Here is a 57,671-nt window from a genome sequence, read left to right as displayed (position 1 = left end):
AAAGTTTTCAAGCTAGTGTCGAACGATCAGATGCCTGTGCAGTACCTGCTGCGGCAGTAGTAATGGAACATGTTGTTGCTTTTGAACTAGCTAGGGCACTTCTTGAGCAATTTCCACATGATCGCTTTTCCGTACTAAAAGAAACTATTAATCAATACCGGGAAGATATAAGGAGTTTCTAAATGAACACTATTCATATTAAATCCGCTATTCAATCCTATGATATTGTAATCGGCAACAAGATACGTCATCTGGTTGGAAAGTATCTACCGAGAAGTTATTCTGCTATTCTTATTATTTCTGATTCAAATGTAGCTAATCTGTACATGGAGGACATTGCTCATGCCTTTACTGACCAGGAAGTCTATATTGAAGTTATTAGTCCAGGGGAACAGGCAAAGAACATCAACACGTATTATTATCTTCAAACAAAGGCTATTGAATATCAACTTGATAGAAAATCACTTATCATTGCTTTAGGTGGAGGAGTAGTTGGTGACTTGTCCGGTTTTGTTGCAGCTACTTTTATGCGAGGTATCGATTATGTTCAAATTCCGACTACAATACTGGCACATGATAGCAGTGTTGGTGGTAAGGTAGCAATTAATCATGAAAATGGAAAGAATCTAATTGGAAGTTTCTATCCTCCCGTATTAGTGTTCTATGACACAGATATGCTTAAAACTCTTCCTCAAAGAGAAGTACGCTCTGGATATGCAGAACTTATAAAAGAAGCAATGCTTGCTGATTTAGATTTACTAAATAGATTATTGAACGTTTCCTTACCTGCGGTTAATATGGAAGAAACAACGTATTTACTTGAAAAAGGGATGCGGATCAAAGCAGATATTGTCGAACTTGATGAGAAAGAATCTGGTACACGAATGTATTTAAATTTAGGACATACATTGGGGCATGCATTGGAAACCAAATTAGGTTATGGGGTCATCACGCATGGAGAAGCGGTTGCAATTGGGTTATTGTTTGCGGTTTATGTCAGCAATAATGAACTTAAAGCGGAAATCCCAATACATAAGTTGAAAACATGGCTTAATCAAAACCAATATCCATTAGATATACCCTCTGAAATAATCGATGATTTAGTGAACATTATGAAGCGAGATAAAAAGACGATCCATAAACAAGTTCAAATGATTTTACTTCAAGGTATATCAGAACCAGTAGTTCATATGATTGACGACTTAAAGTTAAGGAAGTATCTGACTGCCTTTGTAATGGAGGAAATGAAGGGAGGGATATAGATGCCTGTTTTACCAAACCAAGATTCTATACGCATATATGGTTCATTGGAAGTCCCAGGAGATAAATCAATTTCACATCGTGCAGTAATACTCGGGTCTATCTCTAAAGGGACAACAACAATAAATAATTTTTTAGACAGTGAGGACTGTATGCGAACTGTCGACGCTTTTCGATTAATGGGCGTTGAAATCAAGAAATCTGGTAATACACTACAGATAGATGGAAAAGGAAAGAGTGGATTAGAGGAGCCACTGGAGCCAATATACTTTGGGAATTCTGGAACAACAGCGAGACTGATGCTTGGATTACTAACAAGTCTACCATTCTCCTCACTCGTTTATGGAGATTCCTCATTAGTTAACCGCCCTATGGACAGAGTAATTGTTCCGCTTGCGAAAATGGGTGGGAAATTTATTGGTAGAAAACAAACAAACTATCTTCCAATAGCACTTGATGGTGGTAATCTACATGGAATAACCTATCATATGCCTGTAAATAGTGCGCAAGTAAAATCGGCTATTCTTTTAGCAGGTATAGGTGCAAAAGGAGTAACAAAGGTAATTGAGAGTTATCCAACACGTAACCATACGGAAAACATGTTGCGAGCTTTCGGGGCTAATATTAAAGTAAAGCATAACGAAATTGAAGTGAATGCAAGTGGAGTTTTACGTGGAACTGACGTTTATGTTCCAGGTGATATTTCATCTGCGGCATTTTTACTTACTGCGGCAGCGATTATTCCTGGTAGTAGCTTAATCATTAAAAATGTTGGGATAAATGAGACTAGATCAGGGGTTATAGAAGTACTAGAGGAAATGGGAGCAAGCATTTCGATTGAGAACAAAACCGTAGTTGGTGGAGAATTATTAGGTGATATTCATATAGAATACCGGGCATTAAGTGGAATTACAATTGAAGGGGAGATTATCCCGAGGCTTATTGATGAAATTCCAATCATTGCTTTACTGGCTACACAAGCAGAAGGGAAAACTATCATTCGGAATGCAGAGGAGTTAAAAGTGAAGGAAACGGATAGGATTCAAGCTATTGTGGATGTATTAACTTCTCTTGGTGCACACATTGATGCAACTGAAGATGGCATGGTAATCATAGGGAAGTCTACCTTAAAAGGTGGAACGGTCAAGTCGTACCATGACCATCGTATAGCTATGATGGCTGTAATCGCCTCTCTAATAACAGAGGGGAATGTTACGATTGATGATTTATCATCTGTGTCTATATCTTACCCAAGCTTTATGAATGATTTAAAAGCAGTCATTCAAAAAGCATAAATCTATGAGAATGTTGAATAGAAAGGAATTTGTAAGTGACAGTTCTAGAAGAAGCTAATAAATTAATGGAAATGGATAAAGTTGATCAAGCAATTGACCTTATTACTAGTCATTTGGAATATGCAACAGATGATGAAAAGTTTGGCTGTGCGGAGTTTTATATGAATTGGGGCTTCTTACTTGAAGCAGAAGATATACTATTAAACTTATTACAGAACTATCCTGAAGAAAGTGAACTAAAATTGTTATTAACAGATATCTATATAGAACAACAGATGGACGAAAAAGCAATTGACCTATTAAATTCTATTCCTAAAGATGACGAAGCATATTTACAATCGTTAGTTGCACTTGCTGATCTTTATCAATCTCAAGGCCTATTTGAAGTTGCTGAGCAAAAGCTTCAGTTTGCAAAGGAAATTAGCCCAACAGAGCCGATTATAGATTTGGCCCTAGGAGAGCTTTATTATTCTTTAGGTGATTTTAAACGAGCTATAACGTTTTATGAAAAGTCATTAAAAATAGAAGTACCAAATATACCAATTCATGAAAGATTAGCTGAATCTTATCTGAACGTTGGAGAATTCGAACTAGCACTCTCTTTTTATGAGAAAACAACGAATAAGAATTCAGATACATTATTCAAATATGGATTCGCTGCTTTTGAAGCAGACCGAAAGGATATTGCTATTAATGTTTGGAATGAATTAATTGAAGAAGATCCATACTACCATACTGCTTACATGCAACTAGCCAAGGCATACGAGGAAGAAGAGCGAATACAAGAGGCATACGAGACATCAGTTAAAGGTATTAAAATGGACGAATTTAATAAGGAATTATATTTCCTAGCAGGAAGTTTAGCGCATCAAATAGGGCTTGAGGAAGAAACCGAGCAATACATGCGAGAAGCGGTTAACTTAGATGCAGATTATAAAGAAGCAGTCTTGTTCCTCATTGAAATATTGAAAGAAAAAGAAAGACATGAAGATATTATTGAATTAATTAAAGTAGTCAAAGAAACTGGTGGAGAAGATCCATTATATGATTGGGAGTTAGCACGTGCATTTAATGAAATTGAATCATATAATGATGCATTAAATTACTATCAAGAAGCATATAATAGCTTACAACATGATAATGACTTCCTAAAAGAATACGGCTATTTCTTAATGGAAGAAGGGAGGAACTCAGAAGCGATTAAAGTGTTTACTGCATATTTACAAGATGATCCACAAGATGATGAGATTGTAGAATATGTAAATCGCCTAAAGCAAATGTAAATTAAGGCAGTAGGGAGGAGGTAGTTAACTCTATGCAAGCTCCGGTATCGGTTAAAGATAAAAAGAAATTTTTACAGTGGTTTCTTAATAATTATCAATTGAAAAAAAGGGAAAGTGTATGGATATTAAACTATCTTATTAATCATCATGAAATTTTAGAAAATGTTCATTTTGTTCACGATGCAAAATTTTGTTTGCGAAGTGTAATTATTACAAGTCAATGTTCAAAAGAAGTTCCATTTCGCTTTTATAAAAATCATTTGGTGACAACAGATGCTGAAAAAGCTTTTCATGATATCCGTTTAAATCAACATGAATCCCTTTATATTCAATTAAACTTTAACAATGCAAACCAGAATCATATGTATGCTGCCGTTTTAGAGGAAAACCCCTTTGTTCCCGATGAATATATGATAACCCAACAGGATAAAGAAAATGCATCTATTCTTTTGGAACGTTCATTATATGAATTTCAGAAGAGGCAATTATTAGATCAAATTGACCGGACATTAGATGAAGACAACCGGGAGGAATTTCACAAACTAGTAAAAGAGCTTCGAATCCTTGAGGCAAAAATGTTAAGTCAACCTAGCTTGCAAGAGCAATAGGTTGATTTTTTTTGTGTTCATGCGTAACCTTTATATTGAAATTAAGATAATATTTTACTATTCTTGGTAAATACTATAGAGAGGTGACTACATAAATGCAATGGATTAAAAAGGATATGGAATTATATGTTGGGTCTAAAGAATATATTGATACCGCAATTATACCAATTTTGCCTTTTCAAATGTCTCAAGAAGGAAACTTGAGTAAAAGTACTTCAAAACGAGAAATATTATCAATTTTTGCAACAGAAATTGAGAATGAATTGTCTGGGAGACTGCTGCTAATTCCAAATTATTATTACTTGGAATATGGAGATAAAGTAGAAGAAATGGAGCGACTCAACAAGTGGACCAAAGAAATACAGGCACAACCATTTAAACATGTGTTTGTTTTAACATTTGACTCAGGATGGAAGCGGTATGAAAAAGACATGAGTGCAAATCTATTGTGGTTACCGGGATTTCAGGCAGAAAATCCGAATTCAGATGAGTTAAGGCAGATGATCCGAGGTCAAGTATCTGATGTTGTGGAACTTATTCGTAGTTATTGGTAAATTCAACTAAAAAGTGAAATCTTTCAGAACAAAGATGGATATTTATTGACCAAGCAGTTAGTTTGCGCTATCATGGTAATGTCCTAGTAATCTGATTAAAATTATTGTCCGTGATTATTGTGAAGAGGGGGGAAAATCATGAGCGAAGATAAGCAACAAGTATCCCGTCGTCAATTTCTAAATTATACACTAACTGGTGTTGGTGGTTTTATGGCAGCTGGTATGCTTGCACCGATGCTCAGAATGGCAATTGACCCAGTTTTACAATCAACATCAAGCGAAGGTGAATTTGTAAACGTTGGTCTTGCCGTTGAAGATATCACAACAACACCTCAACGTGTCGATTGGCAAATTGAACAAGTAGATGGTTGGTATCAGTCTAAACCTGGTAGGTCTGCATGGGTCTATAAGGATGATAATGGTAACATTATTGCACTTTCCCCAGTATGTACACATTTAGGATGTGTTGTATCTTGGGAAGGTAATGATAGTCATCCAAACGAGTTTTTCTGCCCATGTCATGATGGACGCTATACCAAGGATGGTGTAAACATTCCTGGAACACCACCATTAGCTCCACTTGCTACATATGAGCAAAAAGTGGAAAACGGAATTCTTTATTTAGGAAAAGCAATATCTAGAAAGGGGGCGTAATGATTTATGCTACAGAAAATTTATGACTGGATTGATGAGCGTGTCGATATTACGCCTATCTGGCGGGATATTGCTGACCATGAAGTACCAGAGCACGTAAACCCTGCACATCACTTTTCTGCATTTGTTTACTGTTTTGGTGGATTAACATTCTTTGTGGTAGTCATCCAAATATTATCTGGTATGTTTTTAACAATGTACTATGTTCCAGATATTGAAAACGCTTGGAAATCTGTTTATTACTTGCAAACAGAAGTTGCCCATGGACAGATTGTTCGTGGTATGCACCATTGGGGTGCTAGTGTAGTTATCGTCATGCTTTTATTACATACTTTGAGAGTGTTCTTCCAAGGAGCATATAAGAAACCTCGTGAGTTAAACTGGATGGTTGGGGTATTGATTTTCTTCATAATGCTAGGTTTAGGTTTCACTGGTTACTTATTACCTTGGGATAACAAAGCATACTTTGCTACTCAAGTTGGACTTCAAATGGCAGAGCAAGTACCTATTATTGGTGATCAATTGAAGATATTACTTGCAGGTGATGATGAAATCGTAGGGGCACAAACTTTAACTCGTTTCTTCGCGATTCATGTGTTCTTCTTGCCAGCAGCACTATTTGCTTTATTGGCGGCTCACTTCATCTTAATCCGTAGACAGGGTATTTCTGGACCACTATAAAAGGAGGGGAAAGCTATGCATAAGGGAAAAGGTATGAAATTTGTTGGTGACTCTCGTGTTTCCGCAGATCGTACATTATCAAAAATACCTAAAGATTATTCTGAGTATCCTGGAAGAACAGAAGCTTTTTGGCCCAACTTTTTATTAAAAGAGTGGTTAGCAGGTTCCGTGTTCTTAGTAGGATTTATGTGTTTAACATTAGCACATCCTTCTCCATTAGGAGGATTAGCTGATCCAACGAATGCTGCATTCATACCATTACCAGATTGGTATTTCTTGTTCTTGTATGAATTATTAAAATATAAATTTGCAAGTGGAGAATATATCCTTCTAGGTATGATAGGTATTCCAGGACTTGCATTCGGTGCACTACTTCTTGCTCCATTCTTAGATAATGGACCAGGACGCAGACCGCATCAACGTCCAATTGCTGTAATCATGATGTTATTAGCATTAACTGCTACAGTATGGTTAACATATACTTCTGCAGCGCATGTTGATTGGGAAGCTCGTGCTGCAATGGATCAACCAGTACCACCTAATTCATTGGAAATTGATACATCTCATGAAGGATTTGCTCTTTATGAAGCAAGTTGTTTATCCTGTCATGGTGATGCACTTCAAGGTGGAGCTGCTGGACCGTCACTTGTTGGTATCGAACGTTCCGCAGAAGAAATTGGTGTTATTGCTAGGGAAGGTACTGAAGGTGGAATGCCTGCAGGTATTTTCACTGGTACTGATGAAGAACTAGAACAACTGGTTGACTTTATTTTGACTGTAAACGAACAGGCTGCAGAATAATCTAAATGCCTTTAAAGCACCTTTGCCTAACTGGTAAAGGTGCTTTTTCATCAATAAAGGAGGAGGACAAAATCAAATATATGTTCAAGGCACTATTATTAGATAAACGCTTCCTAATACTATTATTTGTCATAAACCTCTTTGGTACAATATATGGGTATGAATGGTATGGATGGCAATTAGAAAAAACTCCTGATATTTTCTTGATTTTTGTACCAGATAGCCCAACGGCGAGTTTGTTTTTTACAATCTTTTTGTTCTTCTTCATATTTAAGAAACACTTTCCGTTAATTGAAGCGCTTGCCATTATTACGTTATTCAAATATGGCGTTTGGGCCGTTGTCATGAATGTATTAACATTATGGATTAATGGAAGCCTGCCTCCTGAAGCTTATATGTTAATTGTTTCACACGCAGCAATGGCAATTCAGGGATTGCTCTATGCACCATTCTATAAGATTAGAGTTGTTCATATTGTGATTGCAGCAATATGGACTCTTCATAATGACATAATTGATTATGTATTTGGAATGATGCCAATTTATTCTTCCCTAACAGATTATATGAATGAAATTGGATACTTCACTTTTTGGCTAAGCATTCTATCCATTTTTATTGCGTATAGAATGACTATTAGTCGAAAAAATAAGCCGAGCCTATAAAGTTATATAATGGTATCATTTTTCATACATTTATAGAGATTAAAATAAAAGAGGTGATCTCTATGAATAAAACATCATTAATGAAGATTATCATCTGGTTAATCATAGGGATTATTTTGTATTTTGTTATGGAAGCTCTTATAGGTGAGGAAGTTAGTGCCAATATAGAAGCACAAGGGAAAGAAAACGATGAATTGTTTCCCTTTTATTGGTTATTAATAATCGTTGGTGGGATTATAGCAAGCACATTATCTTACGTAAGTTGGAGAAAATATAAAGGTGAAAAAAACGAGCAGCATTCTAAGAGCAACAACAAATCAATTGACTGAATGATAAAATTTGACTAAAATTGACTATAAGGAACTATGTAAATTCATCTTATGGAGGAATTAAGAAATGGGTTTAGGATCATATTTAATTTATATTGCTCTACTTATGATAATCCCGCTTTGGGCACAATCTAGAGTAAAAAGTACCTATAAAAAATATTCAAAAGTATCAACATCATCTATGATGACTGGTGCACAAGTTGCTCGAAAAATATTAGATGATAATGGTCTTTATGATGTAGAAATACAAGAAACAAAAGGAATGCTAACGGACCACTACGATCCTCGTAAGAAAGTTGTAAGACTTTCTACTGGTATTTATCATGGTCATTCCATGTCATCCTCTGCTGTAGCCGCCCATGAAGTTGGACACGCTATTCAGGATGCAGAATCTTATGCGTTCTTAAAATTTAGAAGCGCGTTAGTACCAGTTGCCAATTTTGGTTCTAATATTTCATTTTTCCTTATCCTTGCTGGTTTATTATTAGACATGACTGGACTCGCGACTATTGGAGTTATTTTCTTCGCAGGTGCTGTTTTGTTCCAATTAGTAACTTTACCAGTGGAATTTGATGCATCAAACCGAGCGATGGCTCAATTAGTATCAACAGGAGTTATTCGTAACAATGAGGAACGAGACACGAAAAAGGTATTAAATGCTGCGGCTATGACATATGTAGCAGCTGCTTTAGTTGCTGTGGCAGAGTTAATACGATTTATTTTAATGATCGTTGCTAGTAATCAAGAGTAATAAGAATAAAATAGTTAGATAATAAAATCCGAACTAAACTCGAAATTCTTCCAAAAGAATTCGTACTAGTTCGGATTTTTTCCTTTTTATCTTCTCAAACCCTAATCTCAAATTTGTTAGAGACTGTGCGGCTAATAATCTAACTTTGAGCAACATACCCGCTACGGAAATACACTCCGCTTTCCGCGGGCGGCTGGTGAGCCTCCTCAGAGCTAAAGCTCTTGCGGGGTCTCACCGATGCCTATCCTCCCGCAGGAGTCTCCGTGTATTTCCTTCGCTGGTGTAGAGAGGTTTAAAACAGCACACAGTTTTTAAGAATTAAATTGAACAACTATCTATTTAAAGAAAACTAAACCAGCGGAGTATTCTGCCGGAGCGGTGTCTTACAGCTATAACTATTAACTAATTGTGTTGTAAATAAACTAGTTACCGCACAGTTTCTATCTACTATTAATTAGTAGCCCAACAAAACTTTCTGGCAACCTAATCATTTATCGGGTTTTTATTTTCGTCTAATGTAAATCCTTCTCCTAACACGTCATGTACTGCACCTACGGCAACAAATGCATGTGGATCAATGGAATTGATGATGTTTTTAAGTTTTACTATTTCATTTTTACCCACAACACAGTATAGAACATCACGTTTTTCACCCGTGAAGCTGCCTCGTCCATCTAATACAGTAACTCCTCGGTCCATCTTCTTCATTATTTCTTGAGCAATTTTATCACTTTGAGATGATATAATCGTAGCACCTCTAGCGGTATAAGCTCCTTCTTGAATAAAATCAATAACCCTTGCGCCAACATAAACGGCAACTAATGTATACATTCCTTGTGCGAGTTCTAAAATAGTGAAAATTGAGGTAGCAATAACAAGGAAGTCAAACAAAAACATTGTTCTTCCCATACTCCACCCAATGTATTTATGGACAATTCTCGCAATAATGTCTACCCCGCCAGTAGTACCACCATAGCGGAACACAATACCAAGCCCGACCCCAATAAATACACCGGCAAATAAGGAAACAAGAAACATGTCTTGTTGCAGATGTATATCAAAAGGATTTATTTGAAAAACGCTCAAGAACAATGAAACGGACAACGTTCCGATGATGGTATAAAAAAACGTATTTCTCCCAAGGAATTTCCAACCGACAATAAGAATGGGTATGTTTAAGATTATGTTAGTAATGGCAGGGTCCCACCGGAATGCAAAGAACAAAATGAGCGTGATACCAGTAAATCCACCTTCTCCTAAATTATGTTGCATATTAAAGTGAACGATTCCAAAAGAAAATATGGCAGCCCCAAGTAAAATAAATATGATATTCTTAATTTTTAAGCCGAAAATCATTGTTGCACCTCCAATTATGTATGAACCGCCAAGATAACCCCTATATTAATAGTTAGTACATTCATAGTTGTTTTGTCCAGGCGTCCTCTACGCTTTTCTCATTATAATCAATATAAAGTTGTAGAACAATGTTTTACCTAGCTAAATTATTTGTCAAATATACAGCTATTCGCTAACATTAAAGAATAGATTAGATAGAAGGAGTCGGATGAACCATTACTATGAGAGGTTTAACAATAGAGGAAGTCCAAAAAAGAGTAGATGATTATATAAGTCAATATAAAGAAGGATACTTTTCCCCACTTGCCTTGATGGCTCGGCTAACTGAAGAAGTAGGTGAACTTGCCCGTGAAGTAAACCATTATCATGGTGAGAAGCCAAAGAAGGTAACAGAAGAGGCGAATACAATAGAAGATGAATTAGGAGATATTATCTTTGTCATCACTTGTATAGCTAATTCACTTCAAATAGATCTCTCTGATTCATTTAATCGATCCATGACTAAATTTGAAACAAGAGATAAGGATAGATGGACCAAAAAGTAACTGCATCAGGAGGAAATTAATATGAGTATAAAAATTGTTATTGCAGGTCCCCGTGGTCGAATGGGCAGTGAGGCCGTCAATATGGTACTAGAAGAACCAAACTTTGAATTAGTTGCTTGTATTGACCGAAAAAAAACAGGAATATCAACATTAGCTGAGAAAGGTATTCCTGTCTATCAAAATCCTGAAGAAGCGTTTTATGGAAGACAAGTTGATGTATTAATTGATTTAACTGTTGCGGAAGCGAGTTTTAATCATATAATAATGGCATTACAAAAGAATATCCGCTGTGTTGTCGGAACAACTGGATTTACTGCTGAACAGATAGAAGATATACGTAGAGTAGCTAGTGAAACTAAAACTGGATGTATTATCGCACCAAATTTTGCTATCGGGGCTATTCTTATGATGCATTTCTCCACAATTGCAGCAAAATTTCTAACTGATGTCGAAATAATTGAAAAGCACCATGATAACAAAATTGATGCACCTTCTGGTACAGCCATAAAAACTGCCGAAATGATTAAAACAGTCCGTGATACGAAGAGACAAGGTCACCACGATGAAATAGAAGTTCTGAAAGGCGCAAGAGGAGCAGTTGATGATGGGATACATATTCATAGTGTTCGATTACCGGGATTAGTTGCTCATCAAGAAGTAATCTTTGGTGGTGAGGGACAGCAATTAACAATAAAGCATGATTCCATGAATAGAAAGTCTTTTATGGATGGGATAAAAATATCGGTAAACAAAGTTTTTGATTTAGAAGAACTTGTTTATGGATTAGAGAATGTTCTCGATTTCGAGTCATAATGGGAGGTGGCTAATTGAATATGAATATTGCACTTATTGCCCATAACGAAAAAAAGCCCATTATTATAAACTTTGCACTTGCGTATAAACATGTTTTAGAGAAGCATAATTTATTTGCTACTGGTACTACTGGTCAAATGATAAGTGATGAAACGGGCCTTTCTATTCATAAGTTTCAATCAGGTCCCTTAGGCGGTGACCAACAAATAGGTGCCATGATAGCAAATAATGAAATGGATATGGTTATTTTTTTCAGAGACCCGTTAACCGCTCAGCCACATGAACCTGACGTAAGTGCACTTATTAGACTATGCGATGTACATCAAATTCCACTCGCTACCAATATTAGTTCTGCTGAGATATTTATTCATGGTCTAAATAGAGGGGATATGGATTGGAGAAAAGTATTAAAAGAGAGAAGAGATAAGGAAGTATGAATAAAATTGGAATCACATGTTATCCAACAGTAGGTGGGTCTGGTGTTATTGCTACAGAGCTAGGCATGTTGCTAGCTGAGCAAGGATATGAAATTCATTTTATAACATCCGGCTTACCTTTTCGACTGAATCAAGTTCATCCCAATATATATTATCATGAGGTGGAGATGAGTCATTACCCAGTATTTCAGTATCCACCATATGATTTAGCACTAGCTACCAAAATGGCGGAAGTGATTGATAGAGAGGAATTAGATATTCTCCATGTTCATTATGCGCTACCACATGCGGTCTGTGCTATTTTGGCACGTGATATGGCTAAACGTAAAGTGAAAATTGTTACAACACTTCATGGTACGGATATAACGGTTCTAGGTATAGATAATACATTTAAACGGATGATTAAATATGGTATAGAGAGATCAGATGCTGTAACTGCAGTATCGAAAGATCTGGTCGTGCAAACCAAATCAATGATTGATGTAGAGAAAGATATACAAGTCATCTACAATTTTGTTAATGAAGAGCAGTATTATAAAAAAGATTTAAAACATATTAAATCCCAGTATGGAATCCAAGAGGACGAAAAAGTAATTATTCACATTTCTAATTTTCGAAAAGTGAAACGGTTAGATGATATTGTCCATACATTTAACTTAATTCGGGAAGATATCAATGCAAAACTTCTCCTAGTTGGAGACGGTCCAGAATACTCAAATACTGTTCAGTTAGTTGACAAGCTAGGTCTAGAAAACGATGTCTTATTTCTAGGTAAACAAAAAAATATTAGTGATCTTCTTTCGATATCAGACTTAAATTTACTACTGTCTGAAAAAGAGAGCTTTGGATTGGTACTATTAGAAGGAATGGCGTGTGAAGTTCCTTGTATTGGAACCAATGTTGGTGGAATACCTGAAGTTATTGTACAAGAAGAAACAGGATTTGTTGTTGAATTAGGAGATGTAGAAATGGCAGCCGTTTACGCCAAAAGACTACTGTCAGATGATGAATTATTGAAGGAATTTTCAAAAAACTCCTTAAGACACGTAAAGGATCATTTCCATTCTAGTAGCATCTTAAAGAAATATATAAGTTTGTATAAGGATGTATTACAAGATAAGTAAAATAGAGGTGTAGTATGAGCCTATTAACAGAGCCTTTCCAAGATGCACTATATGTAATTGAAAAAATTGAACAGGCAGGACACCAAGCCTTTTTTGTTGGAGGGTGTGTTCGTGATTCACTGTTAGAACGTCCTATTGGTGATATAGATATTACCACGTCGGCTAAGCCAGACAAGATTCAAGAAATCTTTGATGAGGTAATTCCTGTTGGAATTGAACACGGTACTGTAATTGTCAGGTACCATGATGTTTCCTATGAAGTAACTACTTTTCGTGTTGAAAGTGATTATTCCGATGGCCGTCATCCGGATTCGGTTCAATTTATCGATAAAATTGACCTAGATTTGGCACGTCGTGATTTTACTATCAATGCTTTAGCGATGGATAAGTATGGGAATATCCTTGATTTATTTAAAGGTAAAGAAGATTTACATAATGGACTACTTCGAACGGTTGGAAATGGAAAAGAGCGATTAAAAGAGGATCCTCTTCGTATTTTACGAGCTATACGCTTTTCAAGTCAGTTAGGTTTTAAAATTGAAAAAGATACGCTCTATGCTATTAATGATGTAAAGCCATCATTAGAAGGGTTAGCTGTTGAGCGAATTACTGTAGAACTAGAGAAGTTATTTGCGGGTAAGTTTGTTAGATTAGGACTAAAGTATATGAATGACTTAGGTATTGAGAAGCACTTACCTATTTTAAATAATTATCAAATATTACAAAAGCTAGGCGATAGAATCCGACCGGTTCATTCATTAGAAGAAGTGGTTTGCCTTATTCACCAAACTGAACCAAGTATTGATATACGGACAATTACAAAAGGTTGGAAATGCTCAAATAAAGTGCTAAATAAAGCAATCATTTTAAATGATGCAATTAACTATTACAAGTCTCATGATTTAACTAACATACTTGTTTATAAACTATTACCTGATTTACATATGTCTTTTGCTCGATTAACAGAGATCCTTTTTACTCAAAAAGTTAATGAGAAAAAGTTATTTAGACTTAAAAGTAATTTAGTAATTTATTCAAAAAAAGACCTAGCTATTAATGGAAATGATATAATAGAACTGTTTCCAGATAGGAAAAGAGGACCTTGGATTCAGGATATTATTACACAAATTGAAGAATTAGTAGTTGAAGGTAAGATTGAAAATAATAATTCAATATTAAAGGACTGGATAAAATGGAATCCACCCGGAGTAAACTAATACAAGTACTATCCATTAATAATGGAAACTTTATTTCAGGTCAAGAAATCTCTGATATGTTAAAGATTTCTCGAAGTGCAATTTGGAAACATATGAAAGAATTAGAAAAAGATGGCTATGTGATAGAGGCAAAGCGTAACAAAGGATATCGAATCATTAAATCCCCGCACAAAGTTAGTGAAAACACAGTACAATGGGGACTTGATACGAAGTGGTTAGGAAAGTCAATCATCCATAAAGAAACAACGTCATCTACCCAATCCATAGCACATCAATTAGCGATGGATAATGCTCCACATGGGACTGTTGTTTTAGCTGATGAACAAACAGCTGGAAAAGGAAGATTAAAACGTGAGTGGTACAGTGCAAAAAACAAGGGAATTTGGATGAGTATTATTTTACGACCTAAAATCTTACCTTATCAAGCACCTCAACTAACGTTACTTACGGCAACAGTGTTAGCTGATGTTATAAGTAAAGAATTAAAATTAGATGCCAAAATAAAATGGCCAAATGACATTATACTAAAAGACAAAAAAGTTTCAGGAATATTAACCGAGATGCAGGCAGAACAGGATCAAATTCAATACATTATTATCGGTATTGGCATGAATGTCAATCATGACCATAATGAAATTCCGGATAGCATCCAATCCAGAGCAACATCTTTATTAATCGAATCCGGAAAAGTGGATATTACGAGGTTAATCCAGAGTATCTTTGTCCAGTTCGAGAAGTCCTATGCCGAATATCTTAACCAGAGTTTCTCCATTATAAAAGAAAGATGGGAAAGCTATGGTTATCGTTTAGGCGAACGAATAAAATTAAAAACATTCCAAAATGAGCAAGAAGTAATTCTATCTGGCATTGCGGAGGATGGGGCACTACTTGCTAAGTATGAAGATGGTTCCATTCAAAAGATATATTCAGGTGAAATAGATTGGTTCCGTAACCTGTAACCATCATGAAAGAAAAGAATTATGGGTTAAAAGAATATACAAAGAAAGACAAAGGTGGTGTTGAAATGAATCGATTTGTTGTCTTGGATTTAGAAACAACAGGGAATTCAAGCGTAGGCCAAGATAAAATTATCGAAGTGGGTATGGTTGTCATCGAAAATAATGAAATTATTGATGAATTTTCTACCATGTTGTACCCAGGTAAGTCTATACCACCATTTATTACACAATTGACTGGTATTAAAGATGAGGATGTAGCAGATGCTCCGTCATTCTCTGAAATGGCTGATGTAATTGTTGAAATACTTAAAGATAGTTATTTAATTGCCCATAACGTACCATTCGATTTAGGCTTTCTAAATGCAGAATTATCTGCAATTGGAAAACCTAGATTGAAGAACAGAGTACTTGATACTGTTGAACTGACAAGGATATTCTATCCACATGCACCTGGATATAAATTAGGTATATTAGCAGACTTTTTAAATATAGAGCATGAGAACCCACACCGGGCTCTTTCGGATGCATATGTTACGGCTAAACTTTTTATAAAGTTACAGGAGAAAATTTCTTCGTTACCATATGAAACAATAGAACAACTTTTAAAAATCGAAAAGATACTAAAATCAGATTTATTTGAGTTGTTAAATCAACAGTTAGAGGCTTTAGTATTCAAAGCGGAAGAAAATGAATATACAAGCTTTAGGGGACTGGCTTTTCGTAATGTTTTACCTGAAAAACGTAAAAATATCACCATTTCATCATCCTACGGTGAATACCTAGATTCTATCTATGAAGATGGTGGGACGATGGAAACGATTATTAAGAAATACGAGAAGAGAGATGGACAACGAGTCATGTCAGAAGATATCTACGACTCTTTTCAGGCACATAAACATGCTTTAATTGAGGCTGAAACAGGTACAGGTAAATCGTTAGCATATTTAATTCCAAGTATTTATGAAGCAGTAAAATCAAATAAGAAAATAATCATAAGTACATATACAACGCAATTACAGTCTCAATTACTTGAAGAAGAAATACCTTTAATAAAAAGCCTTGTACCGTTTCCGTTTAAAGTTGCATTACTTAAAGGTAAACAACACTATATTAGCATTGAAAAGTTTGCTAATGAACTTGATTCTGGTCAACAAGATAATTATGATATTGCCCTAACAAAAGCAATGATACTAATATGGCTATTAGAAACAGAGACAGGGGACATTGATGAATTACATTTACCTTCACATGGGCAACTATTCTATAAGCGGGTATCAGCTGACGTTGAAGGAAATGCAGACCCTACATCACCGTGGTTCAAATACTCTTATTATCAAAAGGCAAAAAGAAATGCTCAACTAGCCGATATTATCATTACAAACCATGCATTATTATGTTCGGATATTTTCCATGATTATCAGTACCTACCTAGCTATGATAAAGCTATAATTGATGAAGCACATCATTTGGAGGAAATTGCTTCTAGACATTACGGGTTAAAATTAGATTATGTGAATATGCAACATCTATTCAATCAGGTCGGTGGTTTTGGAGATGGTAAATGGTTAGATAGTTTGACATTGAGTGATTCCTCTAATCTTGATAAGAATGCTAAAGATCGTTGGAATGATCTATTAACCTTATCCAAATATGAATTAGATGATTTGTTTCGTACCATTTTTCAATATGTTTTAAATAAAAATGGAACAAAAAAGGTACTTAGTGATGTAGGAAGGATTCAATACCGTTATAAGGAAAATGATGAAGTTGAGAAAAACTGGAACCTAATAAAGGAAATGGCAACAAGATTAACTTTTTATATTCGTGATATGATCCACTTTTTAACACAACTAAGCCAAGATTTAGATACTAAAGAAGCGAAAGATGAGACTGAACGTAGAATCGAAATACTACAGTCGTTCATTGATGGCTTAGAGATGCTCTTTTTAATGGATAACGATTCGGTTAGTGTAAAGTGGATTGAAATCGAAGCTTATGGTGCTAAAAATGCAGTTTATTTATATAGTGAACCAGTTAATATATCATCGATATTGCAGGAAGAATTTTTTGCTGTTAAAGAAAGTGTCATTTTAACAAGTGCCACTTTAACTATGAGAAATTCGTTTAATTTTATTCAGAGGAGACTTGGAATTCCAAAGGATAAATTGTTCACAAAGAAGATATCATCTCCTTTTTCCTATGACAAACAGGTAAGGGTGATGATTCCGAGTGATTTCCCTGAAACTAGTTATGACAATATGGATAATTTTATTGCGGCAACGTGTGAATCTATCCTATCACTAGCTGAAATAACTAACGGAAGGATGCTAGTATTATTTACTTCTTATGATATGCTTAAAAAATCCTACTATCTGTTGAAGGAATTAATGGAAAACGAAAAATTTGTACTAATTGCCCAAGGCATCTCTAGTGGAAGTAGAGAAAGATTAAAGAAGAATTTTCAAACATTTGATCAGTCAATTCTACTTGGCACTAGTTCATTCTGGGAAGGCGTAGATATTCCAGGTGATGATTTGTCATGCTTAATGATTGTTAGACTTCCATTTCAGCCGCCAAATCATCCGGTGTATGAAGCGAAAGCAGCCGATATGAAAGCGAATGGTGGGAACGCATTTTATGATTTAGCACTACCGAATGCTGTTATTCGCTTTAAACAGGGATTTGGAAGGTTAATTCGTTCCACAAATGACAGAGGGATTGTGTTTGTATGTGATGCACGAATCATTAAGTCATCTTACGGAAAATACTTCATTGATTCCATTCCAGAAGTACCAATTGCATTCGACACAACCACTCAACTAATGAAAAAGGCAAAAGATTGGTTTTAATTTTCCACAAAAAAAGAACTGATGCAAAGTGCATCAGCTAAGTAAAATGGTATGGTGTTTAGAATTAATTGGTTGAAATAAATAATAACAAAACAAAAATCAAGATATGCTTGGTATAATGGTAGGTGTTTTATCTTATTTAAGTTCAACGTAAACTTAGTATAAGCATAGATGTGTTAAGTATGTTTAGCAATAATTGATAAGTATAGAAGTAAATTGGCATGTATAGAAGAACGGAGGTTGAAAGTATGGTAATACAAGGTATTTCAGGGTCAAAATATAATTTCAACAAAAACATTCAGAAAGAAGTTGGTATTAAACCAACACATTACCATGCATAGAAGAGATTTTCGAATCCCAACTTGGACAAAATGGACTTTGCTAGGCTTACTTCTAATCATTATTGTTATATTTTTCTTTTTAATAAGTCTATATTCAGATATTCAAGACAGTAAGACACATGGTTATTCTGATGCAGAACAACGCGTTTTGCAGGAGACAGATGTTGACAAAATTGAAGATACTAGAAGGTATCAAGCCGATTCTCTTTTTCATATTGTATTTGGAAAAACAAAGGAACAGAGTGTTATTGTTTTTGTACCAGAAAATGTTGATGAAGAACTTACAATTGTAAATCAATCTGAAATTTTACCATATGATACTGTAAAAGAAAATTGGATGAATGAATGTGTAAATTGCGAGCTAATTGACATTGTTCCTGCTATTATTAAGGGTAATGAACTGTGGGAATTAACCTACTATGATGAAGCTAATCGATATGTAATAGATTATGTATCCATCTTTGATGGTACCAAGTACGAGGAATTTCGCTTTAAAAAAATGTTTGAATAAGTGAGGGAATTGCAAATGGAGATTGCAAATAGAGTTAAAACATTAACACCTTCAACTACTTTAGCAATAACAGCAAAAGCAAAAGAATTAAAACAGAACGGGTTTGACGTAATTGGTTTAGGAGCTGGTGAACCGGATTTCAATACTCCAGATTATATTATTGAGGCTGCTAAGAAGTCAATGGATCTGGGAAAGACTAAATATACACCAGCTGGTGGTATCCCAGAGTTAAAACAGGCTATCATTGACAAACTTTATAAGGATAATCAGGTTTCTTATGATATGAATCAGATTATTGTTACTTCTGGTGCTAAACATGCACTATATACATTATTTCAAGTTCTTTTAAACGAAGGTGATGAAGTAATTATTCCAACTCCATATTGGGTGAGTTATCCTGAACAAATAAAACTTGCTGGTGGCGAGCCTGTTTACATAGAGGGGAAAGAAGAGAATAATTTTAAAATCTCATTAAAACAACTTGAAGATGCTATAACAGATCGAACAAAAGCGGTTATTATTAATTCTCCAAGTAATCCAACTGGAATGATGTACAGTAAAGAAGAACTTATGTCATTAGGGAAATTATGCCTGGACCAAAATATTCTTATCATATCAGATGAGATATATGAAAAATTGATTTATACCGATGATGAACATGTGTCCATTGCACAAATCTCTGAAGAATTGAAAACACAAACTGTTATCATTAATGGAGTATCAAAATCCCATGCTATGACTGGTTGGCGAATTGGTTATGCAGCAGGGCCTTTAGACATTATCAAGGGAATGACCAATCTAGCATCTCACTCTACATCCAATCCAACTTCAATCGCGCAATATGCAGCGCTTGCTGCTTATCAGAGCGAAGTTGATCCAACTGTGGAAATGCGCAAAGTATTTGCAGAAAGACTAGATACATTATATGATTTAATCGTCAAGATTCCCGGTGTAACATGTAAAAAGCCGCAGGGAGCTTTTTATCTTTTTGCAAATGTTTCAGAAGCTGCAAAACTTAACGGATTCAAAACGGTTGACGAATGGGTTGAAGCTTTGTTGGATGAAGAAAAAGTTGCTGTTGTACCTGGTTCAGGATTCGGTTCATCTGATTATATTCGAATGTCTTATACTATTTCAAAAGAGCAATTAGTTGAAGCAGCGAACCGTATTAAACGGTTTGTAGAAAATAACATGAAATAGTTTTCGTAGGGTGAGCAAATTTTTATTTATTTAATTATGGAGGTTTTATCGTTGAAAACAACAATCGCACAAGTACCTAAGTCTTTAGGTCAAAAAGTAACTATCGGGGCATGGCTCGCAAATAAACGTTCAAGTGGAAAGATTGCTTTTCTACAATTACGTGATGGAACAGGATTTATCCAAGGAGTAGTTGTTAAAAGTGATGTAAGTGAAGAAACATTCCAATTAGCAAAAAATATTTCACAAGAATCTTCTATGTACGTAACTGGTACAATTGTTGAAGATTCACGCTCACCATTTGGATATGAAATGCAAGTTGATAATATTGAATTAATTCATGAATCAGTGGATTATCCAATTACTCCTAAAGAGCATGGTACAGAATTTTTAATGGATCACCGTCACCTATGGCTACGCTCAAAAAGACAGCATGCTGTTATGAAAATTAGAAATGAGATTATCCGTGCTACATATGAGTTTTTTAATGATAATGGTTATGTGAAAATTGATCCACCTATCCTAACAGGATCTTCTGCAGAGGGAACTACAGAACTTTTCCATACGAAATATTTTGATGAGGATGCTTATTTATCGCAAAGTGGACAGTTATACATGGAAGCTGCTGCTATGGCTTTCGGTAAAGTATTTTCATTTGGGCCAACTTTCCGTGCAGAAAAATCCAAAACAAGAAGACATTTGATTGAGTTTTGGATGATTGAACCGGAGATGGCATTTGTAGAACATGATGAAAGTTTAGAAATTCAAGAGAACTATGTTAGTCATATCGTTCAATCTGTACTTAAAAACTGTAAATTAGAACTAGATACTTTGAATAGAGATACTTCTAAGCTTGAGAAAATAAAAGCCCCATTCCCAAGAATTACTTATGAAGACGCCATTACTTTATTGAAAGAAAATGGGTTTACAGATATTGAATGGGGAGATGACTTTGGAGCTCCTCATGAAACAGCTATTGCAGAAAACTTTGATATGCCAGTCTTTATAACCAATTGGCCCAAAGATATTAAAGCATTTTATATGAAACCAGATCCAAATAATGAAGATGTGGTACTATGTGCAGACTTAATTGCTCCAGAAGGTTATGGTGAGATCATAGGTGGTTCTCAAAGGATAGATGACTTAGATTTAATGAAACAACGCTATGAGGAACATGGACTCAATGGACCTGCGTATAAGTGGTACCTTGAACTGAGTCAATATGGTAGCGTCCCTCACTCTGGCTTTGGATTAGGACTAGAGCGTACGGTAGCTTGGATTTCAGGAGTTGAACATGTTCGAGAAACTATTCCATTCCCAAGATTATTAAATCGTTTGTATCCATAATGTGTCCATAATATAATAGTTCTTTAAGGCTGTCTCTCTAGATTCTGAGACAGCCTTATCTTATTTAGTCGATTATAATAGAAAAATGTACTAATCATGCTATACTAGATGGGAGGTGCACATAATATGAAAAAACAACAAAATTATCAAGATGTATTATATGATCAAATAACTATACCTAATAAATTGTTCCTTTCTTATAAAGGACTCGGCCTTAATGAAACGGAATTAATGGTAATATTACTAATTCATCGTTCAATTTCTAAGGGCAATAGCTTTCCCACCCTAGAAGAACTAACTTCTAACCTAACAATTGATGAGAAAGAATGCTCCATGATACTTCGGAAACTCATCCAAAAAAACCTCCTGAAGATTGAAAGGACAGAGAACAGTCAACATCAACTAAGTGAAGTATATTCACTCGAACCATTATGGGAAAAACTTTATCAACCAGAGGTGCCAGTCAAAAAAGAGACCGAAGACGGATCTCTATTTATTTTATTTGAACAAGAATTTGGCAGACCATTATCTCCATTTGAAATTGAAACGGTTAACGTTTGGCTAGATGAGGACGAGATTTCTCCAGCATTAATAAAAGCTGCCCTCCGTGAATCAGTTTTAATGGCAAAGCTAAATTTTAAATATATGGATCGTATTTTGAGAGAATGGAAGAAGAAAGGTATTCATACAGTGGAACAAGCAAGGCTTGCTTCTAAAAAGTTCCACGATAATCAAGCAACAAAGCAAACAAGTGCTGTGAATAAAAAGAGAGATACATCATTTTATTATAATTGGCTAGAGGGAGAAGACTAATGTTAAATAAGAAACAAATACGGTTTTGTCTTGATGAAATTGGAAACATGTTTCCTGATGCAGATTGTGAATTAATCCATGATAATCCATTCGAGTTAGTCATCGCTGTACTTTTATCAGCACAATGCACAGATGCACTCGTTAATAAAGTGACTAAAGAACTCTTTAAAAAATATAAAAAACCAGAAGACTATTTAGAAGTGCCTCTCGAGGAATTGCAACATGATATAAAATCAATAGGATTATATCGTAATAAAGCAAAAAACATTCAAAAGCTATGTAAAGTATTAATGGAGGAGTACGATGGGGAAGTCCCCCGTTCTAAAGAAGATTTAGTTAAATTGGCTGGAGTAGGGAGAAAAACTGCCAATGTTGTGGCATCAGTTGCTTTTGGGGAACCAGCAATCGCAGTTGACACACATGTGGAACGCGTATCCAAAAGACTTGGAATTTGTCGCTGGAAGGACTCGGTACTCGAGGTTGAAGAAACATTAATGCGTAAAGTACCAAAAGAGGAGTGGAGCGTTACACACCATCGATTAATATTTTTTGGTAGATACCATTGTAAAGCAAGGAATCCTAATTGTCCTGAATGTCCATTACTTGAGGTTTGTAGAGAAGGGCAGAAGCGAATGAAAAAAAGAGAGGCAATGTAAAAAGAATGCTGTCACAGATATTGTGACAGCATTCTTTTTTATTCTTCATTATCTTCACCTGGTTCAGGGGCTCCTGTTTCTTCATCGTCCCCTGGGTCAGGTTCTGTACTTGCATCTCCAGGTATTTCTACTGAAGTAGTTCTAGTTTCACCACGGGAACCTTCATTTGCACCATTTTGACCTATTGGAGTTACATGAATGGTGTAAACTTGCCCTGGTTCAAAACTACCATTAATCTCAATTCCGTTTGATTGAACTGTCTGTGTTCCACTTTGTGGTCCTTCTACGGTTACCTCGAAAGTAGCAGGAGGCCCATTATAATTCCAACTTACATCAATGAATGAATTATTCTGATCAAAGACCGCAGTTAGTCCATCCACTGGGTTTATTGGCGTATTCTCTTCCTCTTCTTCCTCTTGTTCAATCTTCACTTTAACCGATTTTGGTTCACTTCGATTTGCTTCATCCTCATTACTTACGACAACTACTTGAATATTATATTCAGAGCCAGGACTGACTTCTGATATCTCTATTCTTTTGTCAGTAGTGGAAGAGAGGACTTGCATATCACCACCATCAACACTTGCAGATACTTCAAAAGAAACATCCTCTTTTGAGTCATATTCCCATTCGGCAATAATCGCTTTATTGCCTTCACTGTACTCTGCTTTAAGTTTTTCGACGGGATCTAATTGATCATATTTTTCTGATGTCTTTGTAGGTTCTGTACCCTTTACAAAGAGCTCTGTTACAATTTCGGATTCCGGTGTAAATTCGCTTGGTAAAGCAGCAGGATTAGAACCTTTTTCTACCGCAACCTCTACAACTGAATCCGGTTTTACAAAGTCAGGAGTTTCTACTCCATCATGTAAATTAGTCATGAGCTGCTTGAATATGGAGTGAGCAAGCCACTTTTCATCATTCATGGTTCGCTTGGATTCATCATAACCAACCCATATCGCTGTAGTATAGTTTGTCGTGTACCCAGCAATCCAAGAATCTTTAGCTCCTTCGACGTCTTTAAGGTTAGTTGTTCCAGTTTTTGCTGCAATTGGTAATCCAGGTATTCTAGCAGGCCCACCAGATGACCCTAAAGCTAATGCGTCCTTTAACATGTCAGAAACCATGTATGCCGTGTAGTCAGACATTGCAACTTCTGGCTCAGGTGTTAATTCCACTGTTCTATCATCTGGAAATTCAACTTTAGTGACAGCATATGGTTCATATCGTATACCTTCATTACCGAAAGCTTGATATGCTCCCGCTAACTGAAGGGGATTCACTTGCGTCGAAGCACCACCAATGGCATCAGTTAGTTCCGGTTTTCCTTTTGCAAATTCAATACCTAAGTTATTCCCGAATTTTTGTGCATTTTCATAGCCGGTTTCTAGTAAGACTTTGACAGTTGGCACGTTAAGTGATTCCTGTAACGCATAACGAGCAGTCATCCACCCTTGATATTTTCTGTTCCAATTTCGAACTGCATCTTCCGTTCCAGCAATTTCAAACGGTTTATCATCATTAATTTGATGGTAGGTTGACATTTTATTGTATTCGATTGCTGGTCCATAAGCCACAATTGGTTTAAAAGCTGAACCTGCTTGGTTACTACCTTGAGTTGCATAGTTAAATCCATTCTGATAATTTCTGTCGCCACCAATTGCTCTAATAGCACCAGACTTTGTATCAAGAACTACTAGACCAGCATGCAAGTCTTCATTCGGATAGTTTATTGGATTATTTTCGGAATCAGACAATAATAATTCAACATAATCTTGAGCACTTTTATCTAAAGTAGTATAGATTTTTAAGCCATCTGAATAAATATCGGCACCATCTAATTTAGCTTCTACTTCTTTTTCGACCTGTTGGATAAAAGCATCATATGGCGTTGATTCTGTAGTTTTCTCTACTAAGAGAGAAGGGATATCTACTTTCAGCGCTTCATCAGCTTCAGCTTGAGTAATTTTTTCATGACGAACCATTAGCTTCAATACTGTTTCCATTCTACCTCTTGTTAAGTCTGGGTTTTTAAATGGATCATAAGCAGATGGACGTTGTGGGAGTCCTGCTAAAATTGCCGCTTCTGGTAGAGTGAGATCATTCAAGTCAGTCTTACCAAAATAAGTTTCTGCAGCCTTTGCAACTCCGTATGCACCTGAACCATAATAGATTTTATTAAGATACATTTCTAATATTTGTTGTTTCGTGAAATCTTGTTCTAATTTTAGAGCAAGCCACTGTTCTTGTACTTTTAACTTTAGTTTTTTATCGTGTGTAAGGAATGACTTTTCCACTACTTGTTGGGTGATCGTACTAGCACCTTCAGAACCAAATCCATTCTTGATATTTCCAACAATAGCTCCACCAATACGTCTTAAATCAATTCCTGAGTGCTCAAAGAATCTGGCATCTTCAGTTGCGGTAACAGCATTTATTAAAACGTCTGGTAAATCATCAAAATTAACTTTTGTACGTTTAAAGTCACCTAAGTCTGCAATCAATTCTCCATCCTTATCATAAACTTTAGATGAAAAGGGATCAGATAATTGTGACGTATCAATATCAGGAGCTGTGGCAATATAATAAGTGAAAAGGGCACCGACTCCAATTCCAATTGCAAGGAAGAGTATTATGAATCCTAAAAATATTTTTTTCCACATCGGTTTCTTTTTTGATTTTTTTTGTTTTCTACGCGCAGTGCGAGTTTGGCTATTTTCTGCCATTTCTCACTACCTCCAATCTAAAAATAAAGTTGATCAATAATAGATAGATAATCAACTCTAGTTTGATATTTAAAAGGTATCAAATATCCTAGTTGTTTAATATCAACGTATGGTATTGATTTTCTACCATCTGCTGCCATTTCATACCAATAGGTAAACAATTTTTCCGCTTCCATATAATATGTTTCATTATGGAAAGCAAATCGAATTATCATAAAGCAAATACCACCATGTTGAACTACAGATTCCATATGTATAATCTGATGCTCATGTACATTGGCTAATGGAAAAGAAGTTTTATTTTTGGTTTCTTTTGCCTCAAAGTCAATATATCGATTTCGGTAAATACCATTATAATCCGTTGTAGATGCTTGTTTGAAGTATGCTTCTGTTATAACTGCAGCACTTCGTTTTGGGTAATTTACCTTTACAATTTGGATCGGTGTGGGCTTTTTGTGAATAATAGCATGGTTCGTATCTAGGTAATATTTATTTGTCTGGTTAATATCATCTTCAAGTGTCATTCCACGATTAGAAAATGATTGTGTTGACAGTGTACGATTAATAGGTTGCGAACTTTTTCCGTTTGGATAATTCATACTATGCCTCCTAGCATAATCAGTATCATATCAGAAAAAACGCCTACAGTGTACTTTTAACTAAAAATATTAAAAAACTATTACAAACTATAAGGCAGGATTCCTAAAATGATAGACTCACAAAAAAGGGACTACCTCTATTATATAATAAATAAAACTAGGAAGTATAATATTGACAACATTTCTCGTACAAAAGCTTACCAACATTTCTATATGAAGCATCCAGAGATTAAGTGGGCATTAGTTGCAAGCATCGTATCCCGAAATGCAGGTTGGAATATGACTGACTTGTGTTTACCCCCATACAAAAAATTGCTTAGTGAGAGAGAACGTACACAGTTATTTATGACCTATGAACGGGCAAATTGGCTAATATTTTCTGATGCATTTCCACAATTATTAATTTATGAATTATCATTGAAGAGTGATCTAAAGTTGTTCGACCTTCTAGATGATCTACATGTCTCAAAATTTATGAAAGAAGAATGGTTAATTTTTAGCAAGACAAAAAATAAGGACCGACTTATGATTGCCTTAATAATAAATGAACAGAATGTAATTCAACATCCGGTCATTTCACAACCTTATTTTAGAAAAAATGTATTTTTAAGTCTTCCATACGTGTTGCAGAATAATCTAATGTTAAATGCAGTACTACTCCCTACGAGTACTGGAAGATTATATGGATCATTTATTCATGGATTTACAAATGTAAATAATCGTATAAGGTTAGGAAAGAAACTAGCAACGCAGCTATTCCACCCCGTTGTCTATCCATCTTTAATGGATTTCATACTGCGAATAGAACATACAGGTTCAAGATATGATTATGAAAGATTTCTATCTGTGAATTTTCCTAAAAGTCCAATGCTGCGTACAATTTATCCTATAGTAGATCATCAAGATAATATTCGAATTGACTGGTATAAATCCGGGGGTGTTAAGAAAAAATGGTTATCTCTGGAACAAGATGAAATAGAAGAAATTAGTAAATCTTTTTACAATAAGCGAAATCTGTTATTTGCATATTTTTATATAAAGAATATTTTTAATTAAATTTGAAAAGAGGATGATTAGGTAGTAGCTACCTGACCATCCTCTTTTTTACTCAAGTAGAAGGTCGATTAGGGCCGTTTAACTTCTTGTCGCCACTTTTAAGAGATTTTCCATTTAGTACTTCTTTTTGCTTGTTCTTTTGTTTGTCTTTCATATTATAGACCTCCTTTACTATTAGTTTGTCTAAAACGGGAAAAATAATGAGTTTAAACACTAGTTTTGTACGATAACTTCTAGTTTTGTCGAACATGAAGGATATACTCATTTCTTTGCAGAACATTAGAAAGTAACAATATTCTTTTAAATAGAGGTGAGAGACATGGGTCTAGCATTAATAAAGGAAAAAGAAAGTAGCGGAGTTTTTCGGAAGGATTTTGAAGAAGCATTACTTCGCCTTAGTGATATTGCACGATTAGCAGAACAAAAACTAAGCCTAAAAGTGGATAACTATATACAAGAACAATTTAACAAACAAAATCAAGAAATTCATCAACTGTCAGAAATAGTTAATTCATACAGAAAGTAATGTAAATGATAATGAAATAGTTCTTACGAGACCAGATTTAATGTACTAAATGCCTAAACATGCTAAAATGTAATTATTAACTCGATGAATAGAGGCGTTTGAATGTTACTCGTAGATTATACAAATCAACTAAAAGATGATTTGCAACATCTTAAAGAACTATTCGATCAAAGTAGTCCCCCAGAGGATTTTCGTGATAAAGCTTATTTTGAAATGGTGAAGGAGAAGACTTTGCCTGTCTATGACTTACTATCGAAATGGGAAGAACTTGCATTAAAGATTATAAAAGAGAGAAAGATAAGTGTGCACCCAAATCAGATTGTTTCTACGAGAGAAAATATGGAACTTTTACTAATGCACAGCTATTATTTAGATGTAAGAAGAAGGCGGTATATGGAATTAAACCGCTCAGTTTTGTACGTATTTGATCAATTACTTAGAGCGATAGAATAAGAGTGCTGCTTTACAATTCTGATAACTTTTACTATAATTAATGTCCAAACATCAGGAGGGGGAAAGGCTTATGGCTAATCAAGAGCTAATACAAAAAGCGATTGAAGTTAGAGATAGAGCATATGTTCCGTATTCGAATTTCGGTGTAGGTGCAGCTCTTTTAACAAAGTCTGGGAAAGTATATACTGGTTGTAATATAGAGAATGCAGCATATCCTGTTTCGTTGTGTGCAGAAAGGGTCGCGATCTTTAAAGCAATTTCAGAAGGGGAAACAGAATTTGTGGAATTGGCTGTCGTTGCAGATACAGAACGCCCCGTTCCACCATGTGGGTCTTGTAGACAAGTAATGAGTGAATTTTTTGATTCTGAAATGAATGTACATTTAACCAATCTGAATAGCAATACAATGACAGTTAAGATGGAAGAGTTACTGCCATTTTCATTTCAAAAAACAGATATGGAAAAATAAGATGAAATAATAAGTAAGAAGCGGATTGTTCTGCTTCTTACTTTTTTGCTATAATAAAAGATGGAAGACGTACATATAGTAATATAACTTGTTTCATATTAAAATTAAGACAACACGTGATTAAAAAATGAAATGGAATTATATGGGGTGAAGAAAATGATGAATAATCGTATTCAATTAGGCAGTAAAGAGATTCTAGAAAAAGACTTTAAAACGGCTATGAGAGGGTATAATCAAGAAGAAGTAGATGAATTTTTAGACATCGTTATTCAAGATTATGAGGCATTTGGCCAAGAAATAGATCGTCTAAAGCAAGAAATTAACAAGCTTAAAAAATCTAGCGAGAGCCAAGGAAGAACTAGATCGACGAATCCAATGCCACAACAAGTTAACTATGACGTGTTAAAGCGTCTTTCCAATCTTGAAAAGGCAGTTTTTGGAAGTAAATACGCAAATGCAGACTCTTAAAACTTACTATAATTTCCAATGATAAATTAGAGGAGTTATGGTATGATTAGTTGTAGAAAAGATGAATACTCATGTAATCGCTGCAGCAATGCAGAGGAAAGTCCATGCTCACACAAACTGAGATGTTTGTAGTGTTCGTGCTTGACGAAATCATAAGTCAAGGTAGCCTTATGGCTAACGGCAGGTGAAGTTCCTAAGTCCTCATAGATATGGAATTCTAACCTTGAAAGTGCCACAGTGACGGAGCTCGAATGGAAACATTAGAGGTGGAACGAGGTAAACCCCACGAGTGAGCAACCCAAATTATGGTAGGGGCATCCTCTATTAGGGAAATGAACCGAACGAGGGACAGGTATTTACCTGTAGATAGATGATTACAACCTGTGTACGAGGCTGACCACCGTTAGAAGTACAATGGTACAGAACATGGCTTATCGAGTATTCTATGGTCTATATTAGAGATGAACATAACCTTTTTGCATGTAAATGCAGAAAGGTTATTTTATTATTATCTGGAAAGTGTGGTAAACTATTTTTACTGGATAAACAAGTTGAAGGGACTTTTTTTATGTCAAAACATATTAAGTTAATAGCAACTGCTGCAATGGGACTAGAATCTGTTGTTGCAGAAGAAGTAAGGAATCTCGGATATGATGTACAGGTCGATAATGGAAAGGTAATATTTGAAGCTCCAATATCGGCAATACCAAGGTGTAATCTCTGGCTGAGGACAGCAGATCGTTTAAGATTAGTCGTTGGTGAGTTTAAAGCAACGACATTTGATGAACTTTTTGAAGGAACAAAAGCACTCCCATGGGAACATTATGTCAGTGAAGATGGTCAATTCCCAGTATCTGGAAAATCAGTTAAATCGACATTATATAGTGTTCCCGACTGTCAAAAGATAGTAAAAAAGGCAATTGCCGAACGTTTAAAAAGGAAATACGGTATGATTTCGAAAATGCCGGAAACGGGAGCACAGTATAAAGTTGAAATCTCACTACTAAAGGATATTGCTTTACTTACTATTGATACGTCTGGTGTAGGATTACATAAAAGAGGCTATCGTGTAGGTCAGGGAGAAGCCCCCCTTAAGGAAACAATGGCTGCAGCTCTTGTATTACTAACCAACTGGAAACCAGAATATACATTGGTTGATCCATTCTGTGGTTCTGGAACTATTCCTATTGAAGCGGCTTTAATTGGACAAAATATCGCACCAGGTTTTAATCGTGAATTTGATTCCGAAAACTGGAGTTTCATTCGTTCTAAACATTGGGACGATGCATTTCAAGAAGCAGAGGATTTAGCGAACTATGATCAAAAGCTTGAAATCATCGGTAGTGATATTGATCATAAAATGATCGATATTGCCAAAGGGAATAGCCTTGAAGCAGGACTCGGTGAATTAATTACTTGGAAACAAATGCAAGTTAGAGATTTATCAATCAAACATGAAAATGGCTACATCATCGCAAACCCACCATATGGACAACGTATTGGAGATGAGGAAGCAGTTGAAGCTATATATAAAGACTTTGGTCAAGTTATGAGAAATCATCCATCATGGAGTGTTTACGTATTAACTGCTTTTGAGGCTTTTGAAAAGTTTTATGGACAAAGTGCCACTAAAAAAAGAAAATTATTTAATGGATTTATTAAAGTAGATTACTATCAATATTTCGGTAAGAAAAAATAGGGGGAGTCACAATGAGTTTAGAACAGACAGAAAAAGCTTTTTTAGACTACCTGAAAGAGCAAAATGCTTATCGGGAAGCAATTACATTAATACAATGGGATTTACGGACTAAAGTTCCCAAAAAAGGTGTAGAACAGCGATCGGAAGTAGTTGGATACTTATCACAAAAACTACATCAAATGCAAGTCTCTGATAAAATTAAGGAATTTATCGATGAATTAAAAGGGAAATCAACGAATGAAATCATTGAAAAGTCTATTTTAGAATGTGAAGAAACATATGAAAAGAATCGTAAAATTCCAGAGACAGAATTTAAAGAATATGTTATGTTGCAGTCGAAAGGTGAGGCTGTTTGGCAGGAAGCAAGGGATAAAGCGGATTTTGCAATGTTTCAACCCTATTTAGAAAAATTAGTAGAGTATAATAAGAAATTTGCTAGTTACTGGGGATATAAGGAAAACATCTATGATGCATTACTGCATAACTATGAACCAGGGGTAACTGTCAAAACATTAGATGAAGTATTTCCAAAAGTAAGGTCATCCTTATCGGAGTTATTGCAAAAAATAGAAACAAGTTCTATAAGACCGAATACGGAATTGTTACATACTCATTTTCCTAAAAAGGGACAAAAAGATTTATCAATTGAAATTCTGAATCGTATGGGCTATGACTGGGATGCTGGTAGATTAGACGATACAATTCATCCTTTTGAGATAACCGTCAATTTAAATGATGTTCGAATTACAACTCGGTACGATGAACAGGACTTTCGTATGGCGGTGTTTGGGATTATCCATGAAGCAGGGCACGCACTATATGAGCAAAATATTGATAAAAAGTTAGAAGGAACGCCATTAGCTAGCGGTACCTCAATGGGGATTCATGAATCTCAATCGCTATTCTGGGAGAATTTTCTAGGGAGAAATAAGATCTTCTGGGAATCGCATTATGATTTATTTAAGAAATATGCTCCAAGTCATTTTGAAAATGTATCATTAACTGATTTTTATCAGGCAGTCAATGAAGTAAAACCTTCGTTTATTCGAATTGAGGCAGATGAATTAACTTACCCACTTCATATTATGGTGAGATATGAACTTGAAAAAGCACTAATTAATGGAGAAATTGAGGTAAGAGATTTACCGCAACTATGGAATGAGAAAATGGAAGAATACTTAGGGATTAAGCCGCAATCTGACAGGGAAGGGGTTTTACAAGATATCCATTGGGCAGGTGGAGATTTTGGTTATTTCCCTTCGTACGCACTAGGTTATATGTATGCTGCTCAGTTCGAACATAAGATGCTTGAAACTGTTAATATCGACCAAGTTATAAGATCTGGAGACTTTTCACCAATTCGGCAGTGGATGACAAATAATATCCATCAATATGGAAAAATGAAAAAACCACTCGATATCCTAAATGATGTTACGGGCGAAGGCTTAAACCCGGATTATTTAATAAGATACCTAACAACAAAATATCAGGACATTTATCAATTCTAAAGAAATGTTCGTAATGTTTTTTGTGTTGTTTTCTTCGTAATTTGTTAGAGACTGCGCGGTAACGTATTAACACTCATAATTAAAAGGGGATAGTGGAACGATTACCGCTCCGGCAGAATACTCCGCACTCGCTGAGCGGCTGGTGAGCCTCCTCGTGCTATCTTCTTTAGGGGTCTCACCTATGCCTATCCTCCCGCAGGAGTCTCCGTATTCTGCCTACGCTAGTGAATTCATCTATTGAGAGGTGTCTGCTATTAGTTGATCATCTATAATAAGTATTCGGAGTATTAAATTGACACACATTCTAGCGAAGGAAAAACACGAAGACTCCTGCGGGAATAGCACGTGTCCGAAGACCCCTAGAGAGGTGAACTTTCCTCGAGGAGGCTGAGGTCGGGCCCGCGGAAAGCGTAGTGTTTTTCCGTAGCGGGTATGATGCTCTATCCAAAATGCTTATTTACCGCGCAGTTTTTAATCGATTTTGTAACTATAAAAAAAGAACAAGGAGTGCTCCATTACGGGCAATCCTTGTTCTTTTTTTATTATCTACCTATAGGGAAGTCAAATGGAACGGATCCTAGTGGAGAATGTTGCACAATATCAATCACTGGTACGGTGTACGCAGCTAATATAAGTGCCACTGTAATACCAATCCATAACTTCCAATTTTCAAACCATGCAGGAGTTTCCTCAGCATCATCTTCTTCCTCTGCAATCGGAAATTCTTCTTCACCCTTAGGAGCAAAGAATGTAAGTTTAATAAAGATATAAACCATTAGAAGAATACCAATAAATAGAATCGTTCCACCGACTGCTTGTGCTAATTGATAACCAATCCATTCTGATACTTGTTCTCCGCCACCATATTCAGAATAAGAGGAACGTCTAGGTGCTCCTAATAACCCTTGGATATGCATTGCACCAGACATTATAGTCATACCAACTGTCCATACAATGGCTTGAATGATTCCTAATCGGTTTATTTGTGGTGTTAATTTTCTTCCTCTTAAATGTGGGATTAGCCAATAACTAATACCAAAGAATGTTAACATAACAGTTGTAGCCACGGTTAAATGGAAGTGACCAGTAACCCAAATTGTATTGTGTATCAAAGCATTCATTTGGTGAGATGCGTTAATGATACCGCCAGCGCCACCAGGGATAAATGCTAACATTCCAATAAATGGTGCAAGGAAACGAACATCTTTCCATGGAAGTTTCTTAAACCATCCGAATAAACCTTTCGCTCCTTTACGACGTCCCGTAATTTCGAAGGTCGCAAACATGGAGAATGCGGTCATTAAGCTTGGGATGATAACCATGAATGTTAATACTACTTGAATAAACTTCCAGGTTGGATCAATACCAGGTTCTGTTAGTTGGTGATGGAAACCTACTGGAATGGAGAAAAATAAGAATAATACAAATGATAATCTAGCAAGAGAATCACTAAAGATTTTTCCCCCAATGATTTTAGGGATAATTGCATACCATGCCATATAAGCAGGTAACAACCAGAAATATACTAATGGGTGACCAAAATACCAGAATAAAGTTCTACTTAATAATACATTGATTGTTTCAGCGTATCCTAGTGACCAAGGAATAAATTGAACTAGTACTGCAACAGCAACTCCTAGTGAACAAATGAACCACATTGCCGTATTAATAGTAACCATAAACGCTAGTAATGGTGATTTTTCGCCAGGATGTGCTTTTTTCCATACCTTTAACTGATGCCAGTTTACAAATCCGGCAATCCAACTACCAACGATAACTAGTGCTAAGCCAATATAAAATACTGGATGAGCTCGAAGTGGAGCGTAAAATGTATAAAGTACACTAGCTTCACCGTACAGAATGGTTACGGCAGTCATTACAGTACCAACCACCATAATCCAGAATGCAATCCATGCAATTTTGCGTTGTTTTATGGATATTCCAACTGTTTTTCCCATTAGAGAGAAATGAAAACCGATAATAAAATAAGTAGTCAACACTAGGCCTAAGATCACACCATGCACAGTAAGAACTTGATAATAATCAATTCCTGCTGGTAATGTAAACTTACCAGATCGTACTAATACTTGAAGTAAACCCATTAACCCGCCTATTAATAAAGAGATGAAAGCAACAGAGATATAAGACATATAAAGTCTAGATTCAGGTTTAGAAATAGGTAGTGCTTGCAATGATGTTTTTGGTTGTGATTCATTTTTGGCTAATTGCATTATTCATACACCTCCACGGTGGCATACATCATGTGATGCCCGATTCCACAATACTCATTACATACAATAGTATAAGTTCCAGGATTATCCATTATGGTTTCTAAACTACTTACATAACCTGGTTCAACCATCATGTTTACATTTGTTCCAGCAACATGAAATCCATGGATAACATCTTTCGTTGCGGCCTGCCACAACACTTTTGAACCTTTAGGGATACGAATTGTTCTTACTGAATTTCCTTCTTCATCTTTACCCAAATCATAGTAAAATGCGCTAGCCGCAATATTAATGATGTACTCGTCTTCATCTACTTTCGTTAATCCTAAATTTTCAGGTTTAAAAGCCTCATTTGATTCAATATTATTTGGATCAATTGTTACACCGTGGCTTTGGGGATGAGTACCTTGCCAAAAGGCTCCATAACCTACTACAAAAAGAAATACAACTAATGAACCGATTCCAAATAATAACCAGATTTTTTCATACTTATGCAAATGCATAATTACTTCACACTCCTTTTTGATGAACTACCTAGAAACAAATAATGCAAATGCTCCAACCCAAGTAATGATGATAAAAATACCTAAAAGCATGACTGAAACAAATGTTCCTTTTAAATCGGGCTTATCTTTCTCAGATGCTTTTTTATCTTCTTGTCTTCGCATTAGAGAGCCTCCCTTTTCTTTGTTATTGTTGGTTCAATTTCATCATACACAAATTTCCAGTGATGAAAATGCACTAAATACAACGTTCAATTAATGTTCAATAACCCTTTAAATACCTTGATATCATTGGGTTTTTAGGTAAATGACGGATATTATTTGTGGCAGAAATATGTAAAAATAAGTAATAAATTATGAAAACGTCCACAAACTAACGCTAAAATTGAAATATTAATAGGTGAGAAAATGGCAATTGTGTGTTCAGTTGGAAAAGGTATTCCAAAGTATCAAATGGAGCAAGATAGAGTTAAAGAATTAGTGCAAAATTTGTTTAGCTATTCAGAAAGGGAAGTGCAAAGGTTATTACCGGTATTTGATAATGCAGCAATTCAGAATAGACAATTTGTAGTTCCGGAGGATTGGTTTTTAGTTGAACATAGTTTTGAGGAAAGGAATCAATTGTATCATCAAAATGCCATTCAATACGCAACAGAGGCAATGGATGATTGTCTACATAAAGCAAGCCTTTTTGATGAGGTAACATATGAGGATATAGATTTACTTGCATTTGTATCTAGTACAGGCATATCAACACCCTCCATTGATGCATTTTTAATGAATGATCGTCCTTTTCGTAGGAATGTTGAACGAATGCCCTTATGGGGACTTGGTTGTGCTGGGGGTGCAATAGGTTTATCACGTGTGTTCAACTGGTTAAAAGCTAACCCAACAAAGGTAGCCCTACTCATTAATTGTGAGATTTGTAGTTTAACTTTTCAAAAACGTGATCAAAAGAAAAGCAACTTAGTTGGGACTGCTTTATTTGGAGATGGAGTAAGTTGTCTTTTACTTATTGGTGAGAACTCTAAATTTAGGAAATCATTAACAAAGCCATCACCATTCATAAGAAGCAATAGTTCATATACAGAGAAAAATAGTACTAATGTAATGGGGTGGAGAATTGTTAATACAGGTTTTGAAGTTATATTCTCTAAAAGTATTCCTGCACTAGTCAACACTATATGGAAATCTCACATGAAAGAATTCTTACAACAAGAAGGAATAAAAATAGATGAAATCGATGCATTTATATCCCACCCTGGAGGTAAAAAGGTATTAGAAGCAATGATGGAGGCCTTTCATATTTCAGAAGAGAAGCTTCATTACTCTTCTGAAGTACTACGTGATCACGGAAATATGTCATCGGCTACGGTTCAATATGTTATGGATAGATGGTTGGAGGAGGATATTCAGGTGGGAACTAAAGGTTTATTAACAGCATTGGGTCCAGGATTTAGTTCAGAAATTTTATTACTGGAGTGGGATGAATAATGGCACTATGGATATGGGCATTAATTTTACTAATCATAGGACAAAGACTTGTAGAGCTTGTTATTGCTAAGAATAATGAAAAATGGATGAAAGCACGAGGGGGCATAGAGGCAGGAGCAGAACATTATAAATGGTTTATATACTTACATACCTTATTTTTTTTAAGTGTTATTGTAGAAATATTAATGAAAGGTAATAACCATGAAGTTGTATTTAATTATGTATACTTTGTGGTGTTTATTGCTGCTCAACTTGCACGTTTTTGGTGTATTTATTCATTAGGACGGTTTTGGAATACAAAAATTATCGTCTTGCCCAGAGTTGCACTGATTAAGAAGGGACCTTATAAATATGTAAAACATCCAAATTATATTATCGTAGCGGTTGAATTATTTATAATTCCGATGCTATTTGGTGCCTACTTGTCAGCAGTTATTTTTCCACTATTGCATATAATTTTGCTTCGTATTCGTATACCGGCGGAGGAAAAGGCTTTAGCGTCTATACCAAAGTTTTAAACTGCAATAGGTCTTGTTACATCAAAAAAAACGGTAATCTTAATTGATTACCGTTTTATATATAGGTGCTTTTATTTTTTAACTACATTAGCTGCTTGTGGACCGCGTTCACCTTCAACGATTTCAAAAGTTACTTCTTGACCTTCTTCTAATGATTTGAAGCCTTCACCTTGAATTGCTGAATAGTGTACGAATACATCGTTCCCACCTTCAACAGAAATGAAACCATAACCTTTTTCTGCATTAAACCATTTAACTACTCCGTTTTCCATGTAACTTAATCCTCCTAAAAACTTCACGTAAAACGTGTTAATACAAATCAGAAAAATGAGTATCAAAAAAGGCAGCTCAGATAGAAAGGTTGGATCACTCTTAACCCACTTCTTTCAACGAAGCCACCATTTCTTAATGATCCATAAATCTTCTTTGCTTGTGTCAACTATAGCTTATTTTAAATTGACAGTCAAGTTGCATATTCTAAAATATGCAGAATCATCCAATGTGTCTGTTAATTAACAGTCATTCATTGTATAATCTTAGTATATTTACATTTAATTAATTTATGTACTAAGCCGTATTTATAACGTTATGTAATTTATGGATAACAGGCGAAATTGCCAATATAAATAAGAAGAAGGGATGAAGAGAAATGAAAACAGATATAGAAATAGCACAACAAGCAACATTAAAACCAATACAAGAAATTGCACAGGAATTGGGGTTGACCAATGAGGACTTCGAACCTTATGGGCATACTAAGGCGAAACTATCCGATAAGCTGCTTGAAAAAATGGCTGATAAACCTAACGGGAAGGTCATTTTAGTAACTGCTATTAGTCCGACACCAGCTGGAGAAGGGAAGTCAACCGTTACAGTTGGGCTTGGACAAGCGTTAAATAAAATTGGTAAGAAGGCTATTATTGCTCTTAGAGAACCTTCCCTTGGTCCGGTCATGGGAATCAAAGGTGGGGCAGCTGGTGGCGGATATTCTCAAGTTTTGCCAATGGAAGATATTAACTTACACTTCACAGGTGATTTACATGCCATAACCAGTGCAAATAATGTGTTAGCAGCCTTAATTGATAACCATATTCACCAAGGAAACGCTTTAAACATTGATCCTAGAAGAGTTGAATTTAAGCGTGTGATGGATGTGAATGATCGAGCACTGAGACAAATTGTTGTTGGTCTTGGTGGCCCTTTAAGGGGGATACCTAGAGAAGATGGATTCAATATTACGGTTGCTTCCGAAATTATGGCTATCCTTTGCTTGTCGAAAGACTTAGAGGATTTGAAAGAGCGAATCTCCAATATAATGGTAGGTTATACATATCAAGAGGAGCCGATATATGTTCGGGATTTGAAAGTAGAAGGTGCATTAACACTATTACTTAAAGATGCCATTAAGCCAAATTTAGTACAAACAATTGAAAATACACCAGCAATTATACATGGAGGTCCGTTCGCAAATATTGCACATGGCTGTAATAGCATTATCGCAACCAAAACAGCTGCAAAATTAGGAGAGTTCGTTGTAACAGAAGCAGGGTTTGGCGCAGATTTAGGAGCGGAAAAGTTTCTCGATATCAAAACAAGAGCCGGAGACATTGACACAGATGCTGTTGTAATTGTGGCTACAATTCGTGCCCTCAAGATGAACGGCGGAGTTTCAAAAGATGACTTAAAAGAGGAGAATCTTGAAGCGTTAAAAAGTGGCATGCAAAACCTTCAAAAGCATATTGAGACTATAGAACATTTTGGACTACCTTTTGTAATTGCTATAAATAAGTTCCCTACGGATACCGTAAATGAAGTGGAATATATTAAAACATGGTGTGATGAAAAGGGATATGAGGTTGCTTTAACGGATGTATGGGCTAAGGGTGGAGAAGGCGGAATCGAACTTGCTGAAAGAATTGTCCATACAATTGAAACAAAGGAAAAGAATTTTAAGCGAGTATATGAACTTGAAGATCCTATTGAGACTAAAATAGAACAAATTGTACAAAAAGTTTATGGTGGTCAAGGTGTTGAATTTTCACCAAAAGCAACAAAACAACTTGCTTACTTTAAAAAGCAGGGCTGGGACAAGTTGCCAATATGTATGGCGAAAACACAATATTCTTTATCAGATAACCCAACATTGCTAGGTCGACCAACTGAATTTAATATTACGATACGCGAATTCCGACCATCTATTGGAGCTGGATTTATTGTTGCTTTAACTGGTGACATTATGACAATGCCAGGTCTCCCGAAAAAACCAGCAGCACTTCAAATGGATGTTACAGAAGATGGAAAGATTGTAGGGTTGTTTTAATGAATTATTTGGAACAACTTGAGGCGATAAAAGAATATTGCCGTAGACTATTCGAAACAGATTCAAGTGGACATGATTATTACCATCTAAAACGTGTAGCAAAACTTTCTAGCAAAATAGCCAAGGAAGAAGGGGCAGATTATTTTATATGTGAAGCGGGGGCTTGGCTTCATGATATTGGGGATCATAAATTGTTTTTGAACCCAAAGCAAGCTTTGGTAGAAATGGATCACTTTCTAAAGAAGATTGGAGTATCTGAAAATAATATTGAAAAAATCCATTTAGCAATCAAAGATGTTTCTTTTAGTAAGGGAAAAATACCTTCAACGATTGAAGGTAAGATTATACAAGATGCAGACCGAATTGATGCAATTGGTGCAATAGGGATAGCTAGGACATTTGCATATGGTGGAGCAAAAGGACAGTTGATTTATCACGATGAGAAGAGGGAAGGTACTTCTGTTCAGCATTTCTATGATAAAATTCTAACTCTTAAGGATACATTACATACCGATGGAGCTAGACAAGAGGCAGAAAAACGACATCTTTTTGTTGAGACATATTTAGAACAGTTTTTTGATGAATGGATCTAGATCTATTGTGAATCAAGCAGTGAATAAGGCATTGCTTGATTCTTTTTATTATTTTTTTACAGAATATTCCTTACAAAAGAGAGGTGAGTTAGCGTGTTAATTATAAAACAAATTACACCAATTGAAATTTATCAAAATCGTGAACGTTTCCCAGATTACGTCTCGGAACAATTATCTACTTTAATCACTGGAAGGGTATGGATGACAGACTTAGAGCAAATCGTACATCGATTTCAATTACATAAAATCACGAAAATGACACAAGAAGATATACTTACTTACCATTGGAATACCGAAAGAGTTGATGAAATCATTCGTGAAACATTTGATGAAGTTAATAAACATCTACCGTTTGATTCAGTTTCTTTTACTGTTTTCCCAGCCCTTTTTTATCCGTGGTTTAAACAACACGATAGGTCTATTTGGACAAACGGTTTCACTAATGGACCCAACTCCATACAGATTGCAGTCCCGCCAAATCCCGATGAAGTGTTTCTTAGATATATGGTTGCACATGAATTGCATCATGCTACACCAATTAATCCTATATATAATCTAACTGCAGATAATTTTTCTTTGTCTGAGTGGTTTAAAATGGAGGGAGGAGCTGAGTTATTTGCATTGTCCTTGTATGAAGATAAGCGGTGGTGGAAGGATGACTTTACATCAGAGGTAGAAGATATGTATAAGCAGAGTATGAAAACACATCTGGATTCAGTAGACGCTAAGATTAAAAATCGCTTTTGCTTCGGAGATCCCAAGAACGGTATTCCATATCTGGCTGGATATGCCTTTGCCTATAATGTATTTCGAAATTTCTCTGAGCGTAATCCTAAACTTACTTATCTTGAATTACTTGAAGTGGATTCATCTAGAATCATTCAAGAATATATACATTTAGAGTAAGACTAAAAATTAACGTGGTGAATTCGACTTGTTAGTGAAGATAATAATCTAGATGATTTTGATCTCATAAATGATAATAATCCACTAGGAAAATAAACAATCTTTACGGGAGAAACTCTATTAATAAAAAACAAGGAACTGATAAATTCAGTTCCTTGTTTCATCTTTTGTGATGATATCTTAATTGCCACTGATCCGCTTTGCACCTAAGTATCGAGATTGCCAATAAGTTTCTGACATATTGCTTACTTCTACCCCATCTAATCCAGCATGAATAAATTGCCCATTTCCTATATAAATTCCTGCGTGGGAAGGTCCTGGTTTATACGTTTGATAGAATACTAAATCTCCAACCGATAGCGAATCCACCGAAGAACCGAAATTCCAAATATCACTGACCGTTCTTGGAATTGTAATGCCATTCGCACTATAAACATATTGTAGAAATCCGCTACAGTCAAAACCACCAGGAGCAGAACCACCCCAAACATATGGCGTTCCTACATGTGCATAAGCAGTCTGAATAATAGAAGAATAATTGGCATCTATTTTTACGTTTTTGACATTTGAAGTAGACTTATTAGGGACACTAGATGTTGCTTGTTCTTTTTCTTCATTATACATAGTGGAAAGGGATTGCCTAGGTGCTTGATCTAAGAAATCAATATCGTGCTTTTCCTCCGCAATCTCCACTGCTTTTTTGGTTAAAGGTCCATACATTCCATCAATTTCACCTTCATAATAGCCAAAGTACTGTAGAGATTCTTGCACAATTTTAACCTCTTCACTCTGTAGACCGGGATAAACTGAATCTGACAAGCTTTCTAACCTTTTTATATTTCTATCGATATCCACTTCAATCAGAGCTACTATAGTTTCTGTATCTGCTTGACCCGTAATCGTCATATTATGGTCTCGCTGGAACTTTTTAATAGCATGCTCAGTCAACACACCAAGTTCTCCATCTACTTTGTCTTCATAATAATCTAGTTCATTTAATTTATATTGTAAAATTCGTACTGCCTCTCCATGGTCACCGTATTCTAATTGCTCCGCTTCTAGTAGTGTTTTATTTTCGAAAATAGGATAACTACCAGCATAGACAGCAAAAGGCTGGCTTAATACAAAACTATAAAGAAGAGTGTTTTTTGCTATATTTTCTACCGTTCCATTTAACATGCGCAAAAATCCCCTTTCACTTAACCTCTTGTTAACTAGTTTTATTGCATTTATAATGATTTTATGAGTTACGATTATGTTACAAGATTATTATGATACAATTAAAATACTACTAGAAAATGGGGGAGAAGCCTAATGCTAATAGGAGAACAAGCATACCTAGATTTATGTAATCATATCCTAACAAATGGCACAAAACGAGAAGACCGAACGAATACCGGTACATATTCAGTATTTGGCCATCAAATGCGTTTTAATTTACAAGAAGGATTTCCGCTACTTACAACAAAAAGAGTTCCCTTTCGTTTAGTAGCTAGTGAACTTCTATGGTTTATAAAAGGGGATACTAATATCCGGTATCTGCTAGAGAATAATAATAATATATGGAATGAGTGGGCATTTAAGAAATGGGTTGAAAGTGACGAATATACAGGTCCTGATATGACAGATTTCGGTAATCGCTCTCAAGTTGATCCTGAGTTTAAAGAATTATATAAAGACCAAATGGAGATTTTCAAGAAAAACATATTAGAAAATGATGAGTTTGCAAGTAAATATGGTGATTTGGGATTTGTTTACGGAAAACAGTGGAGATCATGGAAAACATCCCAGCACGAAACAATCGATCAATTAAAAGGTGTTATAGAGGACATTCGTAATAATCCGAACTCTCGTAGACATATTGTATCTGCATGGAATCCTGAAGACGTTCCGAATATGGCGTTACCACCTTGTCATACATTGTTCCAATTCTATGTCGCGGATGGAAAGCTTTCCTGTCAGTTATATCAGCGAAGTGCAGATGTGTTTTTAGGTGTACCTTTTAATATTGCTAGCTATGCATTATTAACACACCTAATTGCCCATGAAACTGGTCTTGAAGTTGGGGAATTTATTCATACATTTGGTGATGCACATATTTATTCAAACCATGTGGAACAAGTAAAAATTCAAATGGAACGTGATATTCGCTCTCTTCCAAAGATTAAATTTAATAAAGATAAAAAATCAATCTTTGACTTTGAGTTAAGTGATTTTGAAATTGTGGATTATAATCCACACCCTACAATTAAAGCTCCAATTGCTGTTTAGGAGGTATAATATGATATCATTGCTTTTTGCTATGGACCGAAATCAAGTCATTGGGGCTGATAATGATTTACCTTGGCATTTACCTAATGATTTAAAGTTTTTTAAAGAAAAGACAACAGGCAATACCATTATAATGGGGAGAAAGACTTTCGATTCTATTGGTAGAGCACTCCCTAATAGAAGAAATGTTGTACTTAGTCGTCAGGAAGTTGAGCTTCCTTTGGATGTTGATTTAATTCATCATGTAGACACTATTTTAGATTGGAATAACGAGCATCCGGAAGAGGAGTTATTTGTGATTGGTGGTGGAGGGCTGTTTAGTCAGATACTACCATATGCTGATCGGATGTATGTAACCTTAATTGATGAGGTATTTAAAGGTGATGTATTTTTTCCAGAGTTTTCACTAGATGATTGGAAGGAGACGTCCAGAGAAAAAGGAATCAAGGACGAAAAAAATCCCTATGATTACTACTTTATCCAATACGACCGAATCAAATAATTCGCCTGAAGGTTGTATAATATAGTGTTAACTGATAAAATAAAGATGGTTCTTACAAGATCATCTTTATTCTTTTTGAACTTTTTGTGATAGTTTTCTTCGTTACATATCAATTGTTTATTTTATGCTCTATAATGACATTAACTAGATAGAAGAGGTGTAAGTATGGGTCCTATTGGTATTCCAGGGTTAATTTTAATTCTGATTATCGCATTAGTTATTTTTGGTCCAAAAAAGCTTCCGGAAATTGGTAAAGCTGCAGGTCAAACATTACGTGAATTCAAGAATTCTACGAAGGATTTAACGGATGATGTGACTGATGAGATTAAAGATACAAAAGATATCGTACAAGGTAAAAATAATAAATAAATCCTTTGGAGTGAACGATCATGGGTAACATTGGTATTGGTGGGTTAATTTTAATTCTTCTTGTTGCTTTAGTGGTGTTTGGTCCTTCTAAGCTTCCGGAGATTGGAAAAGCTTTTGGTAGTTCACTACGAGAATTTCGTAATGCTGCAAAAGATATTGTATCAGATGGTAGTAGTAATCAAGAAAAATCAACTACCGAACTTAAAACAACTATAAAAAATGATTAAGGAAAGGTGTAAGGTTCTTAACCTTGCATCTTCTTTTCTGTTTAAAATAGATGTACTATTTGAGACACTTGGGGTGTAATTATGGCAAGTAAAAATAAAGAGAAAGATATGAATTTTACCGGCCATTTGTCGGAACTTAGAAATAGACTTGTTGTTACAGCTATTTTTTTCGTTGTTTGTTTTATTGCAAGCTATATTTTTGTGGAAGATATATATCAATTTTTTGGAAGTCATATAGACTTCAAGTTAGCAATAATTGGTGTCGGTGAAGTATTCTGGGTTTATTTCACTATAGCGGGCATTGTTGCACTAGCAGCAACTATTCCTTTACTTGCTTTTCAATTGTGGGCTTTTATCAAACCTGGATTAACACCAAAGGAAAGAAGAGCCTCCCTTGCTTATATTCCTGCAATATTCCTACTATTTGTTGCAGGGCTAGTTGCAGGATATATTGTTTTTATTAACTTAATATTACCATTTCTATTGTCTTTAAATAGTGGAACATTTATTGAAGTGTTTTCAGTAGAAAAGTATTTTAAGTTTGTCTTTCGAATTATGTTGCCATTTGCGATTATTTTTGAAATACCTGTTATTTCTATGTTTTTAACCAGTATTGGAATTTTGTCACCAAGTTTTATGAGGAAAATTAGGAAGTATGCTTATTTCATCCTAATAATCATATCTACAATGGTAACACCGCCAGACTTTTTCTTGCCAATCATTGTTTCAATTCCATTCTTTCTATTATATGAAGTTAGTGTTCATCTTTCAGCAATTGTATATAAGAAGAGAGAAAGTAAACACAAAGAATTTATGGAATCCTAAATCTGTATTTTGAGGTGTCTTTTATGCGTTCGTTTTATCATTTTATGATGACCTATCGCGGTAAAATAAAAGCAGATGATGAAAGTAGACTAGCCGATTGGATGTTTGGAGATCATAATTTCCCTAAGCATTCTAGCAGCTACCATGAACTTAGTGAGTATTTAGAATGGAATATTCCCTTTACTAGTGCTTTATCTGTCTTTGATTCGTTATGGGAAGAATACCTAATAAAAGAAAAAGAATAAAATAAAAGGGTCTACTGTTACCGGTAGGCCCTTGCTCTTTTAAATAATTTGAAAAATATTTCTAAATGGAATAAAAACAATATCACCTGTTATATCTTTTATGACAATCATTTGATGTAAAGAATCTAATTTTTTTATTATTCCCCGTATTTCCAATCTCTGATTATCGTAATAATATTCAATTTGTATACATTGTTTTTGATGAAATGCTTGGAGAATTTGATTATTTAATACCTCGAGTTCTTGCTCATCTAGGTTGGGTTTTACTACTTTTTTGTCCTCGTTCCATATTCTCTTTAATAACTCTACATGTTCTGGCAGCATTAATGATGTCCATTTAATCGTTCCTCTGTCATGCACCATTGATCACCTCAATTATTATTATATACGAACATTTGTTTGTTTATCAAGAATCCGATATACTTTAGTTCATGCAATCATGATAAAATGATATAGAAACACTATGTAATTAAGGTTTGTTATAATCGCGACCATACTATGATGTAATACCGATGATAAATTATTTACAAGGGGGAAGTAATATGAAAATATTGCATACTGCAGATTGGCACTTAGGAAAGATTGTTAATAGTGTCCATATGACGGAAGATCAGGACTATATATTAACTCAATTATTGGAAATTATCAGAACAGAGAAACCAGATGTACTGGTAATTGCGGGTGATTTGTATGATAGAGCTATTCCACCGAAGGAAGCCGTGGATTTATTAAATCGAATCTTAACTACCCTTGTAAACGACATCAAGATTCCAATACTCGCAATTTCTGGAAACCATGACAGCCCAGAACGATTAGAATTTGGAACAGAGCTGTTTAAATCTCAACAACTATACATTGAAACGAAATTGAATAGAAGTCTGAAACCCGTTGTATTAGAAGATAAACATGGTCCAGTATACTTTCACCTAGTCCCATATATTGAGCCAGCTGAAGCAAGAGAGTTTTTTAACGATAATAGTATAAATTCCCACCAAACAGCAATGGCAGCTGTAACGAATTATATTAAAGAAAATAATAATATGAGCGAACGTCATATTTTTGTTGGACATGCTTTTGTTGCAGGAGGCATGGAATCAGAATCAGAAGAACGTCTCTCCATGATAGGTGGAACACCGTATGTTGACGCAAATCTTTTTGAAGAGTTTGTTTATGTAGCTTTAGGACATCTACATCAAGCCCAACGAATAAAGCGTGACGTTGTCCGATATAGTGGATCTATTTTAAAGTATTCATTCTCAGAAGCAAATCATAAGAAATCTGTGACTATTATTGACTTAGATGGGGAAGGAAACTGTAAATTAGACTATATTCCTTTAGTTCCTAAACGTGATATGCGTGTAGTAGAAGGATATTTTCAGGAAATAATTGAGCAACCTTTGGATGGAAAAGAAGATTATTTGCATATTCGACTTCTAGATAAGGGTCAAATAATGGATCCCATGTATAAACTCAGAAAGATATATCCAAACATTTTACGATTAGAACGTGTAGGTTTCACCACTACAAAAAGCTTGTTGGATCTACAGCAAATCCGTCAAAAGCAAACACAGTCACATACGGAATTATTTGCTTCTTTTTATAAAGAAATTACCGAGGAAGAAATTGATGATAAGCGGATGGAATATATAGAAAAGACGATAACAAGTGTTATAACAAAGGAAAGAGGGGAATAGTATGCGCGCGATTAAGCTTAGTCTAACTGCCTTTGGACCGTATTTAGAAAAGCAAACAGTTGATTTTGATAGGTTGGGAGATGAATCTATTTTTCTAATCACTGGACCAACTGGTGCAGGAAAGACAACTATTTTTGATGCAATCTGCTATGCACTATATGGTAAAGCTAGTGTCTCTGATCGTGACCAGGATTCCTTAAGAAGTCACTTTGCAGCTGTGGAAGAACCAACAGAAGTAGAATTTCGTTTTGCTTTAAATAATCATGTCTATGAGATTGTTCGTAACCCTAAGCAATTAAAGAAAAAAGAACGTGGTGAGGGTTATACAGAAGAGCCAGCAAAAGCAGTTCTGTATGAGATTATAGAAAACGAAAAACAATTAGTTTCTTCCAGAATAAAAGATGTAAATGAAACCATAGAGGAAAAACTCGGTTTTGATTATGAACAATTTCGTAAAATGGTCCTAATTCCTCAAGGTGAATTCAGAAAATTGATTTCAGAGAATAGCAAAGATCGGGAAGCAATTCTACAAAAGATCTTTCGAACACATTTTTATGAAAAAATGACAGATGAACTAAAGGTACAGTCTAAGCAACTAGAAGCTGAGATAAAGAAATTAGATACGGATTTCCAATATGGGTTTACAAAGGTTGAATGGAACCATAACGAGCCTCAAGAAAGTGATACAAATGAACAGCTACTTGAAAAGTTAAAGCTAGAGATAGTTGAAACAAAAAAAATAGAATTAGAACAACAAAAACTCAAAGAAAAACAACTAGAAAAAGTAGCTATGATGGAGAAAAAGCTACAAAAGGCGAGTATCATAGAGGAAAAGTTTAAGGAACAGGAATCATTACAAAAGGAAAATGAACAATTAGAAGAAAAAAAGGAAGCTATAGTCCTAAAGAAAGAAAGACTACAACTTGGAAAAATTGCTCAGCAAATAATACCATTTGAAGAACAGAGTAATGCTAGAAAAAGCGAATGGAATATACAAGTAGAGCGATTACGAAAGCAAGAAGAACTCTTACGCCAAATACAATATGATTTTTCTATAGTTAAAAGCAACTATCAAGATGCTGCTAATAGAGAACAAGAACGAGAGAACTTAAAGGAAGAAGTAAAGAATGCTAAGAAGCAGCTTGAACAGGTAACAGCATATCTGGAATTAAGAAACAAAGTAAAAAATCTGAAACTAGAAAATGAGAAAGACGATAAAGAACTACAAAGTATTGAAATCGGCCTTAAGAAGAACGACACTAAAATAGATGAATATGAGAAGCAACTTGCTAACGAGGGAATACTAACCAAAGCATTCTATGAAACAAAAGATGCTTTAGGAAAACAAGAAGATTTAAAGAAAAAATTGTTGGACTACCAATTAGAGCATAGTAAGCTTATCAAACTTAGAAAGAAATATACTATTGCTCAACAACTATATAAAGAAAAGCAAGATGAAATTAAGCAATTAGAGGTAAAATATGACGCATTAGTTTTAGCCCAAAACGAACAGTATGCTAGTGTCTTAGCTGGTCAATTAATATCTGGGGAACCATGTCCAGTTTGTGGTTCCATACATCACCCTCAAAAAGCTACAGGAAAAACGATTGAGAAAGATTTTGAGGAAATAGAGCAATTGAAGGTCCTAATTCAAAAGAAAAAGGCTGAGTTTGAGTCTGTTCAATTAGAATTTGTAGATCATAAAACAAATGGACAAACACAACGGACTGTTGTAGATAAACTACAGGACGAATTGAATGATAGTTTCCCTAATATAACGATTGAATCTGTCCAAACCATTTTGATGAATGTAAATAATGAGATACGAAGTCTAAATGAAAAACAGAAAGGTATAATCCTAAAACAAAAAGAAATTGAACTCATACAACAAGAAAAAGAGAGCATCAAGAACAAGAATTTAGAATTAAAACAAACGTTTGATTTAATATCAAAACGAATACAAGAACGTAAAGAGGAGTTAGCAAGAACTGAAGCAATTACGAATGAAATAGAGAAGCAATTACCAGAGAACTTAACAGATCCAGTAGCTTTTAGACATATTGTAGAAGATAAAGAAAATCAGTATAAACAAATGATTCAGGAGTGGGAGAAGTTAAAGACTTCTTACGAAAAGACGAATGAATTGTTACAGAAACAAACAACTGTATTCGAGCAACTACAGGATTTTGAAAAAGAAATGAAAGAAAGTTATGAAATACAGTATAAGAAATATATAAATGCAATAAAGGAAAATGGTTTTGATAATCACGAAGAATACCAGAATGCAAAATTACCGCTAGATGAACAGAAGCAAATGGAAGAGGAAATTGAAGAATACGAAACTGCAATTAAACGGATTCGTTATCGATTAGAACAACTAAGTGAGCAACTGATTAATGCAGAAAGAATAAATTTAGAAATTATAGAGGAAGAAGTTACTAAATGTAAGGGTAAACTACTGAAAACACAGGAATCTTTACTCTCTATACATGCAAAAATCAAACAGGATGAAGGAACCTTATCTAATTTAGTTGATGTCTTGAATAAGATAAGAGAATTAGAAGAAGATTACTACATCGTTGGCAGCTTAGCAGATTTATCAAGTGGAAACAATGCCCTACGATTATCTTTTGAACGGTATGTGCTTGCTTCATTCTTAGATGAAATATTGATACAGGCTAATATTCGTTTAGACCGAATGACAGATCATCGATATCACTTAATTCGAAGTGGTGAAGTCGCTAAACGTGGAGCACAAAGTGGACTTGACCTTGAGGTCATGGATCACCATACCGGAATAACTAGATCTGTAAGGACATTATCTGGCGGAGAGGGGTTTAAAGCCGCACTTAGTTTAGCCCTTGGTCTTGCAGATGTTGTACAAGCCCACGCAGGAGGAGTACAGCTTGATACATTATTTATCGATGAAGGGTTTGGAACATTAGATGAGATATCATTGCAGCAAGCCATCGATTGTTTAAAAGATTTACAAGAGAGTAATCGATTGCTCGGTATCATTTCCCATGTTCCTGCGCTTAAGAATGAGATTCATACAAAATTAGTAATCTCACCATCTCATAAAGGCTCAAATTTAGCATTTACCTTTGGGAAATAAAGGATTTTTTCTCTGTAAAATCAATAAAACTGTTGTTTCGCCAATATTCGCATAATTTCGTACAAATAATGTTGTTTCTTGCGGTTACCCGGGAAATATAACCAATCATTTCATATTATCTGTTTTGTTAGCCTACACGCTTTTAGAGGCAATACGTACAATGAACTAGATATTATTTATGAAATGAGGGATGGATTTATGATATTCCCAGCACAGAGACAACCACAACATACGAGGCCTCATAATGATTTTATGTTCCCAAGTCGAGGATTTCAACAAATGCCAACAAGAAATAATCCTATTGCTGGAATCATGCAACAATTTATGGGTCAAAATCAAAATATCGGTCATATGGCTACAAAAGGTGTTGACGGATTATCGAAAACATTAAACGGTGTTCAACAATTCCTCAGGGTAGTTGACACAGCTGCTCCAATTGTTAAGCAATATGGTCCGCTAGTTCGAAATCTACCTGCAATGTACCGAATGATGAAGGCGTTTAAAGATATAGATGGTACTGACGAAGAGAGTCAAACCCTTGAAAGTATTAGCTTAGAATCATTATCTAGCAGTTCGGAGTCTTATCATGAGTCATCAGTCAAGCGAACCAGAGAAGGCGAGTCTATACCGAAATTATTTATTTAGAATGCACTACACTTGATTTTTCCTATTAAAAAGTAAAAAATGAATATTAGTAGGAATAATTGGAGGTATGTACATGACTAATCGATTAGAAAAAGCAACATTTGCAGGCGGTTGCTTTTGGTGCATGGTTGAGCCTTTTGATACAAGACCTGGTGTTGAAAGTGTAATCTCAGGATATACAGGTGGACATGTAACAAACCCAACGTATGAACAAGTATGTTCAAATACTACCGGACATGTTGAAGCGGTACAAATTACGTTTGACCCAGACATAATGCCTTATGAACAACTGCTTGAAACATTTTGGCAACAAATTGATCCAACTGATCCAGGAGGTCAATTTAATGATCGAGGAGAATCATATCAAACTGCCATTTTTTATCATAATGAGAAACAGAAAGAGCTAGCAGAACAGTCCAAACAACAACTTCAAGATAGTAGAAAGTTTTCAAAACCAATAGCAACCAGAATACTTCCTGCCATGCCTTTTTATGAAGCGGAAGAATCCCATCAAAATTACTATAAAAAACAATCATTCCATTACCGACTTTATAAAAAAGGCTCTGGCAGGGAGGATTTCATTAAAAATAATTGGAAAGCCGATAAATCGGACCTAAAAGAAAAGCTCACACCACTTCAATATCATGTCACACAAGAAAAAGGAACAGAGCGTCCTTTTCAAAATGAATATTGGGATATAGAGGATGAGGGAATCTATGTAGATATCATCTCAGGAAAACCATTATTTTCATCAAGGGATAAATATGATGCGGGTTGTGGTTGGCCTAGTTTTACGAAACCTATTGATGCCTATGAAGTAGTAGAAGAACTTGATACATCACATGGTATGATCCGTACAGAGATAAGAAGTAGAACTGCTGACTCCCATCTGGGCCATGTGTTTGAGGACGGGCCTAAAGAGGATGGTGGTCTACGTTATTGCATGAATTCAGCAGCAATGCGCTTTGTCCCAATAGACAAAATGGAAGAAGAAGGCTATGGAAACTTATTAAAATTATTCAATTAATTAGATGAGTTTACAATAAATTTATTATGTTAACTAAAAGGGGTAATAATTAAAATGATGCACTTAAAATGGGAAAACAATCCGACTATAAAACAAATTGAATGTGTACATGCTAATGCAAAAAAATTTGTAGTTGATAATAAATTAACTCCTGGAAAAGTATACGATGTCAAAAATGAGACAGATGAGTTTTATTTTATTTTTGATGATAGCGAGCGTATTGCTGGTTTCCGAAAAGACTATTTTAAAGAAGTATAAGCGTTAGCCGGTCTGTAGTGGATCGGCTTTTTACTTTATCTAACGATTTGAAATATTACTCAACTATGGTAAAATTCTAGATACTATTGAATTTTTTACGAAATACCAAATGAATAATCCTTTCAAATATATTCTTCCCAAAGATTTTTCCTTCCAGATTTATCGATCTTATCAATACTTACATATCACTTATTATATTAAACGAATCATATATTAGGAGTTGATTTTGTTGCATGTTCTAGAGTTAGAAACTGAAAATGTTAGAAATTATGTTAATCACTTATTTGAAATGGTAAAGTCACGTAATCCTAACGAAGTAGAATTTCATCAAGCAGTTAAAGAAGTATTCGATTCTTTAGTTCCAGTGCTTGTGAAGAATCCAACATATATAAAGTTAAGAGTCCTTGACCGGTTGGTTGAACCCGAAAGATTTATTACTTTTCGAGTTCCCTGGGTAGATGATGAGGGGATTGTTCAAGTCAATCGTGGTTTTCGTGTTCAGTATAACAGTGCAATTGGCCCTTATAAAGGCGGCTTAAGATTTCATCCATCTGTGAATGCAAGTATTATTAAATTTTTAGGTTTTGAACAAATCTTTAAAAATGCTTTAACAGGACAATTCATTGGCGGAGGTAAAGGTGGTTCTGATTTTGATCCAAAAGGTAAATCAGATATGGAAATTATACGTTTTTGCCAGAGCTTCATGACAGAATTGAGTAAGCATATCGGACCAGATTTAGATGTTCCTGCAGGTGATATTGGTGTTGGTGCAAAAGAAATTGGTTATTTATTTGGCCAGTATAAAAAACTTAAGGGTGCATATGAAGCTGGAGTGTTGACTGGAAAAGGAATTGATTCGGGAGGTAGTCTTGGCCGTAAGGAAGCAACCGGATATGGTACCGTTTATTTTGTTGAGGAAATGCTTAATGAGAAGGGCTTTAGCTTTAATGGGAGTACTGTCGTTGTTTCAGGTTCAGGAAATGTTTCAATCTATGCAATGGAAAAAGCGATGGAGCTTGGGGCGAGTGTAGTAGCATGTAGTGATTCTAGTGGGTATATCTATGACCCAAATGGTATTAATCTAGACACTGTAAAACGATTAAAAGAAGTAGAAAATAAAAGAATTAAAGAATACGTTAAAGTACATCCGGAATCTACATATGTAGCTGGTTGGAAGGGGATTTGGACAATACCGTGTGATATTGCTTTACCATGTGCTACTCAAAATGAACTGGATGCTGAATCAGCAAAGCATTTAATAGCTAATGGAATAAAAGCCGTTGGAGAAGGGGCTAATATGCCTTCCACCCTAGAGGCAATTGATGAATTTTTAGCCAGTAATGTGCTATTTGCGCCTGCAAAAGCTGCTAATGCTGGAGGAGTTGCTGTATCATCCTTAGAAATGGCACAAAATAGTGCACGTGTTTTCTGGACTCAGGAAGAAGTTGATGAAAAATTAAAGGTAATAATGAAAAATATTTATAAAAAAAGCATAGAGGCTGCAACTGAATATGACTTTCCAGGTAATTTAGTAATTGGCGCAAATATAGTTGGATTCATCAGGGTTGCGGATGCCATGATTGAACAAGGTGTTATTTAACCTAAGTAAGGTAAGGGAGGTTTCGGACAAAAGTATTTTACTTGAAAATAAATATTAATCATATGATAAGTGCCTAGACAAGCTCCGGAAATATATTACACTTTAATGTCCCCACAAGGTAGATAACTGTTCAGATCGAATTTTTCAAATTGTCTACCTTGCCGCGGAGGGCGGCCCTGAGCTTAGTTCAGGTTTTCAAAGTAAAATTTTAGTTTTGTCTGCTCCCTTTTTAACAGATTTACCTTGCTATATTTTCACTACGGTTTATTCTATTTTTTGTTATTACAAGTATAAATTCGCTAACATAATCCCCAGAGTCTCTTCGTAAATTTCATTGAACTGTGCAATCGGAAGAGGATTCACACCAGTACCCAACTCAATGGTGTATGCCGGTCTACGATATACTTGTATAAACCAATCTTTAAATCCAGCGTAACTATCAATAAACCGTACTGGCTTATAGCCACTAACACGAGCATATTCGTTAACAATTGTTTCAGCTTCTGATGGTTCTAAATTTTCATATCCCCAATAGATAACTTCCCCTTGGGTGTGGAGAGCATTAGCTCTCGTATAGTTTCTAATTCCTGTTAATTCTGCCATTGCAACAGACTCTGGTTCGGTAAGTGGTTGATATCCTGGAAAATCTCTTGACTCTGGTGTTGAAGGCTTTCTAGCCGCTTCAATTTCCCATTTTGCAGGGTATTGGTTATTTAAATCTACCCCACGAATATTGGCTTTCCAATTAGAAAAATCTAGATTATTATTATTTATACTTACTACTTCATCCTGATAAGAGCCAGCAGCTGACGCACCATCAATAACTAAATCAACCCCATCTGGATTGACCATTGGGACAACTGATAAAAGTGTTCCCGTGATAAAGGGAAGCATATAGAGACCTCGTATTGGTTGGCTATTCGTAACTGAAAGAACATAATGATTAATAAATTGGATAATTATAGGAGTGGTTATCCATTCATTAGCATGAAATGAACCATTTACATGTACTTGTTTGTTCCCATTGCCTATTTGTAACTCAATTAATTCTTTACCCAATACTGATCTTCCGATTGTGTTTTTTCGAATAAATGGATAGATGTTGATTAATCGATTTATATCTTGAATCATTTTTGTATACGTATAATTTGAAGGATCTGCAACAATCATAGTTGTCACTCTACTTGGAATTATTATCTCTTGACCAATTTGTAGATTTGTTGCATGAATCTCCATATTAGCACTAATTAACGCATCAAGGCTAACATTATGGTTAGTTGCAATTTTCCACAGAGTATCGTTTTGCCTTACTCGATAAGTTATTGTTTCATATCCAGGTATTAGGATTCTCTGACCAATTATTAATTGTGTAGGTGAAATATTGGGGTTGGATTGAATGATTAAAGTGAGAGGCACATTAAATAATTGACTATAGAACCACAATGAATCCCCTTTACGAACGTATACTTCCATACCATCTCTCCTTTAAAAGCTAGCTAGTTAATCGTATGAAATAAAATAAAAAAGGTGATTCTATTAGTAATTGCTTGAACAAAAAAATAATGTTCTGTAGTATAATTACTATATTATGGCATTTTAGATAGATCCATTTTAATTTATTATTTAGAGGAGGGTATTACATGGCATTTGTCATTACATCGCCTTGTAAAACAGAGAAGGCAGGAGAGTGTGTAGAAGTCTGCCCTGTTGATTGTATAGAAGAAGGGGAAGACATGTTTTTTATAGATCCAGATATTTGTATCGATTGTGGAGCATGTGAAGCTGTTTGTCCAGTTGAAGCAATCTTTATGGAAGATGAAGTTCCTGAATCGGAAAATGAATATATACTATTAAATCGTAAGTTTTTTGAAGATCGTTAATACAAAAATAGCTACCAAATATCTTGGTAGCTATTTTTTTAATACCTGTTTATCCACTTTTAAATTACATGTTTGTTATGTCTAAATGATTGAGAATCTAAGTAAAATAATTCCAGGTTAGATGGGGAATACTGACAAATATAGTTTCAATTAGACAAAATGATTTGTTCGAAATGTAGATAATAGGAGTGATAATAATGGTTGAATCAAAAGAGTTACCTCAATTCCCTGAACCATACTGGAGAGATAATATTGATTTTCCAAGTTTTCCAAAATTAGAAGAATCCATTAAAGTAGACGTTGGAATAGTTGGAGGAGGAATAGTGGGCATCACAGCTACCTATTTACTATCCAAGCAGAATATAAAAGTAGCCCTTATTGATGCAGGTGTAATTTTAAATGGTACTACTGGACACACGACAGCTAAGATAACCGCACAACATGATATTATTTATGATGAATTCATTAAGCATTTTGGTGAAGACAAAACAAAACTATATTATCAAGCCCAGATGGAGGCTAAAGAGTTTATTGAAAAGACAACAAAGGAATTAAACATTGATTGTGATTTCATAGAACAGGATGCAATTATTTATACAAATTCTGATGAATACATAACACAGTTGGAAAATGAAAAAAAAGCATATGATCAACTAGGAATTCATGGCGAATTAACCGATTCTATTCCGCTACAGGTACCACATAAAAAAGCTCTTATTATGAAGAATCAAGCACAATATCATCCATTGAAATTCTTAAAGAGGCTTACTGAGGAAAGTGTTAAAAATGGTGCACAAATTTATGAGAATACGACAGCAATCGATGTAGAATATAATAGAAATCCAGCCATTATAACAAGGGAAGGGCATCGAATTGTTTGTAGTTTTGTAATTGAAGCTTCCCACTTCCCATTTTATGATGGACAAGGATTTTATCCAGCAAGAATGTATCCAGAAAGAGCTTATGCCTTAGCCATTAGAGCGAAAAAGAAATACCCTGGTGGGATGTACATATCAGCAGAAACGCCCATTCGTTCTTTACGTTCTGTAGAGATTAATGGTGAAGAATTATGGCTTGTTATTGGTGAGAAGCATAAGACCGGTCAAGGAAAATCTACGATAGAACACTATCAAGCTTTGCAGCATTTCGCAGAAGCACATCTTGGAGTTGAAGAAATATTATATCGGTGGTCGACTCAAGACTTAATAACATTAGATAAACTCCCCTTTATTGGCCGTGTCTCAGAGGAAGAAGATGCAGTGTTTGTGGCAACGGGCTTTAGAAAATGGGGTATGTCAAACGGTACAATTGCAGCTAAGATATTAACTGATCTAATTACCGGCAAAGAAAATCCATACACAGATTTATACAACCCATCTAGATTCCAAGCAGATCCATCCTTACGTAAATTTGCACAAATTAACGCTGATGTAGCAAAACATTTAATAAAGGGTAAATTGGAATTTACAGATAATAATATCAAAACATTATCTACTGATAACGCCACTGTTACCCGTATTAACGGTAAAAGAACAGGTGTATACAAAGACAAAGAAGATAAATTATATGCAGTTGATACCACCTGTACTCATATGGGCTGTGAAGTAGAATGGAATTCGGGTGAAAGATCATGGGATTGTCCATGTCACGGTTCAAGGTTCTCCTATACTGGTGAAGTAATGGAAGGGCCAGCCAAGAGACCACTAGAGAAAGTTGATTTGGAGTAGGTATTAAGAAAAGACCATTTCCTTGAAATTATCGATACAGTCTAAGAGGCTGGGACAAAACCCCAGTAAATTAATATAAGCATGGTCCTTACCAACGTTTTAATGGTAAGGACCATGCTTATTATTTTTCGCACGCAATTTTCTGATATTAAAGTAAACAAAAAGGACACCATC

61 protein-coding genes and 1 other RNA gene (1 of these 62 running past the window's edge) are annotated in these 57,671 nt (G+C 35.3%); 51 read left to right on the top strand and 11 right to left on the bottom strand.

Features of this window, described 5'->3' with window-relative positions; all coding sequences use genetic code 11:
- The 12 genes from aroC to BN999_RS05750 form a co-directional block, all read left to right on the top strand.
- Positions 1–182, top strand: partial view of a chorismate synthase gene (gene aroC / locus BN999_RS05805; RefSeq protein ID WP_096270458.1) — the 3' end only. 985 nt of this gene lie to the left of the window's left edge; only the last 182 of its 1,167 coding nucleotides appear in the window; the start codon falls outside the window, past its left edge; it ends in the stop codon at positions 180–182.
- Complete coding sequence (gene aroB / locus BN999_RS05800) at positions 183–1,262, top strand: 3-dehydroquinate synthase (protein ID WP_096270457.1); 1,080 nt, start codon at positions 183–185, stop codon at positions 1,260–1,262.
- Positions 1,263–2,555, top strand: coding sequence for a 3-phosphoshikimate 1-carboxyvinyltransferase (gene aroA, locus BN999_RS05795; protein ID WP_096270456.1), 1,293 nt, complete (start codon positions 1,263–1,265; stop codon positions 2,553–2,555).
- A gap of 35 nt (positions 2,556–2,590) precedes the next feature.
- On the top strand, positions 2,591–3,838 hold the full coding sequence (locus tag BN999_RS05790; RefSeq protein WP_255247407.1) for a tetratricopeptide repeat protein: 1,248 nt from the start codon (positions 2,591–2,593) through the stop codon (positions 3,836–3,838).
- A gap of 32 nt (positions 3,839–3,870) precedes the next feature.
- Positions 3,871–4,446, top strand: a complete 576-nt coding sequence (locus BN999_RS05785; RefSeq protein ID WP_096270455.1) for a ReoY family proteolytic degradation factor — start codon at positions 3,871–3,873, stop codon at positions 4,444–4,446.
- 95 nt (positions 4,447–4,541) lie between these two features.
- A complete protein-coding gene (locus BN999_RS05780) occupies positions 4,542–5,000 on the top strand; it encodes a DUF2487 family protein (RefSeq protein WP_096270454.1) in 459 nt (152 codons plus the stop codon).
- A gap of 138 nt (positions 5,001–5,138) precedes the next feature.
- Positions 5,139–5,654 carry a ubiquinol-cytochrome c reductase iron-sulfur subunit gene (locus BN999_RS05775; RefSeq protein ID WP_096270453.1) on the top strand — a complete coding sequence of 172 codons (516 nt, stop codon included), beginning with the start codon at positions 5,139–5,141 and terminating at the stop codon, positions 5,652–5,654.
- A 6-nt stretch (positions 5,655–5,660) separates the two neighbouring features.
- A complete protein-coding gene (gene qcrB / locus BN999_RS05770) occupies positions 5,661–6,335 on the top strand; it encodes a menaquinol-cytochrome c reductase cytochrome b subunit (RefSeq protein ID WP_096270452.1) in 675 nt (224 codons plus the stop codon).
- Positions 6,336–6,350: 15 nt separating this feature from the next.
- Entirely contained in the window at positions 6,351–7,136 is a 786-nt protein-coding gene (locus BN999_RS05765; RefSeq protein ID WP_096270451.1) for a menaquinol-cytochrome c reductase cytochrome b/c subunit, read from the top strand.
- An 80-nt stretch (positions 7,137–7,216) separates the two neighbouring features.
- Positions 7,217–7,798: a DUF1405 domain-containing protein gene (locus BN999_RS05760; RefSeq protein ID WP_096270450.1), complete on the top strand. Its 582-nt coding sequence runs from the start codon at positions 7,217–7,219 to the stop codon at positions 7,796–7,798.
- A 62-nt stretch (positions 7,799–7,860) separates the two neighbouring features.
- Positions 7,861–8,127 (top strand): sporulation protein YpjB, encoded by a 267-nt coding sequence (locus tag BN999_RS05755; protein ID WP_096270449.1) that lies wholly within the window; start codon positions 7,861–7,863, stop codon positions 8,125–8,127.
- A gap of 67 nt (positions 8,128–8,194) precedes the next feature.
- Positions 8,195–8,878 carry a zinc metallopeptidase gene (locus BN999_RS05750; protein WP_096270448.1) on the top strand — a complete coding sequence of 228 codons (684 nt, stop codon included), beginning with the start codon at positions 8,195–8,197 and terminating at the stop codon, positions 8,876–8,878.
- 483 nt (positions 8,879–9,361) lie between these two features.
- On the opposite strand, the gene BN999_RS05745 is transcribed toward BN999_RS05750, so the two are convergent.
- Complete coding sequence (locus BN999_RS05745) at positions 9,362–10,234, bottom strand: YitT family protein (RefSeq protein WP_176481889.1); 873 nt, start codon at positions 10,232–10,234, stop codon at positions 9,362–9,364.
- 221 nt (positions 10,235–10,455) lie between these two features.
- Here BN999_RS05745 and BN999_RS05740 point away from each other — a divergent pair, with 221 nt between their 5' ends.
- From BN999_RS05740 to nth, 12 genes are all read left to right on the top strand, one after another.
- Positions 10,456–10,779, top strand: a complete 324-nt coding sequence (locus tag BN999_RS05740; protein WP_096270447.1) for a nucleotide pyrophosphohydrolase — start codon at positions 10,456–10,458, stop codon at positions 10,777–10,779.
- Positions 10,780–10,800: 21 nt separating this feature from the next.
- Positions 10,801–11,592 (top strand): 4-hydroxy-tetrahydrodipicolinate reductase, encoded by a 792-nt coding sequence (gene dapB / locus BN999_RS05735; protein WP_096270446.1) that lies wholly within the window; start codon positions 10,801–10,803, stop codon positions 11,590–11,592.
- A 20-nt stretch (positions 11,593–11,612) separates the two neighbouring features.
- Entirely contained in the window at positions 11,613–12,029 is a 417-nt protein-coding gene (locus BN999_RS05730; RefSeq protein ID WP_096270693.1) for a methylglyoxal synthase, read from the top strand.
- Positions 12,026–13,153 carry an N-acetyl-alpha-D-glucosaminyl L-malate synthase BshA gene (gene bshA / locus BN999_RS05725; protein ID WP_096270445.1) on the top strand — a complete coding sequence of 376 codons (1,128 nt, stop codon included), beginning with the start codon at positions 12,026–12,028 and terminating at the stop codon, positions 13,151–13,153. The genes BN999_RS05730 and bshA overlap by 4 nt, the downstream gene beginning before the upstream one ends.
- 14 nt (positions 13,154–13,167) lie before the next feature.
- Entirely contained in the window at positions 13,168–14,370 is a 1,203-nt protein-coding gene (locus BN999_RS05720) for a CCA tRNA nucleotidyltransferase (protein WP_096270444.1), read from the top strand.
- Positions 14,346–15,329, top strand: a complete 984-nt coding sequence (locus BN999_RS05715) for a biotin--[acetyl-CoA-carboxylase] ligase (RefSeq protein WP_096270443.1) — start codon at positions 14,346–14,348, stop codon at positions 15,327–15,329. Before BN999_RS05720 ends, BN999_RS05715 begins: the two co-directional genes overlap by 25 nt.
- Before the next feature lie 5 nt (positions 15,330–15,334).
- The gene (gene dinG, locus BN999_RS05710) at positions 15,335–18,178 is read left to right on the top strand and encodes an ATP-dependent DNA helicase DinG (RefSeq protein ID WP_255247406.1); all 2,844 of its coding nucleotides are present in this window, start codon (positions 15,335–15,337) and stop codon (positions 18,176–18,178) included.
- A gap of 333 nt (positions 18,179–18,511) precedes the next feature.
- Complete coding sequence (locus BN999_RS05705) at positions 18,512–19,030, top strand: cell wall elongation regulator TseB-like domain-containing protein (protein ID WP_096270442.1); 519 nt, start codon at positions 18,512–18,514, stop codon at positions 19,028–19,030.
- A 15-nt stretch (positions 19,031–19,045) separates the two neighbouring features.
- Entirely contained in the window at positions 19,046–20,230 is a 1,185-nt protein-coding gene (locus BN999_RS05700; protein WP_096270441.1) for a pyridoxal phosphate-dependent aminotransferase, read from the top strand.
- Between the two features lie 51 nt (positions 20,231–20,281).
- Positions 20,282–21,574 (top strand): asparagine--tRNA ligase, encoded by a 1,293-nt coding sequence (asnS, locus tag BN999_RS05695; protein ID WP_096270440.1) that lies wholly within the window; start codon positions 20,282–20,284, stop codon positions 21,572–21,574.
- Positions 21,575–21,700: 126 nt separating this feature from the next.
- On the top strand, positions 21,701–22,387 hold the full coding sequence (locus BN999_RS05690) for a DnaD domain-containing protein (RefSeq protein ID WP_096270439.1): 687 nt from the start codon (positions 21,701–21,703) through the stop codon (positions 22,385–22,387).
- On the top strand, positions 22,387–23,043 hold the full coding sequence (gene nth, locus BN999_RS05685; RefSeq protein WP_096270438.1) for an endonuclease III: 657 nt from the start codon (positions 22,387–22,389) through the stop codon (positions 23,041–23,043). Before BN999_RS05690 ends, nth begins: the two co-directional genes overlap by 1 nt.
- Before the next feature lie 38 nt (positions 23,044–23,081).
- Here the strand turns inward: nth and BN999_RS05680 are convergent, their stop codons facing one another.
- Together BN999_RS05680 and recU are read right to left on the bottom strand one after the other, a co-directional pair.
- A complete protein-coding gene (locus BN999_RS05680; protein WP_096270437.1) occupies positions 23,082–25,769 on the bottom strand; it encodes a transglycosylase domain-containing protein in 2,688 nt (895 codons plus the stop codon).
- 17 nt (positions 25,770–25,786) lie between these two features.
- A complete protein-coding gene (gene recU, locus BN999_RS05675) occupies positions 25,787–26,368 on the bottom strand; it encodes a Holliday junction resolvase RecU (RefSeq protein ID WP_096270436.1) in 582 nt (193 codons plus the stop codon).
- Between the two features lie 108 nt (positions 26,369–26,476).
- Between recU and BN999_RS05670 the strand changes: the two genes are divergently transcribed.
- Positions 26,477–27,424, top strand: a complete 948-nt coding sequence (locus BN999_RS05670) for a DUF2515 family protein (protein WP_096270435.1) — start codon at positions 26,477–26,479, stop codon at positions 27,422–27,424.
- Between the two features lie 52 nt (positions 27,425–27,476).
- Here the strand turns inward: BN999_RS05670 and BN999_RS20850 are convergent, their stop codons facing one another.
- Positions 27,477–27,578: a spore protein gene (locus BN999_RS20850; RefSeq protein ID WP_197025077.1), complete on the bottom strand. Its 102-nt coding sequence runs from the start codon at positions 27,576–27,578 to the stop codon at positions 27,477–27,479.
- Between the two features lie 165 nt (positions 27,579–27,743).
- Between BN999_RS20850 and BN999_RS05665 the strand changes: the two genes are divergently transcribed.
- The 7 genes from BN999_RS05665 to BN999_RS05635 all read left to right on the top strand — a co-directional run bounded on the left by BN999_RS05665 (position 27,744) and on the right by BN999_RS05635 (position 32,547).
- A complete protein-coding gene (locus tag BN999_RS05665) occupies positions 27,744–27,950 on the top strand; it encodes a hypothetical protein (RefSeq protein ID WP_096270434.1) in 207 nt (68 codons plus the stop codon).
- A gap of 102 nt (positions 27,951–28,052) precedes the next feature.
- On the top strand, positions 28,053–28,403 hold the full coding sequence (locus BN999_RS05660) for a DUF1798 family protein (RefSeq protein WP_096270433.1): 351 nt from the start codon (positions 28,053–28,055) through the stop codon (positions 28,401–28,403).
- Between the two features lie 70 nt (positions 28,404–28,473).
- The gene (locus BN999_RS05655; RefSeq protein WP_096270432.1) at positions 28,474–28,872 is read left to right on the top strand and encodes a cytidine deaminase; all 399 of its coding nucleotides are present in this window, start codon (positions 28,474–28,476) and stop codon (positions 28,870–28,872) included.
- A 156-nt stretch (positions 28,873–29,028) separates the two neighbouring features.
- A complete protein-coding gene (gpsB, locus tag BN999_RS05650; protein WP_096270431.1) occupies positions 29,029–29,340 on the top strand; it encodes a cell division regulator GpsB in 312 nt (103 codons plus the stop codon).
- Positions 29,341–29,405: 65 nt separating this feature from the next.
- Positions 29,406–29,779: RNase P RNA component class B (rnpB, locus tag BN999_RS05645), an RNA gene on the top strand.
- A 129-nt stretch (positions 29,780–29,908) separates the two neighbouring features.
- Complete coding sequence (locus BN999_RS05640) at positions 29,909–31,039, top strand: THUMP domain-containing class I SAM-dependent RNA methyltransferase (RefSeq protein ID WP_096270691.1); 1,131 nt, start codon at positions 29,909–29,911, stop codon at positions 31,037–31,039.
- Between the two features lie 11 nt (positions 31,040–31,050).
- Positions 31,051–32,547: a carboxypeptidase M32 gene (locus tag BN999_RS05635; RefSeq protein ID WP_096270430.1), complete on the top strand. Its 1,497-nt coding sequence runs from the start codon at positions 31,051–31,053 to the stop codon at positions 32,545–32,547.
- Positions 32,548–33,089: 542 nt separating this feature from the next.
- Here BN999_RS05635 and BN999_RS05630 read toward each other — a convergent pair.
- The 3 genes from BN999_RS05630 to BN999_RS05620 all read right to left on the bottom strand — a co-directional run bounded on the left by BN999_RS05630 (position 33,090) and on the right by BN999_RS05620 (position 35,446).
- Positions 33,090–34,697: a b(o/a)3-type cytochrome-c oxidase subunit 1 gene (locus BN999_RS05630; protein ID WP_373453625.1), complete on the bottom strand. Its 1,608-nt coding sequence runs from the start codon at positions 34,695–34,697 to the stop codon at positions 33,090–33,092.
- Between the two features lie 80 nt (positions 34,698–34,777).
- Positions 34,778–35,281, bottom strand: a complete 504-nt coding sequence (locus BN999_RS05625; protein WP_096270428.1) for a cytochrome c oxidase subunit II — start codon at positions 35,279–35,281, stop codon at positions 34,778–34,780.
- A 27-nt stretch (positions 35,282–35,308) separates the two neighbouring features.
- Positions 35,309–35,446 (bottom strand): cytochrome c oxidase subunit 2A, encoded by a 138-nt coding sequence (locus tag BN999_RS05620; protein ID WP_096270427.1) that lies wholly within the window; start codon positions 35,444–35,446, stop codon positions 35,309–35,311.
- A gap of 243 nt (positions 35,447–35,689) precedes the next feature.
- On the opposite strand from BN999_RS05620, the gene BN999_RS05615 reads away from it, so the two are divergent.
- Positions 35,690–36,775 carry a type III polyketide synthase gene (locus BN999_RS05615; RefSeq protein WP_096270426.1) on the top strand — a complete coding sequence of 362 codons (1,086 nt, stop codon included), beginning with the start codon at positions 35,690–35,692 and terminating at the stop codon, positions 36,773–36,775.
- Positions 36,775–37,293 carry an isoprenylcysteine carboxyl methyltransferase family protein gene (locus BN999_RS05610; protein ID WP_096270425.1) on the top strand — a complete coding sequence of 173 codons (519 nt, stop codon included), beginning with the start codon at positions 36,775–36,777 and terminating at the stop codon, positions 37,291–37,293. The genes BN999_RS05615 and BN999_RS05610 overlap by 1 nt, the downstream gene beginning before the upstream one ends.
- Positions 37,294–37,364: 71 nt before the next feature.
- On the opposite strand, the gene BN999_RS05605 is transcribed toward BN999_RS05610, so the two are convergent.
- Positions 37,365–37,565 (bottom strand): cold-shock protein, encoded by a 201-nt coding sequence (locus tag BN999_RS05605; RefSeq protein WP_096270424.1) that lies wholly within the window; start codon positions 37,563–37,565, stop codon positions 37,365–37,367.
- A gap of 377 nt (positions 37,566–37,942) precedes the next feature.
- On the opposite strand from BN999_RS05605, the gene BN999_RS05600 reads away from it, so the two are divergent.
- The 3 genes from BN999_RS05600 (at position 37,943) to BN999_RS05590 (ending at position 41,112) form a co-directional block, all read left to right on the top strand.
- Positions 37,943–39,613 (top strand): formate--tetrahydrofolate ligase, encoded by a 1,671-nt coding sequence (locus BN999_RS05600; protein ID WP_096270423.1) that lies wholly within the window; start codon positions 37,943–37,945, stop codon positions 39,611–39,613.
- Positions 39,613–40,206, top strand: a complete 594-nt coding sequence (locus BN999_RS05595; protein WP_096270422.1) for an HD domain-containing protein — start codon at positions 39,613–39,615, stop codon at positions 40,204–40,206. Before BN999_RS05600 ends, BN999_RS05595 begins: the two co-directional genes overlap by 1 nt.
- 93 nt (positions 40,207–40,299) lie before the next feature.
- On the top strand, positions 40,300–41,112 hold the full coding sequence (locus BN999_RS05590) for a DUF2268 domain-containing putative Zn-dependent protease (protein ID WP_096270421.1): 813 nt from the start codon (positions 40,300–40,302) through the stop codon (positions 41,110–41,112).
- 180 nt (positions 41,113–41,292) lie between these two features.
- Here BN999_RS05590 and BN999_RS05585 read toward each other — a convergent pair whose 3' ends face one another.
- Complete coding sequence (locus BN999_RS05585) at positions 41,293–42,291, bottom strand: C40 family peptidase (RefSeq protein ID WP_096270420.1); 999 nt, start codon at positions 42,289–42,291, stop codon at positions 41,293–41,295.
- 135 nt (positions 42,292–42,426) lie between these two features.
- Here BN999_RS05585 and BN999_RS05580 point away from each other — a divergent pair, with 135 nt between their 5' ends.
- The 6 genes from BN999_RS05580 to BN999_RS05555 all read left to right on the top strand — a co-directional run bounded on the left by BN999_RS05580 (position 42,427) and on the right by BN999_RS05555 (position 45,551).
- Positions 42,427–43,383: a thymidylate synthase gene (locus tag BN999_RS05580; protein WP_096270419.1), complete on the top strand. Its 957-nt coding sequence runs from the start codon at positions 42,427–42,429 to the stop codon at positions 43,381–43,383.
- Between the two features lie 10 nt (positions 43,384–43,393).
- Positions 43,394–43,885, top strand: coding sequence for a dihydrofolate reductase (locus BN999_RS05575; protein ID WP_096270418.1), 492 nt, complete (start codon positions 43,394–43,396; stop codon positions 43,883–43,885).
- Between the two features lie 165 nt (positions 43,886–44,050).
- On the top strand, positions 44,051–44,254 hold the full coding sequence (locus BN999_RS05570) for a twin-arginine translocase TatA/TatE family subunit (protein WP_096270417.1): 204 nt from the start codon (positions 44,051–44,053) through the stop codon (positions 44,252–44,254).
- A gap of 17 nt (positions 44,255–44,271) precedes the next feature.
- Positions 44,272–44,481: a twin-arginine translocase TatA/TatE family subunit gene (gene tatA / locus BN999_RS05565; RefSeq protein ID WP_096270416.1), complete on the top strand. Its 210-nt coding sequence runs from the start codon at positions 44,272–44,274 to the stop codon at positions 44,479–44,481.
- 81 nt (positions 44,482–44,562) lie between these two features.
- Positions 44,563–45,306, top strand: a complete 744-nt coding sequence (gene tatC / locus BN999_RS05560) for a twin-arginine translocase subunit TatC (RefSeq protein ID WP_096270415.1) — start codon at positions 44,563–44,565, stop codon at positions 45,304–45,306.
- Between the two features lie 23 nt (positions 45,307–45,329).
- A complete protein-coding gene (locus BN999_RS05555) occupies positions 45,330–45,551 on the top strand; it encodes a YozE family protein (RefSeq protein WP_096270414.1) in 222 nt (73 codons plus the stop codon).
- A gap of 39 nt (positions 45,552–45,590) precedes the next feature.
- On the opposite strand, the gene BN999_RS05550 is transcribed toward BN999_RS05555, so the two are convergent.
- A complete protein-coding gene (locus BN999_RS05550) occupies positions 45,591–45,914 on the bottom strand; it encodes a YolD-like family protein (protein ID WP_096270413.1) in 324 nt (107 codons plus the stop codon).
- A 179-nt stretch (positions 45,915–46,093) separates the two neighbouring features.
- Here BN999_RS05550 and BN999_RS05545 point away from each other — a divergent pair, with 179 nt between their 5' ends.
- From BN999_RS05545 to gdhA, 6 genes are all read left to right on the top strand, one after another.
- Positions 46,094–47,245 (top strand): exonuclease SbcCD subunit D, encoded by a 1,152-nt coding sequence (locus BN999_RS05545; protein WP_096270412.1) that lies wholly within the window; start codon positions 46,094–46,096, stop codon positions 47,243–47,245.
- Between the two features lies 1 nt (position 47,246).
- Positions 47,247–50,360 carry an AAA family ATPase gene (locus BN999_RS05540; RefSeq protein ID WP_096270411.1) on the top strand — a complete coding sequence of 1,038 codons (3,114 nt, stop codon included), beginning with the start codon at positions 47,247–47,249 and terminating at the stop codon, positions 50,358–50,360.
- Positions 50,361–50,639: 279 nt separating this feature from the next.
- A complete protein-coding gene (locus BN999_RS05535) occupies positions 50,640–51,005 on the top strand; it encodes a YqfQ family protein (RefSeq protein ID WP_217988463.1) in 366 nt (121 codons plus the stop codon).
- A 73-nt stretch (positions 51,006–51,078) separates the two neighbouring features.
- On the top strand, positions 51,079–52,032 hold the full coding sequence (msrB, locus tag BN999_RS05530) for a peptide-methionine (R)-S-oxide reductase MsrB (protein WP_096270409.1): 954 nt from the start codon (positions 51,079–51,081) through the stop codon (positions 52,030–52,032).
- A gap of 54 nt (positions 52,033–52,086) precedes the next feature.
- Positions 52,087–52,290: a DUF6501 family protein gene (locus BN999_RS05525; protein WP_096270408.1), complete on the top strand. Its 204-nt coding sequence runs from the start codon at positions 52,087–52,089 to the stop codon at positions 52,288–52,290.
- Between the two features lie 229 nt (positions 52,291–52,519).
- Positions 52,520–53,890: an NADP-specific glutamate dehydrogenase gene (gdhA, locus tag BN999_RS05520; protein ID WP_096270407.1), complete on the top strand. Its 1,371-nt coding sequence runs from the start codon at positions 52,520–52,522 to the stop codon at positions 53,888–53,890.
- A 282-nt stretch (positions 53,891–54,172) separates the two neighbouring features.
- Here gdhA and BN999_RS05515 read toward each other — a convergent pair whose 3' ends face one another.
- Positions 54,173–55,363 carry a M14 family zinc carboxypeptidase gene (locus BN999_RS05515; RefSeq protein WP_096270406.1) on the bottom strand — a complete coding sequence of 397 codons (1,191 nt, stop codon included), beginning with the start codon at positions 55,361–55,363 and terminating at the stop codon, positions 54,173–54,175.
- A gap of 167 nt (positions 55,364–55,530) precedes the next feature.
- Here BN999_RS05515 and BN999_RS05510 point away from each other — a divergent pair, with 167 nt between their 5' ends.
- Positions 55,531–55,770, top strand: coding sequence for an indolepyruvate ferredoxin oxidoreductase subunit alpha (locus BN999_RS05510; RefSeq protein WP_096270405.1), 240 nt, complete (start codon positions 55,531–55,533; stop codon positions 55,768–55,770).
- Between the two features lie 197 nt (positions 55,771–55,967).
- Positions 55,968–57,497 carry an FAD-dependent oxidoreductase gene (locus tag BN999_RS05505; RefSeq protein ID WP_096270404.1) on the top strand — a complete coding sequence of 510 codons (1,530 nt, stop codon included), beginning with the start codon at positions 55,968–55,970 and terminating at the stop codon, positions 57,495–57,497.
- The last annotated feature ends 174 nt before the right edge of the window (positions 57,498–57,671 follow it).

Source organism: Paucisalibacillus globulus (genome assembly GCF_900184735.1).
In the GTDB taxonomy this organism is placed as follows: Bacteria; Bacillota; Bacilli; order Bacillales; family Amphibacillaceae; genus Ornithinibacillus; species Ornithinibacillus globulus_B.
The sequence above is the reverse complement of the archived record's forward strand: the minus strand, read 5'-3'. Positions and strand labels throughout refer to the sequence as shown.

What these genes read in the sequence shown, in the direction of transcription:
- BN999_RS05705 (WP_096270442.1), top strand. Translation starts at nt 18,512, where the DNA reads ATGCATAGAAGAGATTTTCGAATCCCAACTTGGACAAAATGGACTTTG.
- BN999_RS05555 (WP_096270414.1), top strand. Translation starts at nt 45,330, where the DNA reads ATGCGTTCGTTTTATCATTTTATGATGACCTATCGCGGTAAAATAAAA.
- bshA (WP_096270445.1), top strand. Translation starts at nt 12,026, where the DNA reads ATGAATAAAATTGGAATCACATGTTATCCAACAGTAGGTGGGTCTGGT.
- BN999_RS05505 (WP_096270404.1), top strand. Translation starts at nt 55,968, where the DNA reads ATGGTTGAATCAAAAGAGTTACCTCAATTCCCTGAACCATACTGGAGA.
- aroB (WP_096270457.1), top strand. Translation starts at nt 183, where the DNA reads ATGAACACTATTCATATTAAATCCGCTATTCAATCCTATGATATTGTA.
- msrB (WP_096270409.1), top strand. Translation starts at nt 51,079, where the DNA reads ATGACTAATCGATTAGAAAAAGCAACATTTGCAGGCGGTTGCTTTTGG.
- BN999_RS05635 (WP_096270430.1), top strand. Translation starts at nt 31,051, where the DNA reads ATGAGTTTAGAACAGACAGAAAAAGCTTTTTTAGACTACCTGAAAGAG.
- aroA (WP_096270456.1), top strand. Translation starts at nt 1,263, where the DNA reads ATGCCTGTTTTACCAAACCAAGATTCTATACGCATATATGGTTCATTG.
- BN999_RS05540 (WP_096270411.1), top strand. Translation starts at nt 47,247, where the DNA reads ATGCGCGCGATTAAGCTTAGTCTAACTGCCTTTGGACCGTATTTAGAA.
- BN999_RS05655 (WP_096270432.1), top strand. Translation starts at nt 28,474, where the DNA reads ATGGCTAATCAAGAGCTAATACAAAAAGCGATTGAAGTTAGAGATAGA.
- BN999_RS05575 (WP_096270418.1), top strand. Translation starts at nt 43,394, where the DNA reads ATGATATCATTGCTTTTTGCTATGGACCGAAATCAAGTCATTGGGGCT.
- dapB (WP_096270446.1), top strand. Translation starts at nt 10,801, where the DNA reads ATGAGTATAAAAATTGTTATTGCAGGTCCCCGTGGTCGAATGGGCAGT.
- BN999_RS05625 (WP_096270428.1), bottom strand. Translation starts at nt 35,281, where the DNA reads ATGCATTTGCATAAGTATGAAAAAATCTGGTTATTATTTGGAATCGGT.
- BN999_RS05715 (WP_096270443.1), top strand. Translation starts at nt 14,346, where the DNA reads ATGGAATCCACCCGGAGTAAACTAATACAAGTACTATCCATTAATAAT.
- BN999_RS05720 (WP_096270444.1), top strand. Translation starts at nt 13,168, where the DNA reads ATGAGCCTATTAACAGAGCCTTTCCAAGATGCACTATATGTAATTGAA.
- BN999_RS05760 (WP_096270450.1), top strand. Translation starts at nt 7,217, where the DNA reads ATGTTCAAGGCACTATTATTAGATAAACGCTTCCTAATACTATTATTT.
- BN999_RS05585 (WP_096270420.1), bottom strand. Translation starts at nt 42,291, where the DNA reads ATGTTAAATGGAACGGTAGAAAATATAGCAAAAAACACTCTTCTTTAT.
- tatC (WP_096270415.1), top strand. Translation starts at nt 44,563, where the DNA reads ATGGCAAGTAAAAATAAAGAGAAAGATATGAATTTTACCGGCCATTTG.
- BN999_RS05510 (WP_096270405.1), top strand. Translation starts at nt 55,531, where the DNA reads ATGGCATTTGTCATTACATCGCCTTGTAAAACAGAGAAGGCAGGAGAG.
- BN999_RS05545 (WP_096270412.1), top strand. Translation starts at nt 46,094, where the DNA reads ATGAAAATATTGCATACTGCAGATTGGCACTTAGGAAAGATTGTTAAT.
- BN999_RS05570 (WP_096270417.1), top strand. Translation starts at nt 44,051, where the DNA reads ATGGGTCCTATTGGTATTCCAGGGTTAATTTTAATTCTGATTATCGCA.
- BN999_RS05660 (WP_096270433.1), top strand. Translation starts at nt 28,053, where the DNA reads ATGTTACTCGTAGATTATACAAATCAACTAAAAGATGATTTGCAACAT.
- BN999_RS05740 (WP_096270447.1), top strand. Translation starts at nt 10,456, where the DNA reads ATGAGAGGTTTAACAATAGAGGAAGTCCAAAAAAGAGTAGATGATTAT.
- BN999_RS05630 (WP_373453625.1), bottom strand. Translation starts at nt 34,697, where the DNA reads ATGTCTTATATCTCTGTTGCTTTCATCTCTTTATTAATAGGCGGGTTA.
- BN999_RS05785 (WP_096270455.1), top strand. Translation starts at nt 3,871, where the DNA reads ATGCAAGCTCCGGTATCGGTTAAAGATAAAAAGAAATTTTTACAGTGG.
- BN999_RS05755 (WP_096270449.1), top strand. Translation starts at nt 7,861, where the DNA reads ATGAATAAAACATCATTAATGAAGATTATCATCTGGTTAATCATAGGG.
- dinG (WP_255247406.1), top strand. Translation starts at nt 15,335, where the DNA reads ATGAAAGAAAAGAATTATGGGTTAAAAGAATATACAAAGAAAGACAAA.
- gpsB (WP_096270431.1), top strand. Translation starts at nt 29,029, where the DNA reads ATGATGAATAATCGTATTCAATTAGGCAGTAAAGAGATTCTAGAAAAA.
- BN999_RS05765 (WP_096270451.1), top strand. Translation starts at nt 6,351, where the DNA reads ATGCATAAGGGAAAAGGTATGAAATTTGTTGGTGACTCTCGTGTTTCC.
- BN999_RS05640 (WP_096270691.1), top strand. Translation starts at nt 29,909, where the DNA reads ATGTCAAAACATATTAAGTTAATAGCAACTGCTGCAATGGGACTAGAA.
- BN999_RS05700 (WP_096270441.1), top strand. Translation starts at nt 19,046, where the DNA reads ATGGAGATTGCAAATAGAGTTAAAACATTAACACCTTCAACTACTTTA.
- BN999_RS05535 (WP_217988463.1), top strand. Translation starts at nt 50,640, where the DNA reads ATGCCAACAAGAAATAATCCTATTGCTGGAATCATGCAACAATTTATG.
- BN999_RS05745 (WP_176481889.1), bottom strand. Translation starts at nt 10,234, where the DNA reads ATGATTTTCGGCTTAAAAATTAAGAATATCATATTTATTTTACTTGGG.
- recU (WP_096270436.1), bottom strand. Translation starts at nt 26,368, where the DNA reads ATGAATTATCCAAACGGAAAAAGTTCGCAACCTATTAATCGTACACTG.
- BN999_RS05605 (WP_096270424.1), bottom strand. Translation starts at nt 37,565, where the DNA reads ATGGAAAACGGAGTAGTTAAATGGTTTAATGCAGAAAAAGGTTATGGT.
- BN999_RS05680 (WP_096270437.1), bottom strand. Translation starts at nt 25,769, where the DNA reads ATGGCAGAAAATAGCCAAACTCGCACTGCGCGTAGAAAACAAAAAAAA.
- qcrB (WP_096270452.1), top strand. Translation starts at nt 5,661, where the DNA reads ATGCTACAGAAAATTTATGACTGGATTGATGAGCGTGTCGATATTACG.
- BN999_RS05515 (WP_096270406.1), bottom strand. Translation starts at nt 55,363, where the DNA reads ATGGAAGTATACGTTCGTAAAGGGGATTCATTGTGGTTCTATAGTCAA.
- BN999_RS05750 (WP_096270448.1), top strand. Translation starts at nt 8,195, where the DNA reads ATGGGTTTAGGATCATATTTAATTTATATTGCTCTACTTATGATAATC.
- BN999_RS05550 (WP_096270413.1), bottom strand. Translation starts at nt 45,914, where the DNA reads ATGGTGCATGACAGAGGAACGATTAAATGGACATCATTAATGCTGCCA.
- BN999_RS05690 (WP_096270439.1), top strand. Translation starts at nt 21,701, where the DNA reads ATGAAAAAACAACAAAATTATCAAGATGTATTATATGATCAAATAACT.
- BN999_RS05730 (WP_096270693.1), top strand. Translation starts at nt 11,613, where the DNA reads ATGAATATTGCACTTATTGCCCATAACGAAAAAAAGCCCATTATTATA.
- BN999_RS05580 (WP_096270419.1), top strand. Translation starts at nt 42,427, where the DNA reads ATGCTAATAGGAGAACAAGCATACCTAGATTTATGTAATCATATCCTA.
- BN999_RS05525 (WP_096270408.1), top strand. Translation starts at nt 52,087, where the DNA reads ATGATGCACTTAAAATGGGAAAACAATCCGACTATAAAACAAATTGAA.
- BN999_RS05615 (WP_096270426.1), top strand. Translation starts at nt 35,690, where the DNA reads ATGGCAATTGTGTGTTCAGTTGGAAAAGGTATTCCAAAGTATCAAATG.
- nth (WP_096270438.1), top strand. Translation starts at nt 22,387, where the DNA reads ATGTTAAATAAGAAACAAATACGGTTTTGTCTTGATGAAATTGGAAAC.
- BN999_RS05775 (WP_096270453.1), top strand. Translation starts at nt 5,139, where the DNA reads ATGAGCGAAGATAAGCAACAAGTATCCCGTCGTCAATTTCTAAATTAT.
- BN999_RS05595 (WP_096270422.1), top strand. Translation starts at nt 39,613, where the DNA reads ATGAATTATTTGGAACAACTTGAGGCGATAAAAGAATATTGCCGTAGA.
- BN999_RS05600 (WP_096270423.1), top strand. Translation starts at nt 37,943, where the DNA reads ATGAAAACAGATATAGAAATAGCACAACAAGCAACATTAAAACCAATA.
- BN999_RS05610 (WP_096270425.1), top strand. Translation starts at nt 36,775, where the DNA reads ATGGCACTATGGATATGGGCATTAATTTTACTAATCATAGGACAAAGA.
- BN999_RS05780 (WP_096270454.1), top strand. Translation starts at nt 4,542, where the DNA reads ATGCAATGGATTAAAAAGGATATGGAATTATATGTTGGGTCTAAAGAA.
- BN999_RS05665 (WP_096270434.1), top strand. Translation starts at nt 27,744, where the DNA reads ATGGGTCTAGCATTAATAAAGGAAAAAGAAAGTAGCGGAGTTTTTCGG.
- BN999_RS05620 (WP_096270427.1), bottom strand. Translation starts at nt 35,446, where the DNA reads ATGCGAAGACAAGAAGATAAAAAAGCATCTGAGAAAGATAAGCCCGAT.
- BN999_RS20850 (WP_197025077.1), bottom strand. Translation starts at nt 27,578, where the DNA reads ATGAAAGACAAACAAAAGAACAAGCAAAAAGAAGTACTAAATGGAAAA.
- BN999_RS05670 (WP_096270435.1), top strand. Translation starts at nt 26,477, where the DNA reads ATGATAGACTCACAAAAAAGGGACTACCTCTATTATATAATAAATAAA.